At 40.8% G+C, this 57,671-nt stretch carries 43 protein-coding genes, 5 pseudogenes and 1 riboswitch (2 of these 49 running past the window's edge); of the genes and pseudogenes, 16 read left to right on the top strand and 32 right to left on the bottom strand.

The window, feature by feature from the left end; all coding sequences use genetic code 11:
* Together G7035_RS22670 and G7035_RS22675 are read right to left on the bottom strand one after the other, a co-directional pair.
* Nucleotides 1-1,780 carry the 5' portion of a hybrid non-ribosomal peptide synthetase/type I polyketide synthase gene (locus tag G7035_RS22670; protein WP_019687301.1) on the bottom strand. It extends 6,860 nt beyond the left edge of the window, so only the first 1,780 of its 8,640 coding nucleotides appear in the window; it begins with the start codon at nucleotides 1,778-1,780; its stop codon lies off the left edge, out of view.
* Between the two features lie 761 nt (nucleotides 1,781-2,541).
* A pseudogene (locus G7035_RS22675) lies at nucleotides 2,542-2,820 on the bottom strand (tyrosine-type recombinase/integrase); the annotation flags it as partial.
* Between G7035_RS22675 and G7035_RS22680 the strand changes: the two are divergent.
* Nucleotides 2,792-3,514: an oxidoreductase gene (locus G7035_RS22680; protein ID WP_019687299.1), complete on the top strand. Its 723-nt coding sequence runs from the start codon at nucleotides 2,792-2,794 to the stop codon at nucleotides 3,512-3,514. The pseudogene G7035_RS22675 and the gene G7035_RS22680 sit on opposite strands and share 29 nt — an antisense overlap.
* A gap of 148 nt (nucleotides 3,515-3,662) precedes the next feature.
* On the opposite strand, the gene G7035_RS22685 is transcribed toward G7035_RS22680, so the two are convergent.
* Together G7035_RS22685 and G7035_RS22690 are read right to left on the bottom strand one after the other, a co-directional pair.
* Nucleotides 3,663-5,171, bottom strand: a complete 1,509-nt coding sequence (locus G7035_RS22685; protein WP_019687298.1) for an alpha/beta hydrolase family protein — start codon at nucleotides 5,169-5,171, stop codon at nucleotides 3,663-3,665.
* Nucleotides 5,172-5,431: 260 nt separating this feature from the next.
* Complete coding sequence (locus G7035_RS22690; RefSeq protein WP_019687297.1) at nucleotides 5,432-6,424, bottom strand: poly(ethylene terephthalate) hydrolase family protein; 993 nt, start codon at nucleotides 6,422-6,424, stop codon at nucleotides 5,432-5,434.
* A gap of 316 nt (nucleotides 6,425-6,740) precedes the next feature.
* Between G7035_RS22690 and G7035_RS22695 the strand changes: the two genes are divergently transcribed.
* Nucleotides 6,741-7,418, top strand: a complete 678-nt coding sequence (locus tag G7035_RS22695) for a response regulator transcription factor (RefSeq protein ID WP_019687296.1) — start codon at nucleotides 6,741-6,743, stop codon at nucleotides 7,416-7,418.
* Between the two features lie 187 nt (nucleotides 7,419-7,605).
* Entirely contained in the window at nucleotides 7,606-8,493 is an 888-nt protein-coding gene (locus G7035_RS22700; protein ID WP_230877800.1) for a HAMP domain-containing sensor histidine kinase, read from the top strand.
* Between the two features lie 87 nt (nucleotides 8,494-8,580).
* On the opposite strand, the gene G7035_RS22705 is transcribed toward G7035_RS22700, so the two are convergent.
* Complete coding sequence (locus G7035_RS22705; RefSeq protein WP_019687294.1) at nucleotides 8,581-9,096, bottom strand: TetR/AcrR family transcriptional regulator; 516 nt, start codon at nucleotides 9,094-9,096, stop codon at nucleotides 8,581-8,583.
* Between the two features lie 339 nt (nucleotides 9,097-9,435).
* On the opposite strand from G7035_RS22705, the gene G7035_RS27750 reads away from it, so the two are divergent.
* The 5 genes from G7035_RS27750 to G7035_RS27560 all read left to right on the top strand — a co-directional run bounded on the left by G7035_RS27750 (nucleotide 9,436) and on the right by G7035_RS27560 (nucleotide 12,000).
* A complete protein-coding gene (locus tag G7035_RS27750; protein ID WP_016820903.1) occupies nucleotides 9,436-9,570 on the top strand; it encodes a hypothetical protein in 135 nt (44 codons plus the stop codon).
* Nucleotides 9,567-10,538 (top strand): alpha/beta hydrolase, encoded by a 972-nt coding sequence (locus tag G7035_RS22710; protein ID WP_019687293.1) that lies wholly within the window; start codon nucleotides 9,567-9,569, stop codon nucleotides 10,536-10,538. The genes G7035_RS27750 and G7035_RS22710 overlap by 4 nt, the downstream gene beginning before the upstream one ends.
* 517 nt (nucleotides 10,539-11,055) lie before the next feature.
* Nucleotides 11,056-11,451, top strand: coding sequence for a hypothetical protein (locus G7035_RS22715; RefSeq protein ID WP_019687292.1), 396 nt, complete (start codon nucleotides 11,056-11,058; stop codon nucleotides 11,449-11,451).
* 25 nt (nucleotides 11,452-11,476) lie between these two features.
* Nucleotides 11,477-11,812, top strand: a complete 336-nt coding sequence (locus G7035_RS27555; RefSeq protein WP_230877801.1) for an alpha/beta hydrolase family protein — start codon at nucleotides 11,477-11,479, stop codon at nucleotides 11,810-11,812.
* On the top strand, nucleotides 11,812-12,000 hold the full coding sequence (locus G7035_RS27560) for a hypothetical protein (RefSeq protein ID WP_019687290.1): 189 nt from the start codon (nucleotides 11,812-11,814) through the stop codon (nucleotides 11,998-12,000). The genes G7035_RS27555 and G7035_RS27560 overlap by 1 nt, the downstream gene beginning before the upstream one ends.
* Here G7035_RS27560 and G7035_RS27960 read toward each other — a convergent pair.
* Together G7035_RS27960 and G7035_RS22725 are read right to left on the bottom strand one after the other, a co-directional pair.
* Nucleotides 11,972-12,116, bottom strand: a pseudogene (locus G7035_RS27960) (IS30 family transposase); the annotation flags it as partial. The gene G7035_RS27560 and the pseudogene G7035_RS27960 sit on opposite strands and share 29 nt — an antisense overlap.
* Nucleotides 12,117-12,749: 633 nt before the next feature.
* A complete protein-coding gene (locus G7035_RS22725) occupies nucleotides 12,750-14,138 on the bottom strand; it encodes an MFS transporter (RefSeq protein ID WP_019687289.1) in 1,389 nt (462 codons plus the stop codon).
* Between the two features lie 348 nt (nucleotides 14,139-14,486).
* Between G7035_RS22725 and G7035_RS22730 the strand changes: the two genes are divergently transcribed.
* Complete coding sequence (locus tag G7035_RS22730; RefSeq protein WP_019687288.1) at nucleotides 14,487-15,470, top strand: LacI family DNA-binding transcriptional regulator; 984 nt, start codon at nucleotides 14,487-14,489, stop codon at nucleotides 15,468-15,470.
* A gap of 312 nt (nucleotides 15,471-15,782) precedes the next feature.
* Here G7035_RS22730 and G7035_RS22735 read toward each other — a convergent pair whose 3' ends face one another.
* The 6 genes from G7035_RS22735 to G7035_RS22760 all read right to left on the bottom strand — a co-directional run bounded on the left by G7035_RS22735 (nucleotide 15,783) and on the right by G7035_RS22760 (nucleotide 24,448).
* The gene (locus tag G7035_RS22735; RefSeq protein WP_019687286.1) at nucleotides 15,783-17,261 is read right to left on the bottom strand and encodes a glycoside hydrolase family 32 protein; all 1,479 of its coding nucleotides are present in this window, start codon (nucleotides 17,259-17,261) and stop codon (nucleotides 15,783-15,785) included.
* A gap of 11 nt (nucleotides 17,262-17,272) precedes the next feature.
* Nucleotides 17,273-18,508, bottom strand: coding sequence for an MFS transporter (locus G7035_RS22740; RefSeq protein ID WP_019687285.1), 1,236 nt, complete (start codon nucleotides 18,506-18,508; stop codon nucleotides 17,273-17,275).
* Between the two features lie 200 nt (nucleotides 18,509-18,708).
* A complete protein-coding gene (locus tag G7035_RS22745) occupies nucleotides 18,709-19,692 on the bottom strand; it encodes a LacI family DNA-binding transcriptional regulator (protein ID WP_029515032.1) in 984 nt (327 codons plus the stop codon).
* Nucleotides 19,693-20,238: 546 nt separating this feature from the next.
* The gene (locus G7035_RS22750) at nucleotides 20,239-22,281 is read right to left on the bottom strand and encodes a serine hydrolase domain-containing protein (protein ID WP_019687283.1); all 2,043 of its coding nucleotides are present in this window, start codon (nucleotides 22,279-22,281) and stop codon (nucleotides 20,239-20,241) included.
* Nucleotides 22,282-22,404: 123 nt separating this feature from the next.
* Nucleotides 22,405-23,706 (bottom strand): ATP-binding protein, encoded by a 1,302-nt coding sequence (locus G7035_RS22755; protein WP_019687282.1) that lies wholly within the window; start codon nucleotides 23,704-23,706, stop codon nucleotides 22,405-22,407.
* A gap of 1 nt (nucleotide 23,707) precedes the next feature.
* Nucleotides 23,708-24,448 (bottom strand): LytR/AlgR family response regulator transcription factor, encoded by a 741-nt coding sequence (locus G7035_RS22760; RefSeq protein ID WP_019687281.1) that lies wholly within the window; start codon nucleotides 24,446-24,448, stop codon nucleotides 23,708-23,710.
* Between the two features lie 340 nt (nucleotides 24,449-24,788).
* Here G7035_RS22760 and G7035_RS22765 point away from each other — a divergent pair, with 340 nt between their 5' ends.
* The gene (locus G7035_RS22765; RefSeq protein ID WP_019687280.1) at nucleotides 24,789-25,598 is read left to right on the top strand and encodes a MerR family transcriptional regulator; all 810 of its coding nucleotides are present in this window, start codon (nucleotides 24,789-24,791) and stop codon (nucleotides 25,596-25,598) included.
* Nucleotides 25,599-25,620: 22 nt separating this feature from the next.
* Here the strand turns inward: G7035_RS22765 and G7035_RS22770 are convergent, their stop codons facing one another.
* From G7035_RS22770 to G7035_RS27965, 12 genes are all read right to left on the bottom strand, one after another.
* Nucleotides 25,621-26,253, bottom strand: a complete 633-nt coding sequence (locus tag G7035_RS22770) for a GNAT family N-acetyltransferase (RefSeq protein ID WP_019687279.1) — start codon at nucleotides 26,251-26,253, stop codon at nucleotides 25,621-25,623.
* A 383-nt stretch (nucleotides 26,254-26,636) separates the two neighbouring features.
* Nucleotides 26,637-27,350, bottom strand: coding sequence for a beta-glucanase (gene bglS / locus G7035_RS22775; RefSeq protein ID WP_017426919.1), 714 nt, complete (start codon nucleotides 27,348-27,350; stop codon nucleotides 26,637-26,639).
* Between the two features lie 197 nt (nucleotides 27,351-27,547).
* Complete coding sequence (locus G7035_RS22780; protein ID WP_019687278.1) at nucleotides 27,548-29,455, bottom strand: carbohydrate-binding protein; 1,908 nt, start codon at nucleotides 29,453-29,455, stop codon at nucleotides 27,548-27,550.
* Nucleotides 29,456-30,005: 550 nt separating this feature from the next.
* Nucleotides 30,006-31,955, bottom strand: a complete 1,950-nt coding sequence (locus G7035_RS22785; protein ID WP_019687277.1) for a non-ribosomal peptide synthetase — start codon at nucleotides 31,953-31,955, stop codon at nucleotides 30,006-30,008.
* A gap of 2,046 nt (nucleotides 31,956-34,001) precedes the next feature.
* Entirely contained in the window at nucleotides 34,002-34,691 is a 690-nt protein-coding gene (locus tag G7035_RS22790; RefSeq protein WP_019687275.1) for a type 1 glutamine amidotransferase, read from the bottom strand.
* A 186-nt stretch (nucleotides 34,692-34,877) separates the two neighbouring features.
* Nucleotides 34,878-35,612, bottom strand: a complete 735-nt coding sequence (locus G7035_RS22795) for an IclR family transcriptional regulator (RefSeq protein ID WP_230877340.1) — start codon at nucleotides 35,610-35,612, stop codon at nucleotides 34,878-34,880.
* 239 nt (nucleotides 35,613-35,851) lie between these two features.
* Complete coding sequence (locus G7035_RS22800; RefSeq protein ID WP_019687274.1) at nucleotides 35,852-37,702, bottom strand: ABC transporter ATP-binding protein; 1,851 nt, start codon at nucleotides 37,700-37,702, stop codon at nucleotides 35,852-35,854.
* Nucleotides 37,689-39,458: an ABC transporter ATP-binding protein gene (locus G7035_RS22805; protein WP_019687273.1), complete on the bottom strand. Its 1,770-nt coding sequence runs from the start codon at nucleotides 39,456-39,458 to the stop codon at nucleotides 37,689-37,691. The genes G7035_RS22800 and G7035_RS22805 overlap by 14 nt, the downstream gene beginning before the upstream one ends.
* A 79-nt stretch (nucleotides 39,459-39,537) precedes the next feature.
* Nucleotides 39,538-39,945, bottom strand: coding sequence for a MarR family winged helix-turn-helix transcriptional regulator (locus G7035_RS22810; RefSeq protein ID WP_019687272.1), 408 nt, complete (start codon nucleotides 39,943-39,945; stop codon nucleotides 39,538-39,540).
* Between the two features lie 182 nt (nucleotides 39,946-40,127).
* The gene (locus tag G7035_RS22815) at nucleotides 40,128-40,304 is read right to left on the bottom strand and encodes a hypothetical protein (RefSeq protein ID WP_019687271.1); all 177 of its coding nucleotides are present in this window, start codon (nucleotides 40,302-40,304) and stop codon (nucleotides 40,128-40,130) included.
* A 196-nt stretch (nucleotides 40,305-40,500) separates the two neighbouring features.
* Nucleotides 40,501-42,174 carry an RICIN domain-containing protein gene (locus tag G7035_RS22820; RefSeq protein ID WP_019687270.1) on the bottom strand — a complete coding sequence of 558 codons (1,674 nt, stop codon included), beginning with the start codon at nucleotides 42,172-42,174 and terminating at the stop codon, nucleotides 40,501-40,503.
* Nucleotides 42,175-42,560: 386 nt separating this feature from the next.
* A complete protein-coding gene (locus tag G7035_RS27965; RefSeq protein ID WP_080561164.1) occupies nucleotides 42,561-42,782 on the bottom strand; it encodes an epoxide hydrolase N-terminal domain-containing protein in 222 nt (73 codons plus the stop codon).
* Between G7035_RS27965 and G7035_RS22830 the strand changes: the two genes are divergently transcribed.
* Both G7035_RS22830 and G7035_RS28000 read left to right on the top strand, forming a co-directional pair.
* Nucleotides 42,767-43,465, top strand: coding sequence for a LysR family transcriptional regulator (locus tag G7035_RS22830; protein ID WP_019687269.1), 699 nt, complete (start codon nucleotides 42,767-42,769; stop codon nucleotides 43,463-43,465). The genes G7035_RS27965 and G7035_RS22830 overlap by 16 nt on opposite strands.
* Nucleotides 43,422-43,598 (top strand): YczF family membrane protein, encoded by a 177-nt coding sequence (locus tag G7035_RS28000; RefSeq protein WP_464621282.1) that lies wholly within the window; start codon nucleotides 43,422-43,424, stop codon nucleotides 43,596-43,598. Before G7035_RS22830 ends, G7035_RS28000 begins: the two co-directional genes overlap by 44 nt.
* 20 nt (nucleotides 43,599-43,618) lie before the next feature.
* Here G7035_RS28000 and G7035_RS22835 read toward each other — a convergent pair whose 3' ends face one another.
* The 3 genes and pseudogenes from G7035_RS22835 to G7035_RS22845 all read right to left on the bottom strand — a co-directional run bounded on the left by G7035_RS22835 (nucleotide 43,619) and on the right by G7035_RS22845 (nucleotide 47,464).
* Nucleotides 43,619-44,716: a GerAB/ArcD/ProY family transporter gene (locus G7035_RS22835; RefSeq protein WP_019687268.1), complete on the bottom strand. Its 1,098-nt coding sequence runs from the start codon at nucleotides 44,714-44,716 to the stop codon at nucleotides 43,619-43,621.
* 20 nt (nucleotides 44,717-44,736) lie between these two features.
* A pseudogene (locus tag G7035_RS22840) lies at nucleotides 44,737-45,947 on the bottom strand (Ger(x)C family spore germination protein).
* Nucleotides 45,948-45,964: 17 nt separating this feature from the next.
* The gene (locus tag G7035_RS22845) at nucleotides 45,965-47,464 is read right to left on the bottom strand and encodes a spore germination protein (protein WP_226888725.1); all 1,500 of its coding nucleotides are present in this window, start codon (nucleotides 47,462-47,464) and stop codon (nucleotides 45,965-45,967) included.
* A gap of 357 nt (nucleotides 47,465-47,821) precedes the next feature.
* Here G7035_RS22845 and G7035_RS22850 point away from each other — a divergent pair, with 357 nt between their 5' ends.
* Entirely contained in the window at nucleotides 47,822-49,987 is a 2,166-nt protein-coding gene (locus tag G7035_RS22850) for an amidase (RefSeq protein WP_019687265.1), read from the top strand.
* 166 nt (nucleotides 49,988-50,153) lie between these two features.
* Here the strand turns inward: G7035_RS22850 and G7035_RS27570 are convergent.
* The 3 genes and pseudogenes from G7035_RS27570 to G7035_RS22860 all read right to left on the bottom strand — a co-directional run.
* A pseudogene (locus G7035_RS27570) lies at nucleotides 50,154-50,282 on the bottom strand (DMT family transporter); the annotation flags it as partial.
* An 80-nt stretch (nucleotides 50,283-50,362) separates the two neighbouring features.
* Nucleotides 50,363-50,461, bottom strand: a riboswitch (guanidine-I (ykkC/yxkD leader).
* Between the two features lie 8 nt (nucleotides 50,462-50,469).
* A complete protein-coding gene (gene paiA / locus G7035_RS22855; RefSeq protein WP_019687264.1) occupies nucleotides 50,470-50,991 on the bottom strand; it encodes a spermidine/spermine N(1)-acetyltransferase in 522 nt (173 codons plus the stop codon).
* Between the two features lie 31 nt (nucleotides 50,992-51,022).
* Nucleotides 51,023-51,475 carry a MarR family winged helix-turn-helix transcriptional regulator gene (locus G7035_RS22860; RefSeq protein ID WP_017426905.1) on the bottom strand — a complete coding sequence of 151 codons (453 nt, stop codon included), beginning with the start codon at nucleotides 51,473-51,475 and terminating at the stop codon, nucleotides 51,023-51,025.
* A 114-nt stretch (nucleotides 51,476-51,589) separates the two neighbouring features.
* On the opposite strand from G7035_RS22860, the pseudogene G7035_RS22865 reads away from it, so the two are divergent.
* Both G7035_RS22865 and G7035_RS22870 read left to right on the top strand, forming a co-directional pair.
* A pseudogene (locus G7035_RS22865) lies at nucleotides 51,590-52,233 on the top strand (YczE/YyaS/YitT family protein).
* A gap of 211 nt (nucleotides 52,234-52,444) precedes the next feature.
* Nucleotides 52,445-53,332 carry a dihydrodipicolinate synthase family protein gene (locus G7035_RS22870; RefSeq protein WP_019687262.1) on the top strand — a complete coding sequence of 296 codons (888 nt, stop codon included), beginning with the start codon at nucleotides 52,445-52,447 and terminating at the stop codon, nucleotides 53,330-53,332.
* An 89-nt stretch (nucleotides 53,333-53,421) separates the two neighbouring features.
* On the opposite strand, the gene G7035_RS22875 is transcribed toward G7035_RS22870, so the two are convergent.
* Nucleotides 53,422-57,069 carry a glycosyl hydrolase 115 family protein gene (locus tag G7035_RS22875; protein ID WP_019687261.1) on the bottom strand — a complete coding sequence of 1,216 codons (3,648 nt, stop codon included), beginning with the start codon at nucleotides 57,067-57,069 and terminating at the stop codon, nucleotides 53,422-53,424.
* A gap of 139 nt (nucleotides 57,070-57,208) precedes the next feature.
* On the opposite strand from G7035_RS22875, the gene G7035_RS22880 reads away from it, so the two are divergent.
* On the top strand, nucleotides 57,209-57,671 hold the 5' portion of the coding sequence (locus G7035_RS22880; protein WP_017426901.1) for an AraC family transcriptional regulator. The gene runs 350 nt beyond the window's last position; the window shows 463 of its 813 coding nt (coding positions 1-463); its start codon is at nucleotides 57,209-57,211; its stop codon lies beyond the right edge, outside the window.

Genomic DNA, 57,671 nt, shown 5'->3' on the forward strand with positions numbered 1-57,671 from the left:
GCTGGTCCAGACATGAATTCTCCTCATCAGCGAGAAGTTCCTCCAGTAGAGACCATCCAGCATACTGACGTGTAAGTTTATCGCATTTTTCTATCATATTTCTAAACACAGGGTCTTTTTCAAGGAGCTGTCTGCCCATAGCCCACCATATGGGCCCCATACCTGTATATACAAAAACAGCTTTATTGTACTTTCCTGCCTCAACATTTCCCGCAGACATCCCCTGGCGTGCTTGTCCTTTAATATACGCTTTCAGGTTTCCTGCAAGTTCTTCCTTTGAAGATGCCGAAACCGCTAGTCTATAGTCATGATGGGTGCGCTTTTTGCTCATCATGCTTCCAATATCATATAAAGAAATACTTTCTCCACTTCCATTAATAAAATCAACATACTTTTGCGCATAGTTTTTTAGCGCCTTTTCTGAGCGCGCAGATATGGGAATCATATATGGCCATCCGGTATTTACATTAACTTCAGGAGTACCCTCTTTTTGGAGATCTGTAGCTTCCTCCAAGAGGATATGGGCATTTGTTCCTCCAAAACCGAATGAATTTATGCCAACCAATGCGGGTTGCGGCAAAGGCTCCAGGGTCTGAGGAATTCGTATACATAAATCGTCAAAGGGAATTTTAGGGTTTGGATTCTTAAAGTGCAGATGTGGAGGTATTTGCTTATGCTTTATGATTAGTGAAGCTTTTATCAGTGCGGCAACTCCTGCAGCGGCCTCAAGGTGGGCAATGTTTGTCTTAACAGATCCGACAATACACTTTTTATCTTTTGGCCTGTCTGTTGAAACCACTCGTGCTATTGCATTAGCCTCAATAGGGTCTCCAACCGGAGTGCCGGTGCCGTGAGCTTCAATATATGTTATATCTGAAGGTGATATTCCTGCCTTTTTGTATACCTCCTTCATTAAGTTTTCCTGAGCCTGCCCGTTTGGAACAGTAATCCCGTCTGTGTGGCCGTCCTGGTTTACACCCGATCCACTTATTACGGCATAAATCCTATCTCCGTCTTCGATAGCATCTGACAGGCGTTTTAAAACCACAACGCCGGCTCCTTCCCCTCTTGCATAACCGTTTGCACTGGAATCGAAAGTTTTGCACCGTCCATCGGGAGATAAAAAACCACCCTTACTTTCCGCTATGGTATACTCAGGTGTAGCTATAACACTTACTCCGCCTGCTATTGCGAGATTACATTCATTATTCAATAAACTCCCGCATGCAAGGTGTGTTGCAACCAAAGAGCCCGAACACGCTGTATCTACAGACAAACTTGGACCTCTGAAATCATATATATATGAAATCCTGTTGGACAACATTGTCATCATCATACCCGTTGCCGAATGTGTATCTAAACTTTCAACCGATTCGTTTTTAAATTGTATTGCTTGATAGTCAAGGGTGAAGCCCGCTACAAAGACACCGGTATTGGTTCCTGCTAGCTTGGCCGGATCCAAGCCTCCATCTTCCATTGCTTCCCATGATGTCTCCAGCATCAGTCTTTGCTGTGGATCAAGAAAGGCCGCTTCCCTTGGAGAAATACCAAAAAACAAAGGGTCAAACTCATCTATTTTATCTAAAAATCCACCATGACAGGTGTAATGCTTGCCTGGCTTTGATTTGTCAGGATCATAAAACTTTTCTAAATCCCAGCGGCCTTCTGGTAAATCGGAAGTCATATCTTTTCCCGCAGTCAATGCTTCCCAGAACTCCTCAGGCCCCCTTATTCCTCCTGGCAAACGGCATCCTATTCCTATAATGGCGATTTTATCCATAACTTTCGACCTCCAATACTTTATTTATATTCTCTTGAATAGCTTGTCTGATAATCAACTTTACCAGCCACAGAAACTGTGATTTTATGTGGCCTCTCACAGTAATCCAAGACAGAAAGGTCAGTTTCAGTTAATACCCAATGATCATATTGAAGGGAATTATAAAGTCTGACCTCCCTACCAAGCCTCTTACTAAAAACATAAAATCTATTTCTCCCCATCTCATTCTCTATCTTTCGGACTGGTGAGTACATAATATGCATTTCCTCCAATATTTTGTAGAAGTTTGACATAGTTCTATATATTCGATCTTTGATTAAACACTCCTTTGTTGAAAAAACACCTTTTCTGTCGAATTCTAAAAAAGTATCGAACGGATTTTTTCATGTAAACGTTTGTTGGAAAAGCGTTATTCATCTTCTAAAGTTTGTTTCTGAACAGATAAGCATAGCTGTATCAGTAATGCTATTGCATAAGACTTTTACTTCTCCAGTCAAGTAGGCAACTTTGTGTCACGAAATAATGACACAAAGTTGCCTACTAAAAACAGAAAAATCCTTATAAAATAAGGGTTTCTTTGGTAGGTAACTTTGTGTCGATGTACAGTTGTCCGTTGAAGTTAACTTTATTGCATTAGTGAACTTAAGATTATTGCATAAGTAAAAATGAAGATAAAGTTGTGGCATAAATCATATCATCCATCCTTTATGCAATAACTTTATCTTCAATAATCATCTACTGAATTACAATTGAACTTAGAGTTAATGCATAAAAAAATCTAAATCCATTTTATTAACCGCTGTCTTCAGATCGTCATCTGATAAATGTGTATATATCATCGTTGCCTGTACTGATAAATGACCTAGTTGATCCTTCAGTTTTGGAACATCATTGTTAGCCTTATGATATCTAGTTGCAAGTCTCAAAGCATGCACATTTAAAGACGGTTTACCATAAAGATTAGCATATTTTTGAATTAACTTTTCTATGGATCTTTGAGTAAGTCTTCGTGTGCCTCCTTTTCTTCCAGCCGGGCATGAAGATCATGTGCTCGCTCTCCCACTCGACGTCACTAATCCGGAACAGATCCGAAATGCGGTTGACCATACGATTGAGAAGTTTAAACGTATTGATGTGCTCGTGAACAATGCAGGTATCGGATATTTTAGCTCTGTTGAGGAAAGCGTAGAAGAAGAAACGCGTAAGATGTTCGAAATTAACTTCTGGGGACTCATGCATATTACGAATACTGTACTTCCCTACATGCGCTCACAAAAAAGTGGTCACATTATAAACTTCTCGTCCATTGGCGGTCTAACTTCCTTCCCAACTCTCGGGTATTATCACGCAACAAAATACGCCGTTGAAGGTATTTCCGAAAGTCTTGCGCAAGAACTGGCTCCTTTTAATATTTATGTGACTTTAATGGAGCCAAGCAGTTTTCGTACAGAATGGGGTGGCCGTTCTTCTGCCAAGACTGAGACAAGCATACCTGAGCTTAAAGAATCTATTGTCGGCCATATGCTGCAAGGTATTCAACTTGGTGCTGGTCAAGAAGCTGGAGATCCTGTAAAGGCTGCTGAAGCGGTTATTAAAGTCGTGGAAACAACGAAACCTCCACTTCGTTTGTTGCTTGGTCAACAAGCCTATGATGCAGCAACCTATAAATTTAACAACATGCTTGCCAGCATAGAACAATGGAAAGAAACAACGATAAACGCAGATTACAAATAATAAAATCACATATTGGCAGGATAGCTAATGTATTGTTTCTGCTGCCCTTTTCTGTGTATCCACATCTCATCCTTCATTTAGAGCCAGCTAAATAAATCAAGTTTGCAGCATCCTGTTAAATTTTTAACAAGATGCTGCAGTAACTAATTTACATTCGTGATAATTTTTCCTTTATCTCTTTCCATGTGGCTGTGTACTGGTTCTTTAATATGGTATCATCGATATCTGTGATTGATCCCTGAATAAAATGATTCAATTCATTCATAGAATGGTTTTCTGCCCACTGATTTAATTCCTCTACGACTTCCTGCTGATAAATGACAAGGGAGCCATAAACAGTATCATCAATTCCTTGATGAGCAGGTAATTGTATACTCTCTCCCTGATAACGATCCAAAAGCAGAAGAAGCTTTCCAGGTAGCAGCATTTCTGTTTCTGCCAAGCTACGGGAGAGCATATCTCTGAGATACGGAATATCATCGGTTACACCTGTTCCGGATGTCGCTCGGTGGCTCCCGTAAGATTCTACAGTTCCATCGTCGTAAATGTTCAGGTTGAACGGTTTCTTACTGTCATAAGGAAGTATGCTGTCTTTATCCGGGTCAGTAATAATAATGTGCACTGTTCTTGTGAGGTCTGAAGGCAGTTCTTCTTCCAAAGTATGTCCGAGAACTCCCGGATAGCTGCTATTCAGTCTTGTCGAAAACCCCTCCGGCATTGAACTTCCGTTTTCTTCATAGGTGAATCGTCTTGAAATCTGATCGACTGGAACCAAAACATCAGACGTAACATGATTGATGACCAGAGGACTACTAAAATGATTTGCCAGTGCAACCGGGGAGAATGCTTCCCATCTTGCGATGTCTTCTTTATCCGGAAAATTATCTAAGATCGGCTCAAACATGCCGGATACCATACCTAGAAACGGAATCGGTAAGTCCATCATCGTTTTCAGCATTTCTTTCGCCGTTATCTCCGCAGTGATCATTTTAAACAATCCTTTAAGCATAACCCAGCCCATCTTGTTGTTGTTCAATTGGTTTCCTTCGGGAAAATACTGATAAAAATTAAAGTACACATTAGCAATCGGTGAATTCGCGATCGAAGCATTAATCCCCATTTGCAAAGCGTTAAGCATCAGTGTCGTGTATCCACCTGCGCTGCCCCCAACGAGGGCGATTCTTTGATGATCGACTTCTTCCATATGACGAAGCGTATATAAGGCGGCATTATTGAAAACCAGATCATCATCGGTCAGCTGACCGTTGTATTTATTATCAAATTTCGTCGGTGAAGCAACCATCCACCCTTCAGCTAGATACTTGCGCAATTCCACAGCATCCTCGGTCATTTCATAGTGAGGAATATAGATGACGGGGATCGGCTGCTCCGCATCCTTCGGAATATAGAGCCTCATTTGTCGGGTGTCCACTATATTGTCCTTGCTGATGTATTTTATATCAATGGTTCTCTGCTCAATATTTTCAAGAGGATGAAGTCCTTCTTGGGATTGCGCCTGTTGTGCAAATATCTTATCAATATCTAGTTCACTGCTATCAACTTTTGGAGGGAATAACATATTTTTAATTCTCAGTCCCACGATCAAAAGAATGAATATCAATATACACATGCCTATTATTTTAATCATTTTTCTCATTGAATTCTCCTTGATATTTGTTGAGGATGTCTACTGTCTTGTGTCTTATTTTCCTTGAAGTAATATACCTGATCTGAATAAACTGAAAATAAACTGATATGATGATGCCTATAACCAAATAAAACACAAACGGATATTTTTAACTTAATATTTCTGTTCTGTAGCAATCTTACGAAGTAATTCCAACTCAACTAAAAAAGGACTGGAATCCAGTCCTTTATCAGGTATATAACATTGTTGTAATTGTATATAAAAATAATTCATTGACTTCTAATAACATCCTGCCAGTTCGCATTTTCAAGTAACTCTGCATCGTCACCAAAGAATGCGTTACCCGCTTGTACATCACCTTTCAGCCAATACATAAACCAGGCTGTCATATATCCGTCTGCATGGTTCACCATATCGCTGTGGTCAGTGTTTACGCGCCTAGCCATAACTTTGGTTACCGTATCGGGAATATTGGAATAATTCGTATTAAGTGACCAAAGCGGAGTAATTCCTTGCCCTTCTGTAGCCGTTATGTCTTCTGCAGTTCCCGCATCAAAACCTCCCGTACCAGCAACCATGAAGTAAGGGATTTTGATCTTGGATACGTCGTAACTCCAATCGGTTCCCAATTGGCTTTGCTGTCCCCAGAAGCTTGAAGTGGCGCTTGCCGTAAACATAGCTTTGTAGAAATCACCGTTCTCCTGATTGGTTACGGCATTTATTGTTCCCACGCCTCCCTGCGAATGTCCGCCGATCCCAATGTTATCAACATCAATTTTCCCATAAAAATCACTAGAACTATCTTTATTCAAACTTAACATAAAATTAAGACTGGCTGATGAAGATGCCCCCGTTCTTGAATTTTCATCCTCATTACCTACCACAATAAACCCCCATGAAGCGAGGTGTTTAAAAACAGCTGTGTATTTTGAAGCAGTGGTGCCTGTACCGTTAGCCATGATTACGAGAGGCAGTGCAGATGCACTATCTTTCATGTCGGATGGGTACCAAATCTCATTCTTCTTAAAGGTAGCATTTTCTGAATCAAATTCCTGATAGGAAACCTTATATGGCCCCATTGCAGTATACTGTGTTTCAATTGGCTTGTCAGTCTCAACTAATTTATAATAATATGCATTACGATACCATAGAATCGCAAGAACTCCAACAATAACAACAATTACGATAGCAACTAAAATCAATAAAATTCTTTTTATTATTTTCATAAACTCCACCTCATTAAGCTTTTCATTTTCTTTCATTATTTAACACTTAACTACTTAAATCATGGGCAGAATAACATGCGTATGATTTTGAAAAACTAAGTTTAAAGCAATTGATCACTTTGATATAACCCAACACCTCCATGATTGTTTAAACTGACTGAGCAAGCAGATGAGAATATTGGAACAACAGAACATCCGGGAGTTTGATGAATCGTTATTGCTAGAATTACATTAACATGATTATATAAACTGAAAATAAACAAGAAGCACAATGCCCGTTGTTCATTCCAAACAGATATTGTGATAGAATGCCAGTTCAGTTATTAAAGAGTAACGGAAAGGATTGAGGGGAATGTTTCAAATTCTCGTTGTAGAAGACGATAAAAATACGGCCGAATTAATGAAAACTATCATTGGGTCTGCAGGATACGAGGTGTTTTTGACGGAGAATGGCATCGTGGCATTAGAATTATTAGACAAGCAGCATATTGATTTAATTGTTCTTGATATCATGATGCCTCAAATGGATGGATTCGAGTTGACTCAAACGATCCGCGAGAGCAAAAATGATATTCCTATTCTGATGGTTAGTGCCAAACATTTACCGGCAGACAAACGTAAAGGCTTTATGGCAGGAACAGACGATTACATGGTCAAACCTGTGGACGAAGACGAAATGCTACTTCGGATTAAGGCTTTGCTTCGGCGAGTCAAGATCCAGAATGAACGGAAGCTTCAAATAGGAAAAATCACGCTGCAATACGATGAATTATCGGTGTCAAGAGAGAATGAAGTGCAGACACTGCCGCAGAAGGAATTTTATTTATTGTACAAATTGCTGTCGTACCCAGATAAAATTTTTACCCGTATTCAGTTAATGGATGAAATTTGGGGCATGGACTCTGAAACAAGTGATATCACGTTAAATGTTCACATCAACCGTTTAAGAAAGCGATTTGGCGATTATCCGGAATTTGAAATCATATCCATCCGAGGAATTGGCTATAAGGCGGTAAAACATAGTGAGTAGAAGGATAATAAACTTTATCAGAGAGAGATCTTTACGTGGGTTTGGACTAACTTTTATGTTTACGTTCATTGTGTTGTTTATTTTGCTCATATCCATTTTTCTTTCGTTGGTCATTGTCGTGTTTTTCGTGTATATCGGACTCTACAGTTCCCCTCCTGCCGAAGATCCAAATTCAGGAGGTGGCTTAGTGCTTGTTACATATTTTGGAACAGTGAGTATTCTGGTCAGTATTCTTGCATCGTTGATATTTAGCCGAATCCCGCTCTCTCCCATTCGAAAAGTTATACATGCTTCTGAAGAGCTGGCCAAAGGGAATTTTTCCGTCCGTATTCACCTTAAGGGGCCAAAAGAGTTAAGAAAGTTGAACAGAAGTTTTAATCACATGGCTGAAGAACTCGGTAGTCTTGAAATGCTGCGGTCCGATTTTATTAATAATTTTTCGCATGAATTTAAAACACCGATCGTTTCCTTACGAGGGTACGCGAAAGTTTTGAAAAGAAAAAACTTATCAGATGAGGAACGCAATGAGTATTTGGATATCATCATCAATGAATCGGAACGTTTGGCAGAACTTTCCACAAATGTGCTTCAGTTATCCAAGATCGAAAGCCAAGCCATCATCACTGAGAAAACGACTTTTAACTTAACCGAACACATCCGAACGGTTATTGTATTGTTGGAGCCGAAATGGTCGGCGAAAAATATAAGCTTTCAGTTTGATTCGTCTGAACTGATGGTTACTGCAAATGAAGATATGCTTAGTCAAGTTTGGATCAATCTTCTGGACAATGCCATTAAGTATTCGACTTCGAATTCCGAGATCACAATCGATATGAATTCGAAGATTCAACATGTTAGTATATCTATTCACAACAACGGTCCAGAGATTGATGCCTATCAGCAAAAACACATATTTGATAAATTCTATCAAGGAGATCCTTCTCACGCCTCCCCGGGCAATGGATTGGGTTTAAGTATTGCGCAAAAGATTGTTATACTGCATGGTGGGACGATCCGGGTTGCAAGCTCAGATGACACAGGTACAACTTTTGAAGTGATTCTTCCTTCACCCTAGAAATAATCCCATTTTCTCAGCATCTAAATTGAGAAAATGGGATTATTCACTTCTGGAAAATGTCCAAATCCCAACAACCTCAGGAGATTAATTTTTATTTAAATCACGATTTTTCAGAAGTAAAGTCATCTCTTCTGAAGTTTCCTGCATACCTCTAGCAAACCATTCTTCAATCCATCCGAACAATCCATATGAAAAATAAGCTGCTACATAAGCACCGAAGTTTGGATATTCTGGTTTTGGTCCGAATAGTTCTTTGAGTATTTCCTTCAGCAGATAGAACAATTTCCTTTGGCTAAGAAGCAGATAAAACTCTCTATTTTTACTAAAGTGTCCAAACAAACTCCCCAAAAGTTCATCTTCCGATGTACCACCACTATCTTGATATTCCTTATACCAACTGTCTATTAATTTATAAAGATATTCTTTCAGCACATCTTCTTTTTCATCATAATTCCTGTAAAACGAAACGCGACTTACTTGTGCTGTTGAGGTAAGATCACTGATTGAAATCGCCTTAAGTTCTTTCATTTTCAACAAATCAAGAAGTGATTTTGTAATTTGAAGCTTCACATGTGTGTTTTTCAATCTTTTATCTTCCACGTTACATTTTTTCCTTTCTGTATCATTTTCTATTGATTCATTGATTCTGATTTTAACCAATGATACATTTGTTACACAAAAAATGATACGTCTATTTTATGGAGTTCATACAACGGATGTATTCTAGATAAAGGAGAAAATATGATAACAAAGGACCTCTGATCACTCTTGTTAAAATTGTAGTTGAGCCAATTAAGTGACCAATCGATATCAGCTCCCTAGCGTATAGTTCGGTATGTTGTAAAAAGGCCCAAATTCCGGCACGGAAAAAAGTCTGAACATTAGGATAAAACAACTCAAGGGGTAACATCACGAAGAAATTGATAAGGAGATTAAGAGATGACACTTTCACAAAAACGCATGGTTATTCTGATTTTAGTTATCATCGTAGCTGCCGTTTTGGGCCGTCTTGCAGTGCGGGCATTTATGAATTTTTTGCTCGGCGGTACACTGTTTGGAGGTAACTTCTTATGAAAAATGAGAGAAAAGGCAGAAAAAAAATGTTGTGGGGATCTATTTATGTTGGTGTTTTTATTCTTGTGTTCGCGGCTTCAGCAATCATCAAAATGACATACAATCCACTGTCTGGAGAGATGCAAGTTCATTGGAATGACACCGTTGGGCATGCATATTCAGATATCGCCTATGACGATAAGGAGCAAAATAAATTTGATCTCTATGTTCCAGCAGATAATACAAAGAAAAGCTATGGTCTTGTCGTATATCTCCATGCAGGAGGTTTTTCAACTGGTGACAAGAGTGATGACGCCAATATGCTGAAATGGCTTACTTCAAAAGGTTATGTCGCCGCTGGTATTAATTATACGCTGCGTAATGAAAATAATCCCGAAGCCAGTGTATATACTATGTCACAGGAAATCAAAAAAAGTATTCCAGTTGTAAAAGCGGAAGCGAAAAAGTTAGGCTACAATCTCGATAGAATGGCGATATCCGGTGGCTCGGCAGGTGGAACTTTGGCGCTATTGTATGCTTACCGTGATGCGGACACCTCTCCTATTCCTGTAAAAATGGTATTTGAGATGGTAGGACCACCGAGCTTTTATCCAGAGGACTGGACTACCTACGGTTTGGATCAGAATCCAGAGGCAGCAGCAAACTTATTCAGCGTTATGTCTGGTAACACGATTACAACAGATATGATAGGAAAAGCAAGCTATGATGAAGCAGTCAAAGATATTTCACCGTTTATGTGGATTGATAAAAATTCTGTACCAACGCTAGCTGCCTATGGAAAATACGATAAGGTCGCTCCGTTCGGAACAGTAAAATATCTGATCAACGCACTGGAAAAAAACAATGTTCCCCATGATTATTTCGAGTTTCCTCATTCGGGGCACGGTCTGCAAAATGACAATAAGCTATATTTAAAATATATAGAAAAGTTGAATGAGTACCTGGAACGATATATGGGGAGTGAATAAGACAGATTAGATCCGCTGTTCTGTTTGAGGCAACAAAATGTGCAGATTTAGAGAAGGTACTATTTTTAAAAACTACCTTCTCTACTATCCAAAGTAAAAACGAAAAACTTAAGAATAACCGTCAAAAAAGCAGGTTTATTAATTAAATTTGAAGTTTAATATTTCCTAATTCATTACGCTTAAGGTTACTATTTATATATTACGCTTAACAAGACAATATCTCTTTCAGGTTATACGGCTTCAACATATGTCTGAGCAGGCTTTTCCACCCGTGTTTATCTCTTCTTGAGTCTTTTTGTCATATGAAATGAGAAATCGTACTTCATTATGCTACCTATTCAAGTTAACTACATATGCTTTTTATTTAGATATATAGCTAAACTAATCGGTCTATGCTTACATCAGTTTATTTTCAGTTTATTCAGATCAGGTATAATACTTCAAGGAAACAAGGCAGACAATCCACAAGACCTACGCTAAATTTATAATTTATTGAGAGTTAAGGAGATTTACGTGCATGAAAAAGATGTTGAAAATTACTGGTTGTATTATTTTTATCATTGCAGTACTGATTGCCGCTTTGTTGATTTACTTAGCAAATAATCCTGCCGTTCCGAATAATTATACGGAAACAGTCAAAACAGGCGGCGAGTTGGAAGCAAAGTATATAGCTATGGGTGAGCACGAGGTAAGTTATTTTGAAAGTGCCGCTATGATGTCATTTAAGAAATATGAGATTTTTTATCCAGCGGATATGTCCGAAATGAATAGATCGCTCCCCGTTGTTGTATTTGTCAACGGAACAGGGATCACAGGCTCTAAATATCAAGCACTGCAAAAACATCTTGCCTCTTGGGGGTTTATCACAATTGCCACAGTAAGAAGAGTATGCATGGAATGGGTTTTCCGCTGAAATGTCTGTTCGGTATCTTGAGCTTTTGAATGAATACAAAGATAAAATCAATGGTGGGGATAATGTTTTTTATAAGAAGATAGACCTCGACCATATTGGTATTACCGGACATTCACAGGGCGGCATCGGTGTAATAAACGCTATTACAGATCAGAAGCATTCTGACATCTATAAAGCTGCTGTAATGTTAAGTTCCGCGAAGACTGTGATGAGCGAAGCTCTGCAATGGACATCTAATCCTACGCTCATCAAAGCACCAACTATGATTATTGGTTCCACTGGCAACACAGATGAGCAGATTACACTCTGGAAAGCCTGCAAAAACTTTATAACGACATCCCCAATAATGTCACAAAAGTGATGGCAAGAAGAAATGATGCCGATCATGGGCAAATGCTTTACTATGCAGACGGATATGTAACCGCATGGTTTATGTACTATCTTAATGGCGATACCGAAGCAGGAAACGCATTCTTCGGAGAGAATGCTGAAATTCTATCTAATGCAAACTTGCAGGATATTAAAAAAAAACCATTAAGGGATTTGTGAAAGATTCGTGAGCGGTTTTCCACCCCATACATTTTCGGGCAATGGTTGATTAAATCAAGCGAACGCTCCAAAGCCACATCGGATACTTGGGCAAAGTCTGTGCCTTTAGGAAAGAACGGTACAGTCTAACTTTCAATTTTCGGCATCGCATATGACCGACCAGATGCTGGAGATTACGAAATTTACTCATTCGCATTAACGATTCCAGCCTACTGATTATCCGCATATGCCATAAATCAACAAAGCAAAGCAGCGATACTTCACTCATGGGAAACATCGCTGCTCTAGTGGTTATTTGTAGATGGGTTTAAAGCGTTTTATTCGGAATATGATGTAGGGTAGTTTGTTTATTGACCCTTTAAAGGCTTTGTTTTTAACCTCTGAATAATCTGTCGTTTTCTAAACTTTATATTAGATGCTTCCTCTGCCGAATGGTTATAGGATTTACTAACTCATATTCTCCATTACATACAGGGATAACTCTTTATTATGATCCAAGGGTTATGCCACAGCACACATTTGATAGTTTCGACTGAATTTCTATTCAAAGATCTTTTATAAATATTAATCATCTTACGAATATTCTTATTTTCTTGCCCGATCGGGGAATAGCCATTTTAATTTGTCTCCCACTGAATAATACTGCCCATTACTTCAATGAAAAAAGCAGCCCCTCTTGAACTGCCCTACTGCTAGTCACTTCAACAATAGGGTGAGTTCATTCATGGGCTACCTTATTTACCAAGTAGCTATTCAGCGTTTTTTAAGAATTCAAGCTCTTTGACAATACCCGGAAATAATTTATCTAGATTGTAAAATACCAGCAATAAGATTTGCAGGAGAGCCAAGATAATTGGAACGTAGATAAACATGAAATGAATAGACGCTAGCGCAGTAGCACTGATTGTAGCTTGTCCACCAGCATATCCTCCCAATGCCAGCCCCCAACCGATAAGTGCCGCTCCCAAACCGCCTCCCGCTTTTGTGCCGAAACTACCCGCACTGTACACCAGTCCTTCGGTGCGCATCCCTGTCTTCCATTCGCCATACTCAATGGTATCTGCCAACATGGCAAAGAAGGTTCCGAGAATAGCGGCATGTCCAAGCGCTTTAATAACGAGTCCCAGACAGACCGCCATCAGACTTGTGGGACTGACGGCAATGACAAGCGACCCGACAATAAGGAGGATACTTCCGATAATGGAGGAATTTCGTTTACCGATCCGCTTGACGATGGGGGGCAATAGCATATAACCAAGCAGGGAAGGAAGCAGTAAGGATATGCCGAGCACTCCAATCAGATTGGCGTCTTTTAACACATAACGTGCGTAGTAAATATTCATACCTGTGCCCAGTGCGTTATTTATAAAATAGACCACAGCAAACCCAAGGATCAATTTCCAATACTTATTACGCATCAGCGCTCCAAAAGCGCGTCCAAACGGAATTGGCTTTTGTACAACAGATGGAGTAACCCTTTCTTTGGTACTGAAGAAGGTAACAAGAAATAAGAAGGTTCCGAGCAAGCCAAATATAATAAAGGTGAAAATCCACCCTTTTTGACCGCCGCCGAATGACTTCACTAACGGGAGGGTGAAATAATTAATTAGCAAGGCACCAATATTCGCCAGACTCATACGAAAAATATTAAGCAGAGAACGCTGGTAAGAATCCTGCGTTATCATGGAATTAAGCACACCATAAGGGACATTAATACTGGAATAAATAAAGTTCATCAGCAGATAGGTAACGTAAATGTATAGAATAGTGATCGTCATATTTCCACTTGGAACCGTGAACAAGAGAATTCCAGACAATGCAAATGGCCCGGACATCCACAGTAACCAAGGACGTGCCTTCCCGTGTCTGCTCTTTGTTTTATCGATCAAAGCCCCAATCGCGACATCAATAAACGCATCCAGTACGCGTGCAACTAGCATTAAAGTACCAATGACCCCAGCGCTGATCCCGATTACATCTGTGTAAAAGTAGGACAGAAAAGTCATTGCGGCGGCAAACAGCAACTGGCTGGCAAAATCACCGAATCCATAACCAATTTTTTCTTTCAGCGTAATAATTGAACCGGTTTGCACTGAAGCCTCATTTCCCCTTACAACAATATCGCTTGAACTTCTCATGCTCATGCTCCTTTTCCCTTGTTATTCTCTACAATTCAAGGTTATAAAGAAAACGTTTTCTTAATTATCAAAAAAACAAGCTGAAATACCCTGAATCCAGCCGATTATTGGTAAAAACAACTATGTTCGTCCAAAAAATACTAGAAAACGTTTTCCGGAGTTGATTATACTCTCCTTATAAACCAAGGTCAAGCGCTTTCTTTGCTCTAGAATCTTTGTTAAACTCAATAAACAATTCAATAAACTGATATAATAAATTCAATCCACTTTGAGAACCTATTTTCTAAATAAATACTTGCTTGAAAGTCGGTGTGTACAATGAAAATGACTATAAAAGATGTGGCTCGAATGGCCAACGTCTCCATTTCTACAGTTTCCAGAGTGATCAATAATAGCCAGACGGTCAACAGTGAAATACGCAAACGAGTTCTGGATGTTCTTGAAGCCACTCAATTCCGTCCAAATGCCATAGCACGGACATTGGTAAAGAATAATACATCTTTGATTGGGGTACTTCTGCCCGCGATTAAAAACAACGTTTTTGATGACATGGTTGAAGGCATCAATCAAGTAGCGCATCTATACGGCTTTGATGTCATAATCGCCTTGTCAGGGGGAGACGCGGACTCTGAATTACACTATTACAATATGTTCCGTGAAATGCAGGCGAGCGGAATTATTATATCGGTAAGCGGAATCCGGGATGCGCTATTCGCGCTCATTGAAGCGGCGGGAATTCCCTGCATCCTTGTCGGACGGGATTTCCGAGACCAAACCATTCCTTCCGTGCATGTTGACAACATAACGGCTGCTTTTGAAGCGGTAACTTATCTAATACAGCAGGGTCATCAGGATATCGCGATGCTGCAGGGACCAGCGGGGGATATTTCAGTGAGCAATCAGCGTTTTTTGGGCTATGAACAGGCATTGAAGGCCGCTCACCTGCCAGTACGCCCCGAACGTGTGTTGGAAAGCGGCTTTTCAGTTGAAGATGGCATAACCTCTATGAGAAAACTTTATCATTCAGGCCCACTGCCTAGTGCGGTGTTCTGCGCAACGGACCGAGTTGCCATAGGCGCTATGAACTTTCTGGCTGAAAATGGGGTGAAAATACCTGAACAGGTCTCTTTCTTCGGATTTGACGACATTGACATGGCTACAATAATCCGGCCTAAATTGTCAACTGTCCGATATTCAGCATCCGAACTTGGCATGGTCGCCGCCCGCAATCTCATTAAGCTTATTAGAGGAGAAGAATTGGCGGCTGTCCACTGGTCCATATCTCATCAGTTAGAAATTCGGGACAGCAGTACAAAACTTGGAGTATCCTAACCTTTGATGCTCCTACGGGTTGCGGGAAATGCTAAACCGGCAGGGGTGGTCTTTTCAGCGAATCCAACGCCGAATAATGGAAACGTTCTCTTGCAGACTTTTTCGCAAAAGGGCATGATTGGAGATACGCAGAAACCAGGCTCGGTTTAAAATTGGCTATCATGTAGATGGGCATTTCCGGGGAAAGTCGCTATTGCCAGACTCGCTCGTATTCAATTTTCTTTTCGATAGCAGTCAGATTAACTATCAATAAGAAAAGGTTGCTTTCTAAGTCAATACAAGGACTCAGAAAGCAACCTTTTCTTCGAGTTATTAAGCTTGCCAAATATCTTTCAATTTCCAGTATGTCAACTCATTTACTAGAGCCTCTCCGCCCTCCGTTACGAGTTCTATGCCTAGCAGTTTTTCACTCGAATAGATGCGACTTGTCATCGTAGCTTGCCCTTCATTAGCAAATATTTCAATGGATGAGCGATCCAGATATACATGTAACGTCAGTTGCCCCTCTGCACTTAAGGCTGTTTGACGTACTCCATCCGTCTTTTTGCCTGATTTAGAACAATCAAGCATAAGTTTCTGACCCGGGATAGAATAAGTGATAACCGTTTCCTCCTCACCTGTACCGCGAAGCTTCAAGCCTACCAGATCTGCACTTGACTTCGTCAGGTCGAACACGACCTTCACTTCAAGCAGATCCGCTTCAACTTCCGTCAAGTAACTTCCAGAAATAGCGCAATATTGGTGCAAAACATGTTCGCTTTGACGAAGCAACTTCATTTCCTCTACTGGGTTCATCAGCAATTTATTATTGGCACCCAGCGTAATTACACGTGGGATCGTCAATGCTCCGGACCAGCCGTCTGCTTTCGTCGGCATATCCGATTCCCACATATCCATCCAACCAATCGCAATGCGGCGACCTTGATCATCTAGAAAAGTTTGAACCGCATAGAAGTCATGACCATTATCCAACTCGATGAACTCTCCATGTTTATATTCATTACTATCATAATTATATTCGCCAACATAATATCCCGTCTGGAACAAATTATTGTACTTATCTCCTTGCGCATCAATGCCTTGCGGGGAGAACATAAATATATGCTTACCGTTCAGTTCAAAGAAATCAGGGCACTCCCACATGAAGCCCATATTCTTATCTCCCTGCAGAAGCACACCATGATAGGTCCAAGTTCTAAGATCAGGAGATGTATATAGAATAACACGCGGCAGATCTTCTTTCGTGCTGTTACCTAGGATCATGTACCATGTATCCTCATGCTTCCATACCTTCGGATCACGGAAATGCTGTGAGCTATCTGTTGGAGGTTCAGCGATTACGGGATTCTGCCCTAGTTTTGTAAAATGAATGCCATCTGTACTTACTGCCACATTTTGATTTTGGAAAAAGATATTGTTTGGTTGATCAATATAGTGATGGCCAGTATAGATTAATGTCAATTCGCCGTTATTATCTACTGCGCTTCCTGAGAAGCAGCCATCAAGGTCACATGCATCTCCAGGCGCTAATGCAATCGGACAATGCTCCCAGTGTACAAGGTCTTTACTCTTCACGTGACCCCAATGCATTGGACCCCAGTTCTCATCATAAGGATGATGCTGATAGAAGGCGTGATATTCACCTTTAAATTGGATTAATCCATTGGGGTCGTTAATCCAGTTTGCTGGTGCCATAATATGATAACCTAACCGGTACCGCTTGTTCATTTTTGCTTCTGCCTGTTTCAATGCTTCCTCAGCTTGCTTTGTATTGTTATTATATGTGTTCATTTGTCTTCCTCCTATGCTGTTTCAATATGCTTGTTAGGCTTGGGATCCAGATTTTTCGGTTCTTTCTTTAAGGTAAAGATTGAGATTGTTGTAAAGACAAATACGAATACACCCATAATCACGTACGTATTTGCAAAACCTCTAATGTCATAAGACATACCGGCGATTGGCGAGAAGATCGAAGCTCCTACCTGACTCATAAACTGGAATCCCACCAGATACAAGATCGAAGACAGACGCGTATCGAAATTAGCAGCCAAGTACTTAAATACGGCAATCAGCATGATTGGCAGTTCCAATGCGTGAATCAATTTCATAGCTGAGATACCATAAGGTCCAATAACTAAGCCTGAACCCATGATCCGGAATGCCATCAAGAATCCTGCCAATATCAGACCCTTTTTTGCTCCAATTTTGTTGACAATGAAAGGCGCTAAGAACATCATGCCTGCTTCCAAGAACACTTGTAGGGAATTTAAGTAACCATAAACTTGATTGCCTAATGCAACCGTTGAGAACGTCGATGAAAAGTAATTTGGGAACTGTTGGTCATACACATTGTAAATACAGGTAACGCCAAGAACATATAAAATGAAGAACCACAATTGCTTATTTGCAAACAAATAGCCGATTTGCTTAAAGTTAACAGATTCTGCTCGCTCCATTTCGGAATCTGTCATTTCAACTTTAATTGTCATCATAATGATAAACAGAATGACAGCAGATACTGATGCAATCCAGAAGTTAATGTTAGGGTTGATATTGAAGAGCTGACCAGCGAAAAATGTTGCTGCTGCCCAACCTAGCGAGCCCCACATACGAGATTTCCCGTATTCAAATTCATATTTTCGGCTGATTTTCTCGACATAAGATTCAATAGCTCCGATCCCTGCCAAAAAAGCAATACCCAAGTAAAAGCCACCTACAATGGCGCCGAGAAATACATTGTATTGAAGTAACGGCCCATAGATAAAGATATAGAAAGGACCAACAAATAAGAGCAAAGAACTGATTAGAAATAAAATATGCTTCTTCAATCCGATTTTATCAGATATATAGCCATAAAGCGGTTGCATACATAGCGCAAAGATAGCGTTTACAGTAAAGATAACACCTGTTTCAGCACCATTTAGACTGATTTCTTGTCCTAGCCAGATGGAGAACAATGAATAACTTGCTGACCAAGTAAAGAAGAAAAAGAAGAAATAGGCACTTAGTTTCCAGTACATGCTCTTTGACTTTCTCATATCGAACGCTCCTCTTAGTTGAACATTTAATGTAAATGAAAGCACTTTCGTATTTACAGACTGATTATATGTCAACCGCTTTCATATGTCAACCGCTTGACATATTTTCGAAAGAAAAAGAGCTCTCCTCTTTGATTTCAATTACTCTAATAAGGATAGCTCCATCTTATATCACAATGCTGAAAACTATGGGAATTGTATTAAGCTGTACTAGCTTCAATGAGTTTCACGGGTAGATAGGTTTCTCGCGGGACATCACTGAAGCCACCTTCAATTTCTTTAATAAGTAACTCTATGGAAGATCTCGCGATCTCCTGTATTGGTTGCTGAATGGTTGTCAATTCAGGGAGAAGATTGCGGGTTGTTTCTGTTCCGTCATATCCAACTACGCGGATATCTTCAGGAACCCGTTTTCCTCTTCTTCTTGCTTCAGCAATAAAAGACGCTGCCACCATGTCATTACTCGCGAACAATCCATCTACTTCAGGATGTTCATCGAGCAAGCGTTTAATCGGTTCATCGTGATTCTGTTGGTGAAAGGGATCATGTACTTCATAGGTAATTGCCTCTCGACTATACTGCTCCATCACATCTTCATATGCTTTTCTTCTTAAACTTGCTGGTGTTTCCAATTCAACAGGGCCATTTATGTGTAAGATATGCTTGCACCCCTTTTCAATAAGCAGCTCTGATGCCAGTTTTCCACCCATATAATTATCCGATCCTACAACTGGGATTGAATCGGATAGGAAACGGTCGATCGCAATAACTGCAATATTCTTCTGTTCATAATTTACGATACCTCGGTTGTGTGTACCGACGATAATACCGTCAACTTGATTTCGCATAAGCATATCTACATAAGACTCTTCTTTATCCAGCTGATTTAAGCTGTTACATAGCAACAGCTTATAGCCTAATGACGCACAAATATTCTCTATATGGAAAGTCAGCTCTCCGAAAAATGGGTTGCTCGTAGTTGGAATGATTAATCCAATCAGATTTGTCCGTTTAGTAAATAATGACCGAGCTACATCATTAGGAAAATAATTTAGCTCCTGCATCGCTTTATGAACTTGATCCTTCGTTTCTTGACTGATATAGCCACGATTATTAAGTACGCGAGAAACCGTAGTCGGTGAAACTCCAGCTAATTGTGCAACATCGTTAAGTTTTGGTTTCATTGATTCAACCTGCCTTCTCTTCATGCCAAGTCTCCAATTATTCTATTATTTTAACATTGTTAAACGTGAAAAAACATGTCTTCATCATTCCGCGCTGTATATGCAATGACATCATTTTAACCATTATTATTCATCATATTTCAATAATATATGTTCCTGTCTCTCCTCGAGAATATTGTATACACTATGTAGTATGTATGAGGTAGTGAATAAACTTGGTTGAAATATCATCTAGAAACTTATGGATAAATGTATCTATTAAAGTGTATACACCCCGATATTTTTCTCATTTTATATGGACTAATATGTGAATTTACCGTAGTGAAAAGAATCTCACATGTGATTTCGTAAAAGTCGTTGTCGCAGGACATTAGTAAACAAAAAAAAAACCCTCAGAAATCCTGGAATGAAGTATATCACATAATATAGTAATTTCCTTGAGGGGGTAAGTGTTACTGCAAAAGGGACAAAAAAAACACAATCCAAAATAAAGAACTCATCCTATCATAATAGCCGCTCCTAAATTTTTCAGGAGCGGCTACACGCTTAATTCAAATTGATTATAAATCTATCCCCTGCATTGCCACCCAAAACGATCAAGCCACCTTTGGGCAGCACAACCGAATTGTTATGGCTGGCAGTTGAAAAATCTACAACCGTTCCGTTTTCATCATAGACAGCGAACCCTCCACTTGTTGGAACATCAACGGTCATCGTTTTATGGGCTACGTTTTTATCTATTTTAAACCATGTGGCTTGACCATTCGATGGTATGGTGTACACTGATTTCCCGCCCAGGACAGGTTTAATAGCATCCTCACTGATGTAGGACTGTCCATCTATGGTTAAATACTCTGAACCATCCTTAGTAGTAAAATTCAAATCAAATGCATCTCTTCCTCTCATAACAGGAATCTCAACAGCATTAACGGCTTTATTCTCATCCACAATTTTAGTACCACTTGCGTATCCATTATGATCAACGGATATTTTTTTTGTTATAAATGATGGGGCCAAATAAAAAATAGAAGATATCTTTTCATCCAGGGCGTAATAATTTTTCCCGTTTCTATGTTCCCATGCCTTTTTAACAGTAGTATTTAGAGGATTGGCATCCAGCTTTTGATATTCATAAGTCACCATAACCATTTGACCTAATCCCGGAAAGTTTACGTAGAAGTTAGCCTTAATATACGTTTTCCCATTTTTTTGTTTGTCAAAGCCTATGGCTACACTGCCATCACTGCTTTTGAATTCTCCATTGCCTGTATACACATATTTTTGCGCCGGGACTATTCCATCCAGAAAAGCTGGTAATTCAAGCTCTCCGTTTTTAATTTCTACATTGATGGTTGTACCCACAGTTCCATATAATCCAGAATAAGTAAGTAAATCAGATGGCATTTCCACTTTTACAGGAGGTTCAAAGGTTTTACCTGGTAGAATGCCTTTAATGATGCCCTTGTCTTTTAGAAGCTCCAATAAAACATTAGAAGCAAAAATACTATCCAGGATGGAAGAACCTCCAGATGAAAGCACAGCCATAGAAATATGATGCTCTGGTATGGTGATCAAAGTAGAGTGATACAAAACAGTATCGCCACCCTTAGATAACGCAGTTATTCCGTAATCACTAAACGGTGCCAACTGAACCGCATCCCAACCAAGTCCATAATTAAAGCTGTTTGTCTCTTCAGGTACCCATACTCCATTTCGATATTCATGACTTTGCATGGACTTGGCTGATTGCTTAGATAAAATATCGGGTTTGTTCCCCGTTAATACTTCTGAAAACATAACCACCTCTTCCGCGGTGGAGTATAAGCCCCCTGTCCCGATGACATTGGCATTTTCAACCGGTAAGGCCCCCTCAATCGCAGGAAAATAAGTTTTGGACAGCTGTTGTCTATCAAATTGATCGAGAGGTGTTTTGGTAGATTTCAAACCCAAAGGGGTATTTATATGCTTTGCCAGGAAATCGGTGTAACTTAGACCGCTCACCCGCTCAACCAATATTTCGAGCAATTGAAATCCATCATTGGTATATACGGAATATTCGCCAGGGTTTGATTTTAAAGTTTCTGATTGCAACCTTAGCAAGAGCTCATCATGATTTTTTGTATCATTGTCATTAAATAACATACTATTTTTTAAGTGGGCACCGTAAAGGCCTGACGAATGATTTAACAGCATACGCGGTGTAATTTTTTTGTACCTTTCATCGGCCATTGTAAAGTCCTTAATGTATGTTGTGAGCGGCTGATCAATATCTACCTTATGGGCATCCACCAGCATCATCGTTGCAGCAGCTACATACATTTTGCTTGTAGAGCCTATACCAAACATCGTATCTTTGGTGATCGGCTCGTTGGTTGCTTTATTCTTTACACCCACGCTATCCGATAATACGATGTTTCCATGGTCCATAATGGCATACTGCACACCGCTAGCACCGTATTTGGATACCAGCTCTGAGGCCAGACTGCGAGCCTTTTCCTTGATGGGTTCAGGAGTGCCTTGAGCAAAAGTATTCGTCATTGGCAGCACAAAAAGCATAGCAGAAACGAACACAGCTATTATTTTCTTCATTCCATATTTCCTCCTCTTATAGCTTCATCAGACTTTATTACTGACCTGATCATACAACGAACGAGGATTCTATATAAAAAAACACCCTTAAACGTAAAAAACAATCCCTAAACAACAAGATGTCTAAGGAATGTCCTTATAAAATGGTAATAAAACCATATTATCGAATACTTTATTTTTCGTTTCAATGGTCATATTCCCACCGTATTTATCACATATTCTAGATATATTGGTTAAGCCAATGCCATGAACATCCAGGTTTGATTTTTGACTATGCAAATGAGCCACTTCATTCTCCACATGATTCAGAATGTGAATGAAAAGCGCAGATTCATTGGAATGTATTTTAATCAGAATGTACCTGTCATCAGCAATCTTGACCTTTTTAGATGCTTCTATGGCATTATCCAGCATATTCCCTAGAGCAACACATAAATCATAACGTTCAATATTTACTTTCTGTGAATATAAGTTAAGTTGGGTATCTACCTTTATGCCATTAGCTTGTCCAATATTAAGACTATTCGTGACAAGGGCATCTATAACCAGATTACCGGTATTAACCCTTTGATATGCTCCTTCGATTTTATTTAATGTGATCTTAATATGTTCACTCGCCTCAGCTAATTCATTTCTCTTGATACATTCGTCAATATACAAAAACTGTTGATGTGTATCATGAATGATTCTTTTTATATTTTTGAAGCTGTGAACCGTTTTTTCGTAGTTAGCATCTTGGTAGTCCATCTGATGTTGTAGTTGAGCATTTTCATGCATTAACTGGAATTTTTCAATAACATTATCGAAGATGTATATAATAAAAACATTTAAAGAAATAAAGCCAATAATAGAGCCAAAATAATACATATTCTTTTCACTATAAACAGATAAAACATTAACCTGGTATATACTTATGATGGGAACGATTAAAAATAAAAAATAGTAACGATGCTGCAAAGGGAAGGTTCTGCGTTTGGCGAATAGCCGTATAATCTGAATGACAGCAAACATGATAATACAGCTGAGTAGCATAACCTTAGAAAATATCAAGTGATCCTGTCCGCTCAAATGACTATAGTTGCTAATCTTAACGGAGTCTACAGCATATAAAATATACAGGGATAAAAGATTAACGATGGTGATCAACACAGCATAAAGAATGGAAAAAATGATCTTTGTCTTTATTTCCACGGTATAAGACTGAGCCAAGCTAAATATGACAAATAACGCCAAAATAGAGGAAAACGTAGGGGTCAGATAGACAGTTAAATATAAGAAGTTCAACAACCCGAAAATAATGAAATACATCGTTCTGTTCGGCTTTCGACTGGACTTATCAAAAACCGAGTTGAAATAAAAATTGACCTGAAAGCACATCACCAGTACGACACATAGGTTAAGAAACAGGTAGTTATATGCCATCATATTAATGCATCTTCATAATCATAAATTTGGTATACAAATCTTTAACTTCTTTTATTTTAGAACGTCCAATAGGCAACTTTACATCATTTGACATCAGAACATCACCGCCAGCAAATTTTTTGACATGAATTAAATTTATAATAATCGAACGATGAATTTGCAAAAAATTATGTTCCTTTAATGCTGATGCATAATCAGAAAGAATCCCTTTGCTATCATAGGTTTGTGTAGAGGTTACAAAATGCAGCTTATTTTTTATGGTTAAGCTTTTGACCACTTCAATACTAATGATATCATCATATTTTAAAAGCACTTCCTCATAAGCTGACTTGATGATAACGAATTTTTTATCGAGAGCTTGAAAATATTGACACAGCTTTATTATTTTTTCCTCAAAGATATGGGGAGCAATCGGTTTTATTAAATATTGAAATGTAACTACGTCAAAACTTTCCACCATATATTCAGGGTAGCTCGTTAAAAAAACAATCTGTTCATCTAGGTGATTTAAACTCCTTATTTTTCGGGCGGTTTGAATTCCGTTCATGCCATTCATTTCAACATCCAATATTAAGATATGGAATGGAGACTCATGGTTTTGATAATGAGATACTAGTTGTTCTCCTGAGTCGAATAATTCAACTTTAAATTCTATATTTGTTTTGATTGATAAAGCGATCAGCATATTTTTAACAAGCTCTCTTTGCTTGTACTCATCATCGCAAATAGCCACTCTATACATAAATGCCCCCTTTCCCATTACATGTTGCAAGGAAGTATAGTCTGAACAGTATACAATATTTTAATATTCTATATATAACTTTTGGATAAAACGCAAATTCAAATCCCTTAAATGCGATTTATTGTGTGCTATTCGTTCTTTATGCTTGGGCATTCCCTTTTTTCCATCGGGGGCTTGCGTAGGTTGGTCGGTTTGCGGACGATGTCGCTGGAATGAGGTTTGCTACTGTTTTGACTATTTTGACCCGTTGAATAAGAACACAACTTGTGATTTATTAGGAAGATAGGAATTGATGTATCAGGAGAACGACTTTCATACATAAGACTTATTGGAGGAATTTATGGATAATAAAAGGTATTTTTCAATTGGAGAAGTTTCTAGATTAAAAAATGTTACGATAAAAGCCCTACGTTATTATCATAATATTGGTTTGTTAATACCTGCATACACTAATCCCGAAAACGGTTATCGCTATTATACAATTAATCAATTCATCTATCTGGATATTATAAAAATTTGCAAGCAAAGTAATGTAAGTGTCAAAGAAATTAAAGCTTTATTTGCTAAAGCCGATACTAATTACCTTAAATTTTACTTGGAACAGAAAAATGAAGAAATTCATAAAGAAATAAAGAAATTAGAGCAACTTAATAAACAAATAGAAATATTAAAGACAGCTATCCATTCATCTGAAGATGGACTCATGAACAATGGATTTAATATTCAAACATTTAAAGACAGATACTTTTTAAGTTTACCTACTCAAGTTGGAGAACTTAATGAGATAAAGTCATTCGATAAGTTAGATGAAAAATTAGGCGAATTGGCAGTCCAAACGTTTCAGTATGGATTAATTTATTCATGTCACCATGATAATTGGAAAATCAGTGATGTATTTCGTCTAATAACATCAGATGATTATAGATTGCTTAAAGATACCTTTAATGTATCTAAATTATCAAAAGGAGAATATTTAACTATTAATTGCACGGGAGATACTGAAATTGAAACATTTCAATTAGTAAAAGAATATTTGGAGAAAAACAGTTTGACGTGTAATAAGGTTTATATGTTTTATCTAGTGACAGATGTTTTTAATCAATATAATCATTTCTCTCAATTTCAAATTAGTCTAAAGCCCACCCTATAAATAAGGTGGGCTGACTTTTAGCTTATAGCTTGTATTCATAAATAAAATTTGTATTTTCGAGTTTGCCGTTAGGTAGATTAAATACAGTTACTTCTTCATCAAGACGGACAAATCCATTATGATCATAGAATCCATAGTTACTCATTGTATCTGTATACACATAAATTTTATTTGTTTTTGTATTTTTTAAGTAAGAGATGAGCTCATTAAATAATTGTTTCCCTACCTTTTTTCCTCTAGCTCCTTCAGAAACAGCAAAGAATTCTAAGCACCCCTGAAACTCATCTTCTTTTCCTCTAATTAACTTGCTGTATGCCTCATTAGTCATAGAGGTGAGTTCAACAAATACTTTTCGTTCGATGTCATTTAGATTTAAGAGTTGTAGCAATTCACTTGTATAATCTTCTTGTAACAATCTATAAGATGTTATTTCACCAACTCTTGAACCAAAAATTACACCAATGACTTCTCCATCTAATGTAGCTACTCTTCCAAAAGTACTTTTATTTAATATTGGACTTATGAACATCATTGTAACTGCTGCATTTATTATGCCGTCATCCTCGATAAAATCCTTTGCGTTCCAGGTATCTGCGATAATCGCTTTAATAGGTTCTATATCCTCTTTTCTAATGTCTCTAATAACTAAGTTCATTTTGACTTCCTCCTTTTAATCGATTAGCTTACAAACTGAGTTTAATGTCTCCCCTAATGGGGAGAGTCAAGTATTTAATGCAGTGTCTTTTTCAACAGGGCTCACTTACAAGAATAGACGGCTAATAGTCATGTTAAACTGGGAAGTTTGGTCCGCTCGGAACCTGGTGACGATGGTACGATAGCAACGCCAGATGCCATCGATTGTCGATATTCAGTTTGGCACCTGTTCCAAGGGCGTTTAATACGCTATCGCTCTGTTTTTGAAGTTTTTCATAACATCATTATGCTAACTAAAAAATCCCCTAGCGGGGTCTATTCAGCTATCTCTCCCTGGACAGGCAAAAGCAGCCCTATAGGGCTGCCTCTTCTGCTGTAATCATACTAATTGCTCGTATATTTTACCCAGTCATATTCGGCATACAGCGGATTTGCTCCATTATATGACCCTAACCAGCTATCTACTCCGGTACCATTCCATAAATTCATCATAATTTTGCCTGGCGTACTTGGAATATTCGTGGTTGCTGTATGTTTCAGAACACCGTCAACGTACCATTTAATATACCCTGGCTGCCAATCGAAAGCATAGGTATGGAAGCTCGTTGAAGCATCAAAGCCAAGATTGATAATTTTCTCGTGCCCACCGACTCCATTGGTATAATAGTTAAACTGTACTTTTGTCGTGTCCTTTCCTAAAAATTCGATATCTATTTCATCCCATTGCGTGCCATGGGAAGGTCCTGTATACGTGAAAAAGGATGAGACAATTCCCGTATTTTTAGCAGGCTTCATGCTGACCTCGTACAGGCCATATCCGTAATTGTTCGTTGATCGGTACTCCCCACAATCAAATTTGTTGTTCGCCGGACTCGTTAAACTCAGCTTGAGCTTTCCATCATTCGTAAAGTTAACATTGTTGGCACGCCAAGTGCAATTGAACATCTGCCCATTGGAGTACCCATCTGCCTTTTGCCAAGTACTTGAATTAAAATAACTTAATGGTTCCCAGAACACATTCCCCGCAAATGCGCTTACCGAAAAAAACAGAGAAATCACACCTGTGATCATCAGCGTAAACCAAGACTTCTTCTTCATCATACACCTCCAAGGACAATTTCAAATATGAATGAAAGTTGTGGAATGTGGTTTCCAGCAAACGTAATATGATCTGCCGAAAACCAAATAATAGAGCTTGCCTGGACATTTACCCGCTAATAGCGTTCTCTTGGAATAACAGGGCGGGTCCCTCGATTTTGCAAAAGCTCCAAAACACCTACTGTTTATATGAGCGATCATAATGAAAATTCAATAAAATCCACGTAGGCATCCCAAGTGCCGTCATCACTCGTCAAGGCGAGTTTGATCTCCTGATCTCCAGTAGCGTGAGTAATATTGGACAAGGTTTGTACAGTCGGCGTTTTGCCCGTGAAATTGAAGGAACCTACAGTTACTCCGCCAATAACCAAGTCCACCTTGGCAGTACCAGCATTGCTTGAAGCCCCCCGCACTGAGATATTATGCGTAGAGTTGGCAAAATACTGTGAATATGATACATAGTCAGCATTGGCATACAAAGCGACCCCGTCGAACGGTGCACTGATCTTGCCTGCATAAGTGCCGCCAATCTTCATATTCTCGGCTTCAACCTTGGTTATCGTATTCCCTCCCGTGTTGGGAGTGAACTGCCAGGCATCCAAATTCAACAGATTGCCGCTGCCTGACCCAGTAAACACCAGATAGATGTTGTGAACCCCCGTTGCATTATTGATCGTGGTCTCTACTTCTCTCCAGGTCTGCATACCTCCAGTTGAAGGTACTTTCAAGGAGCCGACTAGAGGACCTGTTTCACTGTCAAGCCGTACTTCAATGTTGCCACCGACATTAGTGGCCACATTAGCTTTGAATGTCTTCGCTCCAGCAGAGCCAAAATCAGCCTTCCCGACAGCGATCCAGTCCCCATTATGGATGTTGGTCACATTCAGATTGCTAATCGGGCCGCCACTGGCTTGTGTGGGTTCGGTCGTAACGCCTGCTTGCCAGGCAATGGTCTCCGCTTCAACTCTGGTATATGGGTTCATATTGGATAGCTGAGCGATTCCTGTCATATTCCCTTGCACCTCAGAGATGCTTCCGTCCTCCTTGTGCACCAGCTTATTAATATGCGGAGAGCGATAGCCTTTTCCAGCTCCAATTTGAGCCTTGCTGACCGTTTGGGCATGGTATACGACATACCATTCATTCTTAAAATTAAATACAGCATGGTGGTTGTTGCCTCCAACGCCGAAGAACGTATACGGATTTTTTAGGAAATGACCTTTATAAGTGAAGGGACCCATCGGGTTGTCGCTAACCATATAACCGATTTCACCTGCAGGGTACTGTTGAGGGTGTGTTCCGGCAAAGTTGATACAGTACGAATAGTAGTATTTGCCGTTATATTTATGAATACCGGAATCTTCAAACAGGTAAGGAGCGTCTATAGTGGTGGCGCTTCCAATAACGCTGGTCATATCTGCGCCTAATTTGATGACTCTGGCGGTTTTAGGATTTGCAATGGAAGCCGGATCCGACTCATTAGGAATTCCGCCACCGCTATACAGGTATCCCGTGCCATCATCATCTACCAGTACAGCCGGGTCAAAAAGCCAAGTCACGCCAGCCATCCCAGGTGTACTATGTGTCACAAGCGCTTTGCCAAGGGGATCTGTCCAAGGTCCGATAGGCGTGTCTGCTGTTAGGACACCAATACCTGCTCCCCCATTGGCAAAATATAAAAAGAACTTGTCTCTGCCATTTATTTTTTTATGCGCAACTGCTGGAGCCCAAGAGTTAGAGGCCCATTTGGCAATGCCTCTTCCACTGTTTTTGTTGTTGGCACCTGCGACTGGTATCGTTCCGTGATCCGTCCAGTTCACCATGTCTGTAGAGGATATGACCTGGATACGATCCAGCGCACTGAAGTCGTTTTCTTTAATCGATCCATCCTTGTTATACACGTACGTATCACTTGACATGAAAATATACACTCTTCCATCATACACCAATGAATAGGGATCAGCTCCCAATTTATGATCCATTAGAGGATTGGAATTTCCAGGTATCTTTGCCAGTGGTCGATTGGCAGCATCTACATTTAGCATGGGAAAGACGCTGAGCAATAAAGCGAAGGAAAGAAATAAAACTAGACATTTTCTAATCATAACATAACCTCCGTTTTTTATATGGTCTAAAGCTGAGCTATCCGTAAATTTATCAAACTTAAGAATATGCTCAGACCTTTACCCGCAAGGAGAACTGACATAAAGAGTGGTAAGGGATAGAAATAATTTGAAACCGCTTACAAATCATTGTTTGGAAACGCCCTACAAGAGAAGTCAATACTTACTTATCTCTGTCCTTATGCTGTGAACTTCAGTATTAATTGAATAAAGTATAGAATATAAAATATTAAGTACTAATATGTAATTCGATTCATAATAATGGATTTATTTGGAATGATCATACCATACTCTATCAAATATAACAATATCATTCTAATTTAAAAGAGCACACCAAAAGGGATGTAACCTACCGATTTGCTCTGTGAAATACTGACGTTTTTCCGTAACCGTTTAAGTATAATATTTGCCCTGAATGGGTTGAGTTTGATTGTAGGCGAGCAAATTAAAGGCAGACTGTCTGTTAGGGCTATTGAGCAAAAGCCACCCGCTAAATACATCACAATCTAGGCTTGGCCCACCGAAAGTTGAGTTAGGTTATTTCTAAAATCGGGCGATCTCCTCTGTTGGACAGCGTCGATTTACAACCTTGATTAAGGCTAAAGTTGAGGACCGAGCCATGCTGGAGCATAACTCCTTTTGGATTTCCGGTTGATCCAGAAGTATAGATGACGTAGGCCAAATGCTCTGGGCGAGCAATCGCCTGCAGGTTGCTGCTTTCTCCCTGATACAATGCTGCATCCTCAAGAAATATAGCATTGGCATGGCAAGGGTGCTCTTCTGCCAGATCACGACTGGTCAGAAGCACTGCCGCTTTGCTGTCTTCCATCATGTATTCAATACGAGATGACGGAAATTCGGGATCAATCGGCACATAAGCTCCGCCTGCTTTTAGAACGGCCAGCAGACCTACAATCATTTCCACTGAGCGTTGTACCATCAGGCCAACCAGCTTGTCAGGTCCTACTCCCTGTACTTGAAGGATTCGTGCCAATGAATTCGATCGTTCATTCAGTTCCCGATAAGTTAGACTCTGATTTCCAAATACAACCGCTGTCTGATCCGGCGAACGTTCTGCCTGTTCCTCGAATAGCTCATGAATACCCACATCGTGTGGAAAGGGGACAGCTGTCGCATTAAATACATCCATAATTTGTGTCCGCTCTTCGTCACTCATCAGTGACAACTCCTGAATCCGCTTCTGTGGCCCTTTCACCATATGCTCTACCACACTCACGAATTGGCGAATAATTCGGGCGATCTCCTGCTCGCTGAACAGCTCAGTCCGATAATCCAGTTGCAATACAAGTTTATCGTCATCCAGCATGTCTATCATGGCAATATCGAAGTCGCTCACCGTATCTCCGCAGAAATCAGTATGTACCTGCTGAATGGCTTCATCAAAACGAGAGAAGCTCAGCGTACGGTACTGAATGGTAACGCCAAACAAGCGGCCAATATCCGTGCCGCTTTGCTGTTCACGCAAATCCTGCATGATTTTGTTATACGGATAACGCTGATGCCGCAAAATGGACGCCTGCTCCTTGCCAACACCGTGTAGAAAAGTGAGCAACTCGGATTCCGGCTCAACTTGCAGACGTGTAGCCACAGTGCTGACGAACATGCCCATTGTATTTTTTTCCTTCTTTAACGTGCGGTTAGCATACAATGTACCAACGGTTAAATCTTGTTCACCTGTCGTTTTATGTAAAAAAATATACAATGCGGCCAGGAAAAATGTAAAAATACTGATGTTATGCGCCTCGCAAAAAGCCGTGACACCACGATATAATTCGTGCTCCAGTGTATAAACCTCTCGGTGTGCAGCCGTGCTTATCGTGAGCGGATTGTAAGACTTTAAACCTGTAACCTCCGGCAAGTCGGCAAATTTCTCCGTCCAGTACACCTTGTCCTTTTGGTAGCGTTCTGATTGCTCATAGCTTTGCTCCGTCTGAATAAAATCGAGATATGAGTTCGCTGGGACCGGCGTATCTGAACCTGTACCATGTACAATATTCATATAGTTCCCCGTAATTTCATTAATGGCCTGCTCCATGGTAACGCCGTCAGAAATAATATGATGCATCTTGAAACTAAACCAGGTGTCTTCTGCCCCCAGCTGCAAAATAACAAATCGATACAACTGCGAATCCAGTAAGGGGAACGGCTGGGCATTATGATGACTCACCCATAGCTCAGCTTCCTCTGGAGTAACCTGAAGGGTTTCTATGCTTTGAGCAGCAAACGGCTCAACATATTGATAGGGAATGCCGTCCCGAACCGTGATTTTGATACGAAAAGAATCGTTTTGTGCAACCACCCGGTTCATTGCCTCCTGCAATGCATCTATGCGAACCGTTCCCTTGATTTTAACAGTGGTAATAATCGTAGATGTGTTGCGATTGGGATACACAAGCTCCGTGTACCAAATACGTTGCTGTGGCTGGCTTAATGTAAACAATTGAACATTGTGCTGAGTCATACGTATCTCTCCTCGCAAAATAGATATGGGTAAAAGTAACTCTGCTTAAATGACCTCCCTTGGCAAGGAACGGTCATGCGAGCCTTTTCTCCGGTATTAAATTGCCAATAGAAGTCAGTAAAAAGCGACCACTCCTGATATACCATTAAGATCTGAGTGTGCATATTTGTTGTAGCAGTTTGATAATTATGCTTTTGCCGCCACGGCACGCGACGACAATCGTTACCGTTTCTCCTTCTCCTATCAGGAAGCTGGTACCCTTCAGCCCCCGGAGCTTCGAGAAGCTGGTTTTGATCAAAACAAGTACATCTTCTTTTCTTCGCTCACACTTTCGCAGTGCAAGCTTTTTTAGTCGGGCAGACATGGTGAAAAAACTCTGACTCTGGATGTATGAATATGTGCATGGAATGGGAACATTTTTGAATTATGCTGTGAGTGCATCTTGGTGGTGGGTTGTAGAACGGTTGCCGCAATGTTAACAACGTAGTGTGTCGTGATGTGTGCTGTCTAAATCTTGGCTTGAGGGTATTGATGCTATGAGACACATGAGCTACTGCACCGTGGTTAGGAGCGTAATTCTAGGTTGAAGGGGGCAAAAACTCACGATTGCGCTTATGACTTCCTGATTTTGTACATGGATAAAAAAGCGACGGTCATCGAAAGAGCTAGCGAAGTTTCCACGCTGCTAGGAAACGTTTCGCACTCCTCAAAATCTGTGCACAAACGGGCATAATCATTTGAACTAACCGTGCATTTTACAGTACTTCTTCAGGTGTTTTCTGCATCAAATGAAGCTCTTCGGTGAAAGGTTAATCTGAATAAATAGGATTTGTCTTTGGAATACGGAAGATATGGGACAGATTTACCGGAATGATGCTATGGACAGATAATCTTGCAGTCTTGTTTATACAACTGCCATGATTTTTGGATACAGTCAGTGCTCCCTACAGTGTCTACAAAAGAAAACAGCTTATGTACTTATGAAGCCATTTTAGGCAATGCTCTCATGTCCGGTGAAACAAAATAACTGGGTCTTCTCAGTCAGATTGGATCACGATTTTCAAAAGCCAAGACACGACCGAGTCGCCATAAAAATTTCTAACACCCTCTTTCTGTCCATAATATAGCAGTAAATCCTTATATATCTTCTTTACTCCCAATACTTTCTAGCTATTTTAAATATACAAACTTTAAAACCGATTAACATGGGACATAAGTTCCAAATTGATAGATTTCATAAAATTAATAAACAGCCCATATTATTCTATTATATTTATATCTTTAAATGCAAGAATTGCACTTTTTTATTAAATTGAATACTAAGCATGACAAGTTAATGTGATTTAGAACAAAATTTTTGATTTTATAACCGATAAAATAAAAATGATGTATGCTTGCATGAAACTCCAAACCCCTTGCACCAAAACAAATTTTACATTACATATCATTAACACAAATGTAACAAACCGTTCCCGACACCATCCGACAATTTTCAACTTTTTCAGCGATTATCTTTAACTACCTAAATCATGGTATTTATTTACTCAAGCTGAATTAATTCAAAATTAATAACTCTTCACTTTTTAAATAGATAGTGATTTTTTTAGCTCTTTTGAACTATTTTCCAAGCGGAATTTTCTTTAAATTTTCTCTTGAAATTTCTATTTAAATTAAATATTCTCTCATTTCAGCTATAAATTTTATTTTTTTATTAATAGAAACGTTTTGATTTTTCATTAAAAGTTTAGATTTTTAGAGAATTTATAACTTTTGGACCATTACTTTTGTAAAATGTATTGACCCGAAAACACAAAATAGCAAGTCTCCATGTGGCAGGAAGACTTGCTATTTTTTTAAGTTTTGGCGACTTGACCTTAAATAATGGAGTGAATATTGACACAGTGGAAGTACCGAACATATTTGTCGTGTGATGGATACTTTGTACAAATCGAATCGTTTTTGTGCCAAGCTTGTAATGAAACTACCCCCAAGGCAATTTGTATTCGTGCAGCTCCCGATCCCATTCCCATGTTGATTTATCGCTTCCTAAGCGGCTAACGCAATTTGGTCCAGAATTCCCCACAATAACATTTTTGATTGCTCACAATGATCTATACCTTCTCTGATCAAGGAAGTGGTTTGAATAAACGGTGCATCCCAAAGCTCATGCGACCAATTTGCAAGCATTTGCTGGATACAATCAGTGGTAGATTCCAAATGAAACTGCAAACCTAGAACATGTTCTCCATACGCAAAGGCTTGATTCTCACAAGCTTCGGAGTAAATGAGATGCTGGGCCCCATCAGGCAACGTGAACGTATCTCCATGCCAAGCGAATGAAGTGAATTTTTCGGGAATTTTAGCTAACCATGCATGGTATTCTTGCGTCCTATGGAAGCCATGCCAGCCAATTTCCTTTTCGCGGTTTGGAAATACGGATCCTCCTAAAACCTCCGATATCATCTGAGCCCCTAAACAAATTCCTAGTACTTTTTTCTTCATTTCGATTGCAATTTTTACAAACGCCTTCTCCTCAATAAGCCATGGATGTTCTTTTTCTTGGTAAACACTCATGGGTCCGCCCAAAATCACAAGGAGATCTAATGTTTTAAGCCACTTCTTATCAATACCTTGGGCAGGATCCTGCACGATTAGTTCGTGACCTGCATGTTTGGACCACGAAGCGATTACGGATGGATCGTCAAATGAAAAGTGACGAAATACAACAATCTTCATATACACTCACCCCTCTTGTTGAATAATCATATATTATCTCACTTTTCAGTATTAACAATATGATTATCCCGAATAATGGGATGATAACAAAAAATATAACTATTCCCCATCACTTCCCTGAATAACGAAACAGGAATTGATAAGGCAGATGATGTGCAATGAATAGGTGTTTCTAAGCAAGCCAAACTACCTAACACGTCCTCGATAGCCAAGCTCGTTGGATATGAGGTTAGCATACTTTTTCACCATGTTTGAATACTTTTCGATGTTAACTTCCCCAAATCTTATCGAAGGTCCAGCAACATTCAAGGAACCGATTACGGTGTTCTCGTATGAGAAGATAGGAGCGCCGATTCCTGTGGTTCCCTCCGTTGCCTCGCTTATTGAAATAGCATATCCATTCTGTTTAATCGTCAAAAGTTCTTGTTCGACATCTTTTCGTAAAAATGCTTTTAAAGAAGTAGCCTCACTCCATTCGAAGGAATCCATGATTGTTTTTTGCAGCATTGGGTTCAGGAAAGCCAGAATAACTCGATTAGAGGCTCCTATAAACAATGGCAAACGCAGCCCAATGGGTTCTGATATTTTCAAGACTTGTGGTGAGTCGACAGAATCAATGTAAATTCCTTCTGCATTTTCTCGAACCGATAAATATACAGTCTCCTTTGTTTGTTTCGATATCTCCTCCATAAAAGGTCTTGCGATGGTACGCAACATTAAACTGTCCCACATTAAAAAACCGTACTTCATAATGGACAGACCAAGCTTGTAACGTTTCGTCTTTGTATTTTGGGCCACAAAGCCATGTTCCGCTAATGAGGTAAGCAAGCGATGCACGCTCTGCACCGGCATATTTAACGCTTTGCTTATTTCCGTCACACTCATATCTTTCTCAGTGCCTTGCGGAAGCAGCAAATCCAAAATTTGAACAGCCTTAGAAATTACACCAGACAATCTGTTTTCACTCCTCAACTCCAATTTGGACTCATTATACCAAAAAGGTTAGAGAGGATAACATTACAATTGCGATATCTTACAACTGAGTAGTTTATAAAAAAACGTGTCTGGGTCGCCCTTTGAAGGGGTCATCCAAACACGTTTCATTTTTACCCTGATATGATATTGATGATTCCTATCGTGTTTCCCTAAAATTGTACTTTTCAGGATACATGTTCAAACTGGCTGTTGTATAAATCGGCATAGAATCCGTTTTTACCTAGCAATTCCTCATGATTACCCGTTTCAATAATGTTACCGTCCTTCATAACCAGAATCAGATCGGCGTTCTTAATCGTTGAGAGACGGTGGGCAATCACAAAGGAGGTTTTCCCAACAGTAAGTCGGTCCATCGCTTGTTGAATCAGTAACTCCGTACGCGTATCGACCGAACTTGTGGCCTCGTCCAGAATGAGCATGGGCGCATCTTCAATCATGGCTCTTGCAATGGTAATCAATTGCTTTTGACCGGCAGAGAGATTAGCTTTGTCGTCTAGCACTGTATCATAACCCTGCGGTAAAGTTTTAAGGAAGCTATGCAGACCCACTGCTCTACATGCGGCTTCTACCTGTTCATCGGTAACATGCTCTTTGGAAAAGACGATATTCTCACGAATCGTTCCTTCAAACAGCCATGTATCCTGCAGTACCATGCAGAATAATTTATGAACATTCTCACGTGTTAATTGGCTGATCGGAGTTCCATCAATATAAATTTCCCCTCCGTTCAGCTCATAGAACCGCATGAGCAAATTCACGAGCGTCGTCTTACCGGCACCTGTAGGGCCAACAATGGCAATTTTCTGACCAGCTTCAGCTTTCATAGAGAAATCTTTGATAATCATATGGTCTTCATTATAACCGAAACGGACATGCTTAAATTCGACATCCCCTTTGGCGTTATCCAGCTTCATGGTCTTGTCGCTCTCATCCACCAATTCTTCTTCACCCAGAAATTCGAATACACGTTCACTAGCAGCTGCCGCCGATTGCAAATTGGTTGCAGCCTGCGCCAACTGTGACAAAGGCTGTGTAAACAGACGAATATACACCATAAAGGCCACGATAGTTCCGATCGTTATAACATGTTGGTTCACCAGCAAAGCGCCCACGATACAGACCGCAACATAACCGAAATTCCCGATGAACATCATAACCGGCATCATCAGGCCAGACATGAACTGGGATTTCCATGCATTTGTATACAAGCGGCCATTAATGCCATGAAACACTTCTTTGGCTGCTTTTTCTCCGTTATATACCTTGACTACGTTATGCCCAGCATAGGTTTCTTCGATATGACCGTTGATCTGGCCAAGCTCTGCTTGCTGTGCTACAAAATATTTCTGTGAATGCTTCATAATTACGGTCATCAGTGAAAAACCGATCAGCGTAGCTACAATCCCAGTAATGGTCATGATCCAGTTCGTATATAGCATCATAATCAATGCACCCACAAAGGTTGCCAGTGCGCTGACAAGCGTGCCGAGACTGTTGTTTAACGTTTGTCCAATCGTATCGACATCATTGGTCACACGGCTAAGCACATTACCATAGCTCGTAGCATCAAAATACTTCAAAGGCATATGATTGATTTTTCGGGACAGCTCTGTCCGCATCTTCTTTGTAAGACGCTGTGACACGGTTACCGTAATGAATCCTTGGAAATAATTAAAGATAAGGCCGAGACCATACAAAACTACCAATACAAGAACAATCTTCTGAACAGCATTCACATCAATCCCTGTTACGATTCCTTCCTGGATCAGGTTGGCAATATCGCTGAGCTTATCTGGACCAATCACGTTGAAGACGGAACCGGCCAGCGCCAGCACCATTGAGAGTATGATCATAGGCATATAGGCCTTGATGTAGGATAAGAGCTGGCGAATGTTCTTTTTAAAATCATTCGCTTTTTTACCAGTTCCCATCCCTTCCGTAGGACCTCTACCTATGGGACCTCGCTGTTTCATTTCGATGTGCTTACTGCCGACGGTGTGTTCATTCTTGTCCATGTACGAGTTCCTCCTTCGAAAGCTGCGAATAAGCGATCTCCTGATAGGTGCTGCAATTCGCCATCAGCTCTTTGTGTGTGCCGTTCCCTACAATCTCGCCCTGGTCCAGAACGATAATCCGGTCAGCGTCCTTAATGGTGCCTATGCGCTGAGCAACAATGAGTGTCGTAGCATGGCCGGTTTCTTGTTTAAGCGCCGAGCGCAGAATCCGGTCTGTTCTGTAGTCCAATGCCGAGAAGGAATCATCGAAGATATAAATCTCCGGCTGACGGTAGATGGCACGCGCAATGGACAGACGCTGCTTTTGACCACCGGACACGTTCGCTCCACCTTGTGAAATCCGTCCTTGATACTGACCGTCCATTTTTTCGACAAACTCCGTGCCTTGGGCAATCTCCACGGCTGTTTTGACGAGTTTCTCCGAAGCTTCTGCTCTTCCGTTATCGCCATACGAAACATTGGATGCCACTGTACCGCTGAAAAGTACGGCTCTCTGTGGGAGATACCCGATTTTGTTATGGAGTGTCTGCTGCTTATAGTTTCTGACATTCACGCCATCCACGAGCACCTCTCCCTCAGTCACATCGTAGAAACGAGAAATCATATTGATTACGCTGGTTTTACCGCTGCCTGTTGCGCCAATAAAGGCAACCGTCTCGCCTTGTTTTGCCGTAAAGCTAATGTTGCGAAGCACAGGCTCCTCCGCATCCGGATATTTAAAGCTGACATTACGGAATTCCACCTGACCCATAACGCCCTCTTCTCCAGCTGTCTCATGCCCGTCAATGATGCGGGATTCGGTATTCAATACCTCCATAATCCGTTTGGCAGAAATCGAAGCTCGAGGCATCAGGAAGAATATCATACTTACCATCATAAAGGCCATGACCACCTGCACCGCATAAGATGAGAATACGACCATATTAGAGAATAGCGAAATGCGGTCCGGCACGGCCGTTCCGTTAATCAGGTAAGCGCCAATCCAATAAATCGAGACACTCAGACCCGACATAATAAAGGTCATGCCCGGACCAACCATTGTCATTAACCGGTTCGCAAACAGGTTTGTATTCATCAATTCGGTATTGGCCTGCCCAAACTTCTCCTCCTGATACTGATCTGCATTATAAGCGCGCACTACGCGAAGCCCCGTCAGATGCTCACGTGTTACCCTGTTCAGATTATCAGTGAGACGTTGGATTTTTTGGAAACTGGGGAGAGCAAAAATAACAATGACACTCAGCATCAGGATCAGGACAGCCACAGCCACTCCTGTAGAGGCAGTCCACTGCCAGTTTTTATCTGCGATCTTTGCAATGGCCCACACGGCCAGAATCGGCGCCTTGATGATCACCTGCAACCCCAGCGCAACCACCGTTTGAATTTGGGTAACATCGTTCGTGGAGCGGGTAATAAGGCTGGCTGTTGAAAAGCTGTTCATCTCTTCCATCGAAAAAGATAAGGCCTTGTCAAAGACCATCGCACGCAGGCGCATGGCCAGTCCTGCCGCGACCTTTGCCGCAAAAAAGCCGACAATAATAGATGCAATCATACTGCCGACAGCACATAACAGCATATAAATACCGGGAATCAGCAGGTCCGACATCGGCGTTCCTGCAGTTTGCAGCTTGGTTGTAATTTCGGCCATATAATCAGGCAGCTTCAAATCCAGCCACACCTGCACAACGATGAAGGCCAAGCTGCAAAGCACGAACATCCATTCATTTTTCTTGAGATATTTGAATATCTTCAGCATTCTGTTGTTCTCCTTTATCTGAAAATCTTAGGTGTTTGGTGCAATTAACGTATCCTGCATACGTCCTCTACATAGGAATTTAGCTTTTAGAGACAATAAGCTTGATGAGTCGAATAAACTCTTTGGCATCCTGTTCGTCCAGCTTTCGAAGAATTTTCTCGCTCCATGCGACTCCTTCGTTATACCTGTCCATCATAAATTGCTTGCCTGAATCCGTAATGAATACAATCACCTTACGTTTGTCGTTAGCATCCGTACGGCGTACAACCAACCCTTTCTTCTCCAAACTTTTCAGCGCCGTTGCTATCCGTCCCGTACTGACGGACAAGTATTCGCTCAAATGGCCCGAAGTAACCCCGTCCTGATGACTCAAAGCAATGAGAATTCCCATTTCACCACGAGAGAAATGCACTCGTTCCTCTAATGCCGGTTTGCGCGATTTGACGATACACTCGAATAGTTCGGTTGCCGATGCTTTATAGTCCATTGGCCGTACCACCTTCTGTATTTATCTTATACTGTAAGATAATAATGACATCTGGATATAAAGTCAATTCGGAAAAATATGGAATGGTTGGAGAAAGATAAATTATTCACAATTGCTACAAATAAAAAAAGCTGCGATTTTCGCAGCAATAATGTGTTAATGATAGTTTCTCTTATTTATTATCAACTGTTCCTCATGGTGAGAAATCTTTGGACAAAAATACTGGCTTCATCAATGGTTTGTTTTACAGTAGAAGCAGCAGGTTGGTCGTTAGCTAACCGAAGACCCTGGCCCGCCCAAAGTGACATATACTCGGGGCTGTTCGCTTTTGCAGCCGCCTGACGAATGTCCCGGGTCATCGCGTTTTGAATAGGGTAAGCAGGAATTGTTCTCTTTCAATTATAGAAAAACTGGCGCCCAACGGAATATCGACACCAGTTTTTGACCGTACATCTTTTCCAATATTGTGGCTTGACTAAGAAATGCTGAATGAGATTCAACTGAATGAATAAACAAATGTTAGAATGATGCTTTTAGGCAAATTATTGATCAGTGCTATTCAATAGATTCAAGCTTCCATTGTTGATTATAATTGGATGTATACCGCCATTGCTGGATAGGAACTCCCTCTGCAGTGGATAGGCCTGTGACATCAGCTGGCTTATTGGAAATGACAGGAGTGATGCGATAGTAACCATCTCCTGTAGAGATAAAAGCAAATTTTTGTTGATCTTGGTCAGTACTAGCAGCCAGTTGGAATTTAGCGCCATGATCCAGAGAGCCATTTGTTACCTCGAGTGAACGTCCACTCTGCACATTCTTGATACTGTATTGACCGCCACCTAGATGCGTAACACTCCATTGCTGATTTTCTTTACCTGCATAGGTTGATTTAATTACATTTGCACCTTCTATCGTATTATCGGCTTCCATGACCTTGCCGTCCAAACGCACGATGAAACGATAAATACCATTAGAAACATTTCCATCAGGAATGCTTGCTTTATCTCCGCTGCCAGCTGGCCGGGTATAGAGAAGAGTTCCGAAACCAAGTTGGTCAAACGTTGATGGATATTTCAAATTCGGACCACCTTCGGTACTTTCCAGAGCCATTCGGGCAGCAATATTGGGTGCAGACAGACCTTTTCGATTGACATAGTGGTTATAGATCATTGCCCAGATGGGCCGCATTTCATTGCGACTGGCAGGCGATATTCCGGATTGACTATTTATCGCGCCGTTTCTACCTGATCCCCATTCATAAGTTGTAAATGGCACATCCTCGCCATTGTTGTACTTGGCAACATATTCAGCAGCACGCAGAAAACGATTGTCCGCCCATCCATAAAGGTCATCTCCCTGATTCCACGCCATTTCAGCAATTGTGGCCATTAAACCAATACCTAATTGAGTATGCGCTTGGTCCCTTCCAGACTCTTGCCATTGGGCAAGACCATCAGGATGAAGGAATGGAATCGCATTATAAATGGACCCATTTCCTGCACCATTTTTAAAATATTCAACACCGATATCATAAATATCCCGGCGGTCACAGAATATTCCGATTGCAATGGTGGCAGCCATATTGCTTAGATCCCAGTTCGCCCAGTAATTCTGTATATATGAATCATTATGACTATTGCCATATTCATTGCCAATAAGGAATCTCTCGTTCAATGGTTTGTAAAATACGGTAAGAAGCATGTTCTGCATTTGTTCCACATTAAACCCCGGATAATCTCTCATAAGTTCTGCTGCATTAGCCAACTCATATCCATAAATTCCCGCCGCTAAGTAGCGATCAGCATTGCCGGAGATCGTTTTAAGATTAGAGGACCAGGCATTCAAAATATCACGAGCTGTATCTCCATTTGCGGTGTCCCCTGTAATTTTCCAACGAAGTGCATTCTGATAAGCACGAGCTATATCATTGTAAAACACAGCTACATTTTGCCCACTTCCTCCCCGGATAATGGTAGAAGTAGCGCGTGGTTTCCATCCAGCCTGTGATAGTGGACTGGACAGCAATTGATTCCAACCATCCAAATAGGGTTGTCTGCCTTCATGAATCATTTGCTTCATTCGGTCAAAATCTTCTTTCGTATGTAATAGGCCAGGATGAGCAAATCCAGTGGATGCTGCAGCTTTCGGCAATGTTTTCTCAGTGAATCCAAATGCACTTATTACTAGGCAAAAAATAATTGATACTAATAGTGTTCTTTTCAACAATTTACATTCTCCTTATATTAGTGTATTTAAAATAAATCCTCTGCTATTTTTTTCGATCCCTCCTTTATGAATTCTCCTTTGAGTTGGTATATATACCTGTTTTTTCTGCGCTATTATGTTTATCGGTACTTCGATGTTTGATAATAGTAATATCTTAAAAAATAGTTCTTTTGAACTGTTAGCTGAAGGATTTGAAAGGCAAAAGGTTGTTAACTCAAAAAAGCCGCCAATTAGGCGACTTCTTAAATGGTACATGCTCATCAATTTTCTTCATTTTTATTTCCAGTTTCATTGTGGTTATTTCGAAGACTAGGGTTGAGGGCAACTTTGTGAAGACGGTAACCAATTGTACTGGTTGTTCATAACCCTCACAAGGATAGAGACTATCAGATGCTTAATGAATGAAAAAAACGATTTAGATGCTCGGCAAACAATTTAGGATAAGGGATTAGTTCTAACATCTCTACGAATGATCCTGGCCACCTATGAGTCAGCAACAGTGGTCGCTCGGATGTCCCTTCACCTCGAACGTGCACAAAGTGTATGTCGAAGCCGTTCACCTGTTCAATAAACTGTGGGAAACGGTTTAGCCATGCTTCCCTGTTCACGCCAAGAGATTGGCGGGGAGCTTTTCACTTACGAGAGAAGGCATCTGAAGCTCAGCCCATTAGGGAGTGAATTAATACCTCTAGCAGAAGATCTACTGGCTACTCATGACCAGATTAGAAATATACGAAGCAACCAGGAGGTTAAAAGCGTTGTAAGGGTGGCTGCACCAGAGTCTTTAACGATTTCTAGATTAAGTCCGATTATTAGGGAGTTCTCTTTAAAATATCCTCATGTCAAATTCATCCTTACCAACGGTACATGTGAACAAAACCAGGTTGACTTAATTAGTGGACGTGTAGATGTGGCTTTGATGGTCTACCCGGAAATACATCCGGAAAAATGCATTCATTATTCTTTGGTCAAGGAGAACATTGTCCTGGTGTGCAACAATGACGGTCCATACCATTTTGATGAATACAAGCGAGAGAACACCAACCATTGTTTTATTACGAATGAAGAAGGCATTTTAGATAAAGACCAAGAACGCTCAATACCTGACTACGGGTATGTATTGGTGGAGATAATAGCATTAGCTTCCCTATTTCAGAACTGTAGTAATTTCAGTTCCACACCAAGGAGACTTAAGAACCATGAAAATTGTAATTTTATATTTCATCTTGGCTTTGTTAGCATTGTCGATGACCATCTTAATCGATTTACTGTCAGGAATGAGCCTATTTGAAGCATTTCACTCTATCCGGGCGGCCTTCGCCAACACAGCCATACCAGAGGTAATTGTCATGGTGTTTTTTCTATTTCTTCCTTTTGTTAATGTCATTACAGCAGCTGTACGGAAAAGGAGTCTGAGGAAATAACTAAGCTCAACGCTTATCGCTTATCGCAATAGCCCTAATCTTTTGCGTACCCGGTGGACAACGAACAACAGAATGGGAATGGCCGTGAATAGAACAGACAGGATATAGCGCAAAAAGAATGCTCCCTCTTCCAAATGCCTTGGATAATTCTCCGCACTGATCAGCGAACCAAACAGAACAACAACACCAACAGGAATGGCCAGTCTTCGGGTATCTTGTACTTTGAATAAGTCCGCAGTCACAGCTATGACGGCGTAACAATAGAGGGTCATTTTAAAGAATACTCCTATAATTAAAGTTAAAATAACAAGAGCATCCAACCGTTGGATAAAATTTGCCAGGTTAACCAGTGTTATCGTAGTGTACATGGGAAAGGTACTTCTCTCATATATATTTTTTCCAAGTACTGAAATTTCGATAGCATGTGTAGAACAAAGCAGGATGCCGCTTAAAACGATAGCCGCAATCCCTGTTTTTCGGGACTGACAAGATTTTTGCAGATGAGGGAAAATTGTAGTCATGCAGATCAGCTCGCCAAAAGGGAAAGTTAAAATATTGGGAAAAGCCGACCTAAGAGCCTGCTTCCAATCCACAGCATGCAGCGGAAACAGATTTTTAAAATCAACCAGCCCCGTAGCAATCACGACAAAAAAACATATGAAACCCATGAAAAAAATAACTATCAGATAAATTTCTGACGTTCTAAAAAACACTTCAACCCCCTTATTCAGAATATATATGACAGCAGTGACCATAATGGCATTGATTATGAATACCGGCGTTTGGTCATAGGAAGCAGCGATCAGCAGGTCACCGGATTCGCGCAAGATTCTGGACCCATTAAACACTAAAACAGGAATGTACAGAAAACTCAATGGCCACCCAATAGTTTTACCCAGGATTTTTTGGGTATATCCGCTGATGATCAGATTAGGATATTGACAGTACAAATCATGAAATATCAGATACAAAAGCACTCCCCCAGGCAAAGCTAGAAGGATCGATAACCATATAGTATGTCCAGTTTCAAGCCCGATGGGAATCACAATGGCCGTTCCTAATTCAAATAAAATAATCATGGCAAACAATTGATTTGTACCAATAACTTCTTTTTTCATCACTTCTGCTCCGCTTCCTTTTAGTTAAATTGATCCTTATTCATGTACGGCTTTAACCTCATTCCTGTCCCTCGGATATAAGCCTCTACACGAATGTCCAGCTTGCCTTGGGCAAACAAGGAGTCCCACTGCTCTTTTACTGCTTCCCACTCCTTCGGACGGAGACGTTTCAGTTCATTGCCAAAACCAAAAATGTCACTTTTTAACCGCTGAGCTGCTTGTATGGACTGGATTACTTCTTCTTTCGTATGCTCGGCCAATTGCTCTTCCAACTTCATGATCTCATCCGCACTACTGAAGTCTACAAATCCCCGTGTTTCGTTCACTTTTCCTTCCTCTTGAATGTGAACATGAAAAACGGGTATCCCCCCTGAAGCTCTACGTTTATATCCGTTTTGGAATAATTTATATGGACTGCGACCGATGCTTCCATATTTTCTGTATCAATGTTGACTATGGTTTGATCTATCTTGTTCTGAACCCATAAGGTACCCTTGGCCTCGGAGCCTTCCAGCCACGCTGTTAGTTTCCCTTTTTTGAACACTCCAAGCCCATTTATTGAGAGAATAGCCTTCACTTCCGTCTGTTCCAAACTTGCTTTCTTCTTGCCTTCTTCCCTGTCTCCGATAATTCGGATGCCACTAATAGCCACTTCTCCTTCCCCAGTGATTTCATTAATTAATTCAAAAATATTGATATTCTTGTTTTCTCCCCATATTTTCGCCGTGTTTTTAGCTTTCTTGACCATGCCTATCGCAGGCAGACTCTCTATAGGTAGCAGGATTTTCAGAACAGCATTAGCATCAACACCTCTTGAAACCAGAACAGTAGAGTTCAACCTAAGCTCGTGAGACCTTTCAAACACATCAAAAATCTCATTTATTCCTCTTCTGGCGAACGCTTCCCCGATAACAACAAGCTGCGTGTGGGCAAAAAACAACTGTCTTGCTGTCTTTTTCGATGTTTTGCGAAATGCGCCAAATAAAGTCCTGTCCGTCGTAGAATAGACCGTAGTGGTAGATTGTCCTGTATTTGCGCCCGTACTTGTGGCCGTCGACGAAGGATTCACAATTTGAAAAGTGACCTCATATTCCTCTTTATCTGGGGCTTTATCGATTCCAATGCCGGTTACGATCGCCAGTTCATTTAGTTCCCGTCTGTTCCAGCAACTTGTCAGCAGTATAATTATAAGAATACAAAGTATGATTCGCAGCAGCCCTTTATCCTTCATTCGGCTTGCCCCCCTCTTTACCTAATACGTTTATTGGGCTTTTTCTGACTGATTAAGCGCGGTCGGGTCTTCATGAATTGGAAGGGTAATCGGAAGAAGGCATCATGCTGATTCTGGGCTATAAACGGACCCATAGGAGACATATACGGAACCCCTAAGGAGCTTAGACTACACATATGCGCAATCATTATAAAGCTAAACACGCACACGCCGTAGAGCCCCATAAATGCCGCTATGAACATAATGACGAATCGAAGAATTCGCACCGAAAGAGCCATGTTGAACGCCGGGGTGGCAAGACTGGAAATACCCGTGAGAGAGACAGCGATGACTATGGCTGGAGTAACAATGCCTGCCTGCACCGCTGCCTGCCCAATTACCAACCCTCCGATAATCGATACTGTCTGTCCAATTGGGCTTGGCATTCGAACGCCAGCTTCACGGATAATCTCAAACGTCACTTCAAGCAGGAGTATCTCAATAAAAGTAGGGAAGGGTACATTTTCTCTCTGGGAGGCCAGATTAATCAACAGCGGGGTCGGGATCATTTCCTGATGAAAGTTCAGAGCTGCCACAAACAGACCGGGGCCTAACAAAGAAATCGCCAGACACATAAATCTCAATAACCGGATCAAGGATGAGATGTCATATCGCTGGTAGTAATCTTCAACTGCATGAAAAAACATAAAAAAGGTAGTAGGCGCAATTAGCACGAAGGGCGTTCCATCAACAAAAATGGCAATTCGCCCCTCCAGCAGATTACCTGCTACACTGTCCGGACGCTCGGTATTATAGAGTGTTGGAAAAGGTGAATATTTGTTTTCTTCAATTAGCTGCTCTATGTACCCTGATTCCAGAATGGAATCGATACGGATACCCTGTAACTTTTGCTTTAGGTTCTGTATGGTCGATTCTTTTGCGATGCCGTTTATGTACATGATAGCCACATCTGTTTGTGTAACAGCACCGATTTTCATCGTTTCAATCCATAGATTGACGTTTTTTATCCTCCGGCGGACCAGGGAGAGATTTGTCCCAATGGATTCCGTAAAACTTTCTTTGGAACCGCGGATGGCTACCTGGGTAGAAGCCTCTGTGACCGCTCTGACCTCGCCCCCGCTGGTGTTCCCGCTAATAGATTTGGCCATTCCATCCACTAGAATTATCGTATTTCCAGATAAAAGGGCTTCAAAAAGCTCCTTCCAGTCATTAAGTACTTTTTCTTCACCGATACTCAAGGCTTTGTCTTTCATAAATTGATAAATTCCGCTTACCGATTTGACTTCCGGACCTCCCCAGTTGGGAGTGTCAAAGGCCATAATGTGCGTAATAAACTCATCGACGATGTTTTTATCATTTAAACCGTTGAGATATACAGCAGCCACCTCTATATGTGAAGTTACCAGCTCAAATTTACGAATAATAATATCAGGGCTGTTTCCAAGCCGGGACCTGATTTCCTTCAAGTTGTTTGCTAAATTCATGGAGATCAAGGGGTCTTCATTACTGGGCATCATCTACACCTCCTGCCCATACTATTTGCTGTCCAAACCTGTTTTATGCAGTATATGGGAATTTTATTATCGGTAATCAGGCCGCTGCTAGATTTTTACTCCTGTATGCCAAAAAGATTACAGTATGTTCACCTTTAATACTCTGAAATATACTGAAAGAAAAAGAGAGTAGCTGAGAACAAAAATCAAAACTTGTATCGTTACCGTACTTCCTCACCCTCAACATTACAAAAATTGACATTTCGGATGAAAATAAGTAGTATAATTAGAAAGATTTATATAAAAAAAGGAACCCTTTCCTCATTCCCCTCTATTCAAATTCCTATTTCTATCTATCCTATTTTAAGGAGTGAAAATGCTATGCGCGCACGAATGGTAAAAGCGAATACAAGGAATGTAATCGGTAGCTATTGCAAATGGATCGCGGCTGGGATGATTGTAACTCTCACGGGATGCTCGCTTGCATCCGCCGCTCCTTCACCTTCACTCTCATCCCCAAGTAAAACTAGTGAATCTACCTCCTCCCTGGTTACATTTCAATTGCAAGAGGCTACGATTGCTCAGATGCAGGACGCGATGAAGTCAGGAGCACTGTCGAGTGTCGAGCTCACAGCCATGTACCTCAACCGGGTATACGCCTATGATTCTAGTGGCATTCGGCTGAATTCAATCCCTGTTCTAAATCCCAATGTGCTAAAAGAAGCTGCTCAGGCTGATCAGCTAAGGGCACAGGGGATTAATACCGGGCCTCTGCAAGGCATCCCCTACACAGTTAAAGACAGTTACAAGGTTAAAGGACTCACTGTTGCTTCTGGATCTCCGGCTTTTAAAAACCTGATGGCAAAAGATGATGCCTTTACTGTAGAGAAGATACGCAAATCCGGTGGAGTGCTAATTGGTAAAACCAACATGCCGCCAATGGCAGCAGGAGGAATGCAAAGAGGCGTTTATGGCCGTGCTGAAAGTCCGTACAATCCAAATTATTTGGCTGCAGCCTGGTACTCTGGCTCCTCTAACGGATCTGGCGTGTCAACAGCCGCCAACCTTGCTGCCTTTGGTATGGGGGAAGAAACAGTATCTTCTGGAAGATCACCAGCATCTAACAATGGTTTAATTGCCTACACGCCATCGCGGGGCTTAATCTCCATTCGGGGGAATTGGCCGCTTTTTCCTATACGGGATGTCGTGGTCCCACATACAAGAACTGTCGAGGACATGCTCCGCTTGCTTGACGTGATTGTTGTAGAGGATAAAATCACAAAAGGTGATTTCTGGCGAGAACAGAAAGCCGTTCGCCTCCCTTCTGTCAACAGTGTTCGTCCCAATTCCTATCTAGAGCTGCGAGATACTCAAGCTTTGAAAGGCAAACGAATCGGTGTTCCGAAAATCTATATCGGTAAGGACCATGAAACCACAACTCCGATTAAATTCAGACCTTCAATACAAGCATTATGGGAAAAAGCTGTAAAGGATTTAACAGCTCTTGGAGCTGAAGTTGTGGAAGTTGACTTCCCTTTGCAAGTGAACAGCGAGAAGGACCGACCAACAGCGAAAACACCTGAAGAACGTGGTTTGATGCCGGCAAAATGGAGTGAAAAGGAATTCGGGCTGCTTAATCCTTATGCAGCTGAGGAATTCCTTAAAAGTGTGGGCGATCCGAATTTCCCGTCATGGGCTAATATCGACCCTGCAACTGTCTTCCCGAATCCGCCCGGTTCGGTAGATGCCAAACGTGGCAGAGACCTTGGTCACTATGACGTATTCATTGAAACCATAAAGAAAGGCGTCACCCCTTTCGAACAAATTCCTCAGTTTCATGAAGGGTTGCGGGGGCTGGAAAATGTACGAAAGATAGATTTTGAAAATTGGATGAAGCAAAACAACCTTGATTTTATTGCTTTCCCGGCCAATTCGAATATTGGCAAGGCTGATTCTGATGTGAATGAAACGTCTTATGAGGAGGCTTGGGAGAATGGCAACTATTTCTCCAATACGAATTTCCTTCTACGCGAGTACGGGATCCCAAGTGTGTCTGTGAGTATGGGCGCAATGAAGGATACGGGTATGCCCGTCAATCTGACGATGGCAGGTGCCGCATATAGCGATAATGACCTGCTTCGATACGCTTATTCCTATGAGCAGGCAACCAAAAACCGTCCTATTGCAACACGCACGCCAGCGCTTGAGGATGAAACCTTTTCCTATAACCCGCAAACTGCTCTTCCACCCTCTAAACGCAAGGAAACAGGAGCCCCTGCACTTAAGTTGAATGCTTCGGTCAAAGACGATGTTCTCGCTTTGGAAGGTTCAGTCACAGATCAAAGCGAAATCGCGCAGCTCAAAGTTTATGTCAATGGCATGCGTGTCGCTATTACAGAAGATAAAGCTAATTGGTCAGCAGCGCTCCCAACTACTAAATTCAAGCAGGGAGGCGCCTCCCAAGCTGATACACTGCATATTCTCGTGCTGGCGAAGGATATTTACGGAAATACCGCAGCTCAAATCAAGTCTGTCACTTTACCCTAATGACGAAGGACATCATGGTCTTAGCAACGGGATCATTGAGCTGGGCAGGCTGGAGGTTGGTCAGATGAAGCTGTAACTTCCAGCTCTTTGAATTAAATATTTAAATTAGCAAACTCCCTCGCTGCTTTCGCAGTATAGGGAGTTTTTCTTCAAATCCCATCATTATTCAGCTTACCTGCTTCAGTCCAACCGCTGAACTGAGTACTATCGCAATGAATAAAATTCTCGTGGTATTACGTGATTCACCATAAAGGATCATATCCAGTATGGCCCCGACCAAAGCTCCAATACCAGTTTTTGATAACGCTGCAAATGTAGTGCGGAACTAAAGCAGCAATGAAAAAAAGCCTGAGATCATACTGCATACAGCAGTTTTTCTCCCAGGCTCTTATCCCTCCGTGACACAGTACAACGACTGTGAGTTTTCTCTTGGACCAGCCGATATGACATCGCGGAACCCTAGAAAATCTTTTTAAATTCAATTATAGTATTAATGTTTTGGTCATTATGAAATCAATCTGTTCTTCATCCCCCATATAAAAAGAGTGTGCACCCGTTTGAACAAACCCCATTTTCTCATAAAAAGCAATGGCATTTTCATTTTTTTCCCATACACCGAGCCAAACCTTCTTTTTATGATGTCCCAGTGCAATTTCGATAGCTTTATTTAACAGATGCTTACCCAGCCCATGTTTTTGAAATTTGTTTTTAATATAAATCCTCTCCACTTCGAGTGACTCATCACCCATTTTTTCGGATTGGGCATCATTTATATTAATCTTCAAATATCCGGCAAGTTCTTCATTGAAATAGATGAAAAAGATTTCTGAAGAGACATTAGCCAATTCCTTATCCAGCTGTTTCAAGTTAAATGCTCTTTCCAGATAGGCTTGCATATTTTCAGGTGAATTTTGATCTTTAAAAGTATCGTTGAAGGTTTCAATGCTTATTTCTTGGAGTATTTGTACATCTTCACGGCTGCATTTGATCATTTTCACATTCATTATAACTATATCGCTCCTTCATATAAATCAATTAATAATTTCTTTTGTTCCCTTTTTTCACGAATTCCCATTCATCACTTATATTTTTTCTTACTCTTTGAAGAAGAGTAAAAATAGTGTTTACTTCACTTTCCGAAAATCCCGCTAATGCAACTTGATCCGAATAATCATGTTCTCTTTTTATGAAAGGATAAACACTGTTTCCTTTTTCTGTTGGAAAGAGTTTATTAATTTTTTTGTTATGCTGATCCTCTTTCTTTTCAATAAAACCATTAATTACAAGTTTTTGGATAGCGCGAGATGCTGTTGTTCGATCTACTTTTATCATCTCAGCTAACTTTTCTTGAATAATTCCTGGGTTTTCACATATTCGTACAAGGTATAAATACTGTCCTTTTGTAAGGTCATATTCTTTGAATTCAATATTACTGATAGAATCTAATGCCCTTGCTATCATTCCAATTTCACGAAGTACTTCCTTCATAATGAACTCCTTTGCCCCTATTTTGTTGCAAATGCAATAAACATAGTATATATTTAATCTACCCTAATTTTGTTGCATTTGCAACTTGAAATTATAATAAAGAGGTCGAGTAAAGTGAAATATGTTTTTTTTGTAATAGGAATTTTTATATTATCCCTTGGTATTTCTTTCACTATACAATCAGACCTTGGGACATCACCTTTTGATGCACTATTGGTAGGACTATCCACAAATGTGGGGCTTACTGTAGGAAGTTGGGAAATCATAATGGCTTTAATCTTGATCTGTTGTAATTCACTTTTAAAAAGACAAAAACCAGAAGTTTTGGGGTTGTTAACAGCATTTATAACGGGGATTGGTATTGATATGTGGCTTTTTTTATTGCAGGATTTAATAACACCTGAACTATGGTACAGCAAAGTTGTTTGTTTTGGAATTGGTTTAGTTATTGTGGGATTAGGAACTGCAACCTATTTACAGACAAACTTTGCACCCATTCCAGTTGACCGATTAACCATAATCATACAAGAATTAACTGGAAAAAATCTATTTTTTTCGAGAACATTCATTTACCTTATCTTCTTGATCATAGCACTCATTTTAAATGGACCCATTGGCATTGGAACTTTGTTAACTGTTTGTTTAGGGGGGTAATACTCAATTATTTCATGCCCCTCACTGGAAAAGTATTAGACCGCATATTAACACACTCTGGTACATCACCAAATCATGATAAAGATAAAAAGCATTCAATGTAGAATGCTTTTTATCTTTCTTATTCAACTGACCTGATCTGAAGGCATAATATCATTATATTAATTTCAATACAGAATCTTTGTTTTCAGTTTTAAGTTTCTCTAAAAGAATTGGTACAGTTATTTGTCTCTTAATTGGTACTTTAATTGTGTCTAATTCATTTTTATAATGTGTTTGTGTTTTGAAGGTCAATTCATAAAGGAGTGTAACTTTATGTTCCACGGATTATCTGCTTTTCCACTCACCCCGGTGAATGAGACAGGCATTAACGAAAAAGCATTTGTAGCACTGATTCAACGATTAGTTGCAGCTGGTGTAGACTCAATTGGGGCATTGGGTTCAACTGGAAATTATGCATATCTTAATCGAGAAGAACGTTTCCGGGTTCTTCAACTTGCTGTCCACTCAGCAGACGGGATTCCCGTGATGACAAGTATAAGTGCGATTCGTACCTTAGAAGTACTTCGATTAGCGGAAGATGCACAAAAAGCAGGAGCAAGTGCAGTGCTGCTAGCCCCTATCTCCTATCAAGCACTAACGAATGAAGAAGTATTTTCACTCTATGAACAGGTAACCCGTTCACTCTCCATTCCACTTTGTGTCTATGATAATCCAGGTACCTCCCATTTTCATTTCAGTGACGAATTGCACGGCCGAATTGCTGAGTTACCTCATGTTGGTTCTATTAAGATTCCCGGAGTACCTACTGATCCCGAAGCAGCCAAGACACGCATCAAAAAACTACGAGAGTCGATTCCTCCCCATGTAACTATAGGAGTAAGTGGAGATTCATTTGCAGTCACCGGCTTGAATGCAGGTTGTGAAGCATGGTACTCCGTTCTCGCTGGTTTGTTTCCAAAGGCATGTCTAAAAATAACCCGATTGGCCCAGGACGGTTTTGCTGACGAAGCAGAACGACTCTCGACACTACTTGAACCTATTTGGACGTTATTTCATCAGTATGGTAGCCTTCGTGTTGTTTCAGCAGCAGCAGAAATAAGTGGCTTAATCTCAAGTCCCAGTCTTCCTTTGCCCTTACAACCATTGAATCAATCAGCTAGAGAACACTTGAAACTTATACTAAAGAATCTTCAGGAATGAATTGTTTCTTTTACTATTTATCAAAAAAAGAGCGGAATCTCAACATGTATCTAGATTCCGCTCTTTCAGCATGGAGACGCTGCTTTAGCTTAGGACTGTTTTCTTATCGAATCCGTCCAGAGAGCATCCACAGGCGGTAATTCGCTCCCTTGTGTCATATATATCCGGTCGACTCTGAGTTGTGACTTTCGAGCTAAGATCGAAAACAGGTGAACACCACTGGGCAATTCCAAATCCGACAGTAAACACCAATAGTACACTTGAGCGGTGTTATACGTATGCAGTGTGCCCTTGCCCAGTTGTTCGGATAACGGTCTTACTACGCCGTCCAGCGATAAGTAGCATGAATCGGATTGGTCGTTATGATGTCGAACCAAAATCCAAATATGGTAAAGACCTGAATTCGTGATGTTTATTTTGTAATGCATCGCTGGAGCAATATCCGGGTTATCCCACTGCCTTCCAGGCTCAGAGACATGCATGGCGAAACCTGTTCTTCCATTGGTTTCGGCCTGTAAGTGGCTCCAATGAATAGCAGTACCGTCTTTACTGGACGTGAGATATGCATTTTCAGAGTTTTCCAGCGCATATTCGGCTTCGATCGCAACGATGCCGTTCGATTCGATAAACATACCCGCACCAAATTCTTTTATAACATCCTTTGTACCATCAGCATCACAAATGTTTGCATAGCGTTTATCCCCTAACGTGGTCTGCGGAACATCAAAACATTTCAAGAAGATTTCATCGATGGTGGCGTAAAAATCTCTTGTGGCATAAAGGACGACGGGAAGAGGTACTTCATGCTCTCCCGTTTCGTAAAATTGATTACATAATTGTTCGACTTCATTCCAATTCACAGTAGAACTTTCCAGTCCATGATCGGTAACCAGCCTATGATGATGCTCACTGGAAATCGGTCCTAAATTGCTCGTTTTTTGCTCTTTCGTATATATCACGAACTTGTTGATAGTGACATAAGGATCTACCATATAAATTTTTAAGACATGTATACCGGAAGCCAGGTAGGGCAGCTCCACTCTCATTTTCTCACCGTTATTAAAGACGGCTTCCTGCCAAGCCCCCAACCACTCGTCACGAGTCTCTGATTCTACCAGGATGGGTGCTGTATCATCGACTCCAATACCGAAACGAATATTGCCTGTCGAATTTAAAGTAAGAAAACGATGAATCTCTAAGGTAAACTGTCCAGCCTCTTTCAAAAAAATATCGTATCCTAAATATGGATGATTCTTAAGCTCTCCTGCAAGCGGTCGTAGTTCACCGCTCCAGGCCATCATCGCGGCTCCCTCATACCTTGCCATCCCCGGTATGGCCACCCAACCGGACTTATCGGTCGAATCTACACCGGGAACATTATGGTCGTAGGAGGCTGCTGGGATAGACACATACCCGTCTGCCTCTATATGTCCGTAAAACGTTTCAGGAACATTTACACCTTCCTCAACTTGCACCTTTATTGGAACAGATGTCATATCTTTATGGTTTCGGACGGTCAGTTGCGCAGTCTTTCCCGCATGCTTATACGGATCGATGACCGAGACAAGAATTCTTTTCTCCGTTTGGATCGATCCTTCACTTTCGGAAAGAATGATCCAATCTGCGTCTTCCATTACCTCAATCGTGAATGGAATGGTTCCTTTCCCCTGGTTTCCAATCTCGAACCATTTTTGTTTCTGACCATGGATGGAAAAGCGCAGCGTTGTTTCTTCATTCCAAAGGTCGATTCTCATGCCACCTTGAGCAATTTTCAATGCGGGCTTTCGCGCAGGATACAAGGCGGTAGGCGGTGGTGGAAAACTTTCCGGTGTCAGGATTCCGTTCCACTTGCCTTCACTCATTTTTGCGTTATAGAAATGAAGCATTCTTCGTTTGTAGTCCGCCATTTTTACCGAAAGCTCCACATATAGGTCAGCAGCCTGCATGTTTCCGCGCTCATAAGAAAGCGTGTTTCTGTCGGCAAAATAAAACTCATGGTTGGTATAATACGATGCGTGAATTTTCATGAGAAACATCTGGAAAAATGCAACCCGCTCCTGGACCGGAAGGCTGTACATTATGGCATTGCCTCGACGAAAAACATCCTCCAACCGCATTAATCTACGCCCTGCTTCATCACCTAATACAGTTTGTGAAAACACATTGGATTGCATATGTTCGATCTTTCGTACGTTAGTGACCTGTGCAAATGTTTCGTATATTTCCGCAGCTTCAGATCCGTGGTTGCCGGAAAAATTGGCGTTTATCCAAGATTCGACGAATTGAGATGCATTCTTGGTCATTCCTTCTTCTTTGCTGGCTTCCCAGCCAGATCGCAAAAAGAATTCCATATCCTGTTCAAGGGGCTTCAACCCGCCAACATTCAGAATCCACAATTTCCGGATTCCCGATTCATACGATTTTTTCAATTCATTCCCTGTATGGGCCAATGGAATTGAATTGATAAAAAGATAACTCATCGCCGTTCCTGGAGCTGCCCAGTAAGAACTGTGATAATACAAACCGTTGCCTCCACTGCGTTGACGCTCCTTCTCATTCGGATATCGGCGCATATGCCCAAAGTTGTCGTTTGCCCAAATGAGGGTCACACCTTCAGGTAGATCAAGACCTCGGTCATATAGCTCTAATACTTCTTTGTACGGGATAAATGTCCGTAATGAAGCATTTTCTTTTGACTCGCCGATCACGTCCTTGAGAATTTGCTTTTGATCCTGTATGACCTTTCCTAAGAGAGAACTCTTGGCTTTTGCCCGTTCTTCCTTAGACATGGAATTATCCTCATCAATGGACTGCGTATGAAATCCGGAATCATGGATTCCACGCATACCAACTGTATAACACACCTCGTAATTTTTATTCTTCTCAACACTTTCCCGCCAATATTCCTGTAGAATTTCGCGATTTCGACCTTCGATGGAATAATCGTATGAGACGTCGTCATAACCCTTGGCTGCGAGCCATGGCTCCCATTCATTCTGGTTGCTGCGAAGCAACATATCGCAATGCGACGTGCCTACTACAATCCCCATTCTTTCCGCGAGTGCTCCATTTTCGGGATTCTCATTAAAATAATTCACATGCATGGCAGGCCAAATGAAATTGGCTTTCAGACGAAGTAAAAGTTCAAAAATAGATTGATACGCGTCAGGTCCGATTGTGTCATCTTGAGTATGAATCTTGGCCCAGTCATCAAGCTCTTCCTCATCATTCAGGAAAATTCCCCGGTACTGAACCGCTGGCCAATCTGCTTTGGAGAAGTCCAAAGGCAAACAAAATACATCGCAGGTTTTCACCGGTACATCCGCCCAGTAATACCACGGAGACACACCCATCGCCTCGCACAAGTCATAGATTCCGAAGATGGTACCGCGCCTGTCGGTTCCTATGATATATAACACACCGTCAATGACTTCCTGAAGAAATGCTTCCCACCGGTACGAGCCATCCTCCAACACTAGTTTTTTCAGCGATACCCCTTTATCTTGCAGATAAGCGAGTAACAGCTCATTGTCTGTGATCGTGCCGATCACGATGCTGCTTTGGTCCATTTCTTTTGCTCGCACTAGCTTACAACCGCAAACCCAATCAATATCTCGCATAAGATTGCAAAAAGCAAGATGCACTGCGCTGTTTTCCATTTCGGAAACAAAAACAGGCACCGTGTGATTTCTTTTCAACAGTTCAAATTCATTCTGGGTTCCTTGGTGTGACTTCAAGTGTCTAACCTCCTCGTGTGCTCCATTCGGAAGAAAATCTGGTAGCTAAACTATACCTGAATACCAAGCAATAATCTTTTAATATGTTGCCGAATTATCGATTTATTATATTATATTGCTATAGGATGGAGGTTGAGCAATGGTTGCTGATGTAAGTCATACGCACCCCCTATTTTCAATCGAGTATGTCGTCCATGATGCAGACCACAACATGACCAATTTTCATTATCACGATGCATATGAACTTTATTTTCTAGAAAAAGGGTATCATCAGATTTTGATCCAGGACTCCATCTATGACATTAAGCTGCATGATGTTGCACTGTTTAAACCAAATCTGTTCCATAAAAGCTACCAAAATCAAGGTTGTGCCAGAACATGTGTCTATTTTACGGAGCGTTTCTTGCGATTATATTTTACGGAACGGGCAATAAAATCTTTATTAGGCTGCTTTGATACAGAAATTATCTCTTTGAAAGAAGAAGTATTTGCGAAAGTGAAAAGACTATTAAAGTCCCTGGAGAAAGAAAACGTCTCGGGTGAGAGTGACCGTATTTTTATACTTTTAGCTGAACTGTTATCTCTATTAAATAATAATAAGG

Origin of the sequence: Paenibacillus polymyxa (genome assembly GCF_015710975.1) — a bacterium.
Lineage (GTDB): Bacteria > Bacillota > Bacilli > Paenibacillales > Paenibacillaceae > Paenibacillus > Paenibacillus polymyxa.

What these genes read in the sequence shown, in the direction of transcription:
- G7035_RS22845 (WP_226888725.1), bottom strand. Translation starts at nt 47,464, where the DNA reads ATGATGCCCAGTAATGAAGACCCCTTGATCTCCATGAATTTAGCAAAC.
- G7035_RS22870 (WP_019687262.1), top strand. Translation starts at nt 52,445, where the DNA reads ATGTTCCACGGATTATCTGCTTTTCCACTCACCCCGGTGAATGAGACA.
- G7035_RS22805 (WP_019687273.1), bottom strand. Translation starts at nt 39,458, where the DNA reads ATGCTGAAGATATTCAAATATCTCAAGAAAAATGAATGGATGTTCGTG.
- G7035_RS22760 (WP_019687281.1), bottom strand. Translation starts at nt 24,448, where the DNA reads ATGTATAGAGTGGCTATTTGCGATGATGAGTACAAGCAAAGAGAGCTT.
- G7035_RS22770 (WP_019687279.1), bottom strand. Translation starts at nt 26,253, where the DNA reads ATGAACTTAGTTATTAGAGACATTAGAAAAGAGGATATAGAACCTATT.
- G7035_RS22740 (WP_019687285.1), bottom strand. Translation starts at nt 18,508, where the DNA reads ATGAGAAAGTCAAAGAGCATGTACTGGAAACTAAGTGCCTATTTCTTC.
- G7035_RS22860 (WP_017426905.1), bottom strand. Translation starts at nt 51,475, where the DNA reads ATGAAGGAAGTACTTCGTGAAATTGGAATGATAGCAAGGGCATTAGAT.
- G7035_RS28000 (WP_464621282.1), top strand. Translation starts at nt 43,422, where the DNA reads ATGACCATCTTAATCGATTTACTGTCAGGAATGAGCCTATTTGAAGCA.
- G7035_RS22850 (WP_019687265.1), top strand. Translation starts at nt 47,822, where the DNA reads ATGCGCGCACGAATGGTAAAAGCGAATACAAGGAATGTAATCGGTAGC.
- G7035_RS22765 (WP_019687280.1), top strand. Translation starts at nt 24,789, where the DNA reads ATGGATAATAAAAGGTATTTTTCAATTGGAGAAGTTTCTAGATTAAAA.
- G7035_RS22755 (WP_019687282.1), bottom strand. Translation starts at nt 23,706, where the DNA reads ATGATGGCATATAACTACCTGTTTCTTAACCTATGTGTCGTACTGGTG.
- G7035_RS22730 (WP_019687288.1), top strand. Translation starts at nt 14,487, where the DNA reads ATGGCCAACGTCTCCATTTCTACAGTTTCCAGAGTGATCAATAATAGC.
- G7035_RS22785 (WP_019687277.1), bottom strand. Translation starts at nt 31,955, where the DNA reads ATGACTCAGCACAATGTTCAATTGTTTACATTAAGCCAGCCACAGCAA.
- G7035_RS22695 (WP_019687296.1), top strand. Translation starts at nt 6,741, where the DNA reads ATGTTTCAAATTCTCGTTGTAGAAGACGATAAAAATACGGCCGAATTA.
- G7035_RS22780 (WP_019687278.1), bottom strand. Translation starts at nt 29,455, where the DNA reads ATGATTAGAAAATGTCTAGTTTTATTTCTTTCCTTCGCTTTATTGCTC.
- paiA (WP_019687264.1), bottom strand. Translation starts at nt 50,991, where the DNA reads ATGAATGTGAAAATGATCAAATGCAGCCGTGAAGATGTACAAATACTC.
- G7035_RS22835 (WP_019687268.1), bottom strand. Translation starts at nt 44,716, where the DNA reads ATGAAAAAAGAAGTTATTGGTACAAATCAATTGTTTGCCATGATTATT.
- G7035_RS22685 (WP_019687298.1), bottom strand. Translation starts at nt 5,171, where the DNA reads ATGAGAAAAATGATTAAAATAATAGGCATGTGTATATTGATATTCATT.
- G7035_RS22735 (WP_019687286.1), bottom strand. Translation starts at nt 17,261, where the DNA reads ATGAACACATATAATAACAATACAAAGCAAGCTGAGGAAGCATTGAAA.
- G7035_RS22800 (WP_019687274.1), bottom strand. Translation starts at nt 37,702, where the DNA reads ATGGACAAGAATGAACACACCGTCGGCAGTAAGCACATCGAAATGAAA.
- G7035_RS22745 (WP_029515032.1), bottom strand. Translation starts at nt 19,692, where the DNA reads ATGAAACCAAAACTTAACGATGTTGCACAATTAGCTGGAGTTTCACCG.
- bglS (WP_017426919.1), bottom strand. Translation starts at nt 27,350, where the DNA reads ATGAAGAAGAAGTCTTGGTTTACGCTGATGATCACAGGTGTGATTTCT.
- G7035_RS22815 (WP_019687271.1), bottom strand. Translation starts at nt 40,304, where the DNA reads ATGACCCGGGACATTCGTCAGGCGGCTGCAAAAGCGAACAGCCCCGAG.
- G7035_RS22830 (WP_019687269.1), top strand. Translation starts at nt 42,767, where the DNA reads ATGCTTCCCTGTTCACGCCAAGAGATTGGCGGGGAGCTTTTCACTTAC.
- G7035_RS27750 (WP_016820903.1), top strand. Translation starts at nt 9,436, where the DNA reads ATGACACTTTCACAAAAACGCATGGTTATTCTGATTTTAGTTATCATC.
- G7035_RS22690 (WP_019687297.1), bottom strand. Translation starts at nt 6,424, where the DNA reads ATGAAAGAAAATGAAAAGCTTAATGAGGTGGAGTTTATGAAAATAATA.
- G7035_RS22750 (WP_019687283.1), bottom strand. Translation starts at nt 22,281, where the DNA reads ATGAAGAAAATAATAGCTGTGTTCGTTTCTGCTATGCTTTTTGTGCTG.
- G7035_RS22790 (WP_019687275.1), bottom strand. Translation starts at nt 34,691, where the DNA reads ATGAAGATTGTTGTATTTCGTCACTTTTCATTTGACGATCCATCCGTA.
- G7035_RS27560 (WP_019687290.1), top strand. Translation starts at nt 11,812, where the DNA reads ATGGCAAGAAGAAATGATGCCGATCATGGGCAAATGCTTTACTATGCA.
- G7035_RS22725 (WP_019687289.1), bottom strand. Translation starts at nt 14,138, where the DNA reads ATGAGAAGTTCAAGCGATATTGTTGTAAGGGGAAATGAGGCTTCAGTG.
- G7035_RS22715 (WP_019687292.1), top strand. Translation starts at nt 11,056, where the DNA reads ATGAAAAAGATGTTGAAAATTACTGGTTGTATTATTTTTATCATTGCA.
- G7035_RS22810 (WP_019687272.1), bottom strand. Translation starts at nt 39,945, where the DNA reads ATGGACTATAAAGCATCGGCAACCGAACTATTCGAGTGTATCGTCAAA.
- G7035_RS22710 (WP_019687293.1), top strand. Translation starts at nt 9,567, where the DNA reads ATGAAAAATGAGAGAAAAGGCAGAAAAAAAATGTTGTGGGGATCTATT.